Annotated in this window: 52 protein-coding genes, 6 tRNA genes and 5 pseudogenes (1 of these 63 cut by a window edge); 24 read left to right on the forward strand and 39 right to left on the reverse strand. The window is 71.9% G+C overall.

All coding sequences use genetic code 11. The features are described 5' to 3' along the window. Positions 1–66: 66 nt before the first annotated feature. A tRNA-Val gene (locus tag ABZV31_RS12595) sits at positions 67–138 on the reverse strand. A gap of 101 nt (positions 139–239) precedes the next feature. Next, the gene (locus ABZV31_RS12600; protein ID WP_355891891.1) at positions 240–689 is read right to left on the reverse strand and encodes a TIGR02611 family protein; all 450 of its coding nucleotides are present in this window, start codon (positions 687–689) and stop codon (positions 240–242) included. A gap of 191 nt (positions 690–880) precedes the next feature. On the opposite strand from ABZV31_RS12600, the gene ABZV31_RS12605 reads away from it, so the two are divergent. Together ABZV31_RS12605 and ABZV31_RS12610 are read left to right on the forward strand one after the other, a co-directional pair. After that, complete coding sequence (locus ABZV31_RS12605; protein WP_004002642.1) at positions 881–1,294, forward strand: SsgA family sporulation/cell division regulator; 414 nt, start codon at positions 881–883, stop codon at positions 1,292–1,294. A 353-nt stretch (positions 1,295–1,647) separates the two neighbouring features. After that, entirely contained in the window at positions 1,648–2,208 is a 561-nt protein-coding gene (locus ABZV31_RS12610) for a CGNR zinc finger domain-containing protein (RefSeq protein ID WP_355891894.1), read from the forward strand. 79 nt (positions 2,209–2,287) lie between these two features. Here the strand turns inward: ABZV31_RS12610 and ABZV31_RS12615 are convergent, their stop codons facing one another. Next, positions 2,288–2,440 carry a hypothetical protein gene (locus ABZV31_RS12615; protein ID WP_355891897.1) on the reverse strand — a complete coding sequence of 51 codons (153 nt, stop codon included), beginning with the start codon at positions 2,438–2,440 and terminating at the stop codon, positions 2,288–2,290. Positions 2,441–2,606: 166 nt separating this feature from the next. Continuing rightward, entirely contained in the window at positions 2,607–3,032 is a 426-nt protein-coding gene (locus ABZV31_RS12620) for a hypothetical protein (protein ID WP_355891900.1), read from the reverse strand. A gap of 225 nt (positions 3,033–3,257) precedes the next feature. Here ABZV31_RS12620 and ABZV31_RS12625 point away from each other — a divergent pair, with 225 nt between their 5' ends. Further along, the gene (locus tag ABZV31_RS12625) at positions 3,258–3,782 is read left to right on the forward strand and encodes a DsbA family protein (protein ID WP_355891903.1); all 525 of its coding nucleotides are present in this window, start codon (positions 3,258–3,260) and stop codon (positions 3,780–3,782) included. 31 nt (positions 3,783–3,813) lie between these two features. Here ABZV31_RS12625 and ABZV31_RS12630 read toward each other — a convergent pair whose 3' ends face one another. From ABZV31_RS12630 to ABZV31_RS12640, 3 genes are all read right to left on the reverse strand, one after another. Next, positions 3,814–4,638 (reverse strand): GNAT family N-acetyltransferase, encoded by an 825-nt coding sequence (locus tag ABZV31_RS12630; RefSeq protein WP_355891906.1) that lies wholly within the window; start codon positions 4,636–4,638, stop codon positions 3,814–3,816. Positions 4,639–4,729: 91 nt separating this feature from the next. Next, a complete protein-coding gene (locus tag ABZV31_RS12635; RefSeq protein WP_355891909.1) occupies positions 4,730–5,551 on the reverse strand; it encodes an aminodeoxychorismate lyase in 822 nt (273 codons plus the stop codon). Positions 5,552–5,633: 82 nt separating this feature from the next. After that, the gene (locus ABZV31_RS12640) at positions 5,634–6,683 is read right to left on the reverse strand and encodes a chorismate-binding protein (protein WP_355891912.1); all 1,050 of its coding nucleotides are present in this window, start codon (positions 6,681–6,683) and stop codon (positions 5,634–5,636) included. Between the two features lie 177 nt (positions 6,684–6,860). Between ABZV31_RS12640 and ABZV31_RS12645 the strand changes: the two genes are divergently transcribed. The 5 genes from ABZV31_RS12645 (at position 6,861) to ABZV31_RS12665 (ending at position 7,334) form a co-directional block, all read left to right on the forward strand. After that, positions 6,861–6,933: transfer RNA gene (locus ABZV31_RS12645), tRNA-Gly, on the forward strand. Between the two features lie 38 nt (positions 6,934–6,971). After that, a tRNA-Cys gene (locus ABZV31_RS12650) sits at positions 6,972–7,045 on the forward strand. A gap of 1 nt (position 7,046) precedes the next feature. Then, positions 7,047–7,118: transfer RNA gene (locus ABZV31_RS12655), tRNA-Val, on the forward strand. 38 nt (positions 7,119–7,156) lie between these two features. After that, positions 7,157–7,228, forward strand: a tRNA-Val gene (locus ABZV31_RS12660). Between the two features lie 34 nt (positions 7,229–7,262). Then, positions 7,263–7,334 (forward strand) — tRNA-Val (locus tag ABZV31_RS12665). Positions 7,335–7,379: 45 nt separating this feature from the next. Here the strand turns inward: ABZV31_RS12665 and ABZV31_RS12670 are convergent. The 4 genes and pseudogenes from ABZV31_RS12670 to ABZV31_RS12685 all read right to left on the reverse strand — a co-directional run. Then, positions 7,380–7,667, reverse strand: coding sequence for a zf-TFIIB domain-containing protein (locus tag ABZV31_RS12670; protein ID WP_355891915.1), 288 nt, complete (start codon positions 7,665–7,667; stop codon positions 7,380–7,382). Between the two features lie 80 nt (positions 7,668–7,747). Continuing rightward, positions 7,748–8,749 carry a phosphotransferase gene (locus ABZV31_RS12675; RefSeq protein WP_355891918.1) on the reverse strand — a complete coding sequence of 334 codons (1,002 nt, stop codon included), beginning with the start codon at positions 8,747–8,749 and terminating at the stop codon, positions 7,748–7,750. 514 nt (positions 8,750–9,263) lie between these two features. Continuing rightward, positions 9,264–9,470, reverse strand: a complete 207-nt coding sequence (locus ABZV31_RS12680; RefSeq protein ID WP_355891921.1) for a hypothetical protein — start codon at positions 9,468–9,470, stop codon at positions 9,264–9,266. A 291-nt stretch (positions 9,471–9,761) separates the two neighbouring features. Next, positions 9,762–10,006, reverse strand: a pseudogene (locus tag ABZV31_RS12685) (hypothetical protein); the annotation flags it as partial. Positions 10,007–10,202: 196 nt separating this feature from the next. On the opposite strand from ABZV31_RS12685, the gene ABZV31_RS12690 reads away from it, so the two are divergent. Then, on the forward strand, positions 10,203–11,762 hold the full coding sequence (locus ABZV31_RS12690) for a protein kinase (RefSeq protein ID WP_355891923.1): 1,560 nt from the start codon (positions 10,203–10,205) through the stop codon (positions 11,760–11,762). Here the strand turns inward: ABZV31_RS12690 and ABZV31_RS12695 are convergent. From ABZV31_RS12695 to ABZV31_RS12735, 9 genes are all read right to left on the reverse strand, one after another. Continuing rightward, positions 11,752–12,141, reverse strand: a complete 390-nt coding sequence (locus ABZV31_RS12695; protein WP_355892434.1) for an NUDIX domain-containing protein — start codon at positions 12,139–12,141, stop codon at positions 11,752–11,754. The genes ABZV31_RS12690 and ABZV31_RS12695 overlap by 11 nt on opposite strands. A 27-nt stretch (positions 12,142–12,168) precedes the next feature. Then, positions 12,169–12,987, reverse strand: a complete 819-nt coding sequence (locus ABZV31_RS12700) for an RNA methyltransferase (protein WP_355891926.1) — start codon at positions 12,985–12,987, stop codon at positions 12,169–12,171. A gap of 64 nt (positions 12,988–13,051) precedes the next feature. Continuing rightward, positions 13,052–14,284: a uroporphyrinogen-III C-methyltransferase gene (gene cobA, locus ABZV31_RS12705; RefSeq protein ID WP_355891929.1), complete on the reverse strand. Its 1,233-nt coding sequence runs from the start codon at positions 14,282–14,284 to the stop codon at positions 13,052–13,054. Between the two features lie 147 nt (positions 14,285–14,431). Continuing rightward, positions 14,432–18,580, reverse strand: coding sequence for a nicotinate-nucleotide--dimethylbenzimidazole phosphoribosyltransferase (cobT, locus tag ABZV31_RS12710; protein ID WP_355891932.1), 4,149 nt, complete (start codon positions 18,578–18,580; stop codon positions 14,432–14,434). 347 nt (positions 18,581–18,927) lie between these two features. After that, the gene (gene cbiE / locus ABZV31_RS12715; RefSeq protein ID WP_355891935.1) at positions 18,928–20,139 is read right to left on the reverse strand and encodes a precorrin-6y C5,15-methyltransferase (decarboxylating) subunit CbiE; all 1,212 of its coding nucleotides are present in this window, start codon (positions 20,137–20,139) and stop codon (positions 18,928–18,930) included. Positions 20,140–20,263: 124 nt separating this feature from the next. Further along, positions 20,264–20,902, reverse strand: a complete 639-nt coding sequence (locus ABZV31_RS12720) for a GNAT family N-acetyltransferase (RefSeq protein WP_355891938.1) — start codon at positions 20,900–20,902, stop codon at positions 20,264–20,266. A 209-nt stretch (positions 20,903–21,111) separates the two neighbouring features. Continuing rightward, positions 21,112–21,945, reverse strand: coding sequence for a MetQ/NlpA family ABC transporter substrate-binding protein (locus ABZV31_RS12725; protein WP_355891941.1), 834 nt, complete (start codon positions 21,943–21,945; stop codon positions 21,112–21,114). A gap of 87 nt (positions 21,946–22,032) precedes the next feature. Beyond that, positions 22,033–22,770: a methionine ABC transporter permease gene (locus ABZV31_RS12730; protein ID WP_355891943.1), complete on the reverse strand. Its 738-nt coding sequence runs from the start codon at positions 22,768–22,770 to the stop codon at positions 22,033–22,035. Continuing rightward, positions 22,767–23,819: an ATP-binding cassette domain-containing protein gene (locus ABZV31_RS12735; RefSeq protein WP_355891946.1), complete on the reverse strand. Its 1,053-nt coding sequence runs from the start codon at positions 23,817–23,819 to the stop codon at positions 22,767–22,769. Before ABZV31_RS12735 ends, ABZV31_RS12730 begins: the two co-directional genes overlap by 4 nt. Positions 23,820–24,416: 597 nt before the next feature. Here ABZV31_RS12735 and ABZV31_RS12740 point away from each other — a divergent pair. Together ABZV31_RS12740 and ABZV31_RS12745 are read left to right on the forward strand one after the other, a co-directional pair. After that, entirely contained in the window at positions 24,417–24,776 is a 360-nt protein-coding gene (locus ABZV31_RS12740; protein ID WP_355891949.1) for a hypothetical protein, read from the forward strand. A gap of 1 nt (position 24,777) precedes the next feature. Further along, positions 24,778–25,209: a hypothetical protein gene (locus tag ABZV31_RS12745; protein WP_355891952.1), complete on the forward strand. Its 432-nt coding sequence runs from the start codon at positions 24,778–24,780 to the stop codon at positions 25,207–25,209. Between the two features lie 3 nt (positions 25,210–25,212). On the opposite strand, the gene ABZV31_RS12750 is transcribed toward ABZV31_RS12745, so the two are convergent. The 3 genes from ABZV31_RS12750 to ABZV31_RS12760 form a co-directional block, all read right to left on the reverse strand. Next, the gene (locus tag ABZV31_RS12750) at positions 25,213–25,710 is read right to left on the reverse strand and encodes a GNAT family N-acetyltransferase (RefSeq protein WP_355892437.1); all 498 of its coding nucleotides are present in this window, start codon (positions 25,708–25,710) and stop codon (positions 25,213–25,215) included. Between the two features lie 45 nt (positions 25,711–25,755). After that, positions 25,756–26,265, reverse strand: coding sequence for a sigma-70 family RNA polymerase sigma factor (locus tag ABZV31_RS12755; RefSeq protein ID WP_355891955.1), 510 nt, complete (start codon positions 26,263–26,265; stop codon positions 25,756–25,758). A gap of 75 nt (positions 26,266–26,340) precedes the next feature. After that, complete coding sequence (locus ABZV31_RS12760; RefSeq protein WP_355891958.1) at positions 26,341–27,513, reverse strand: glycerophosphodiester phosphodiesterase; 1,173 nt, start codon at positions 27,511–27,513, stop codon at positions 26,341–26,343. A gap of 607 nt (positions 27,514–28,120) precedes the next feature. On the opposite strand from ABZV31_RS12760, the gene ABZV31_RS12765 reads away from it, so the two are divergent. Continuing rightward, positions 28,121–28,792, forward strand: coding sequence for a lysophospholipid acyltransferase family protein (locus ABZV31_RS12765; protein WP_355891961.1), 672 nt, complete (start codon positions 28,121–28,123; stop codon positions 28,790–28,792). Between the two features lie 215 nt (positions 28,793–29,007). On the opposite strand, the gene ABZV31_RS12770 is transcribed toward ABZV31_RS12765, so the two are convergent. The 5 genes from ABZV31_RS12770 to ABZV31_RS12790 form a co-directional block, all read right to left on the reverse strand. Then, positions 29,008–30,519: an MFS transporter gene (locus ABZV31_RS12770; protein ID WP_355891964.1), complete on the reverse strand. Its 1,512-nt coding sequence runs from the start codon at positions 30,517–30,519 to the stop codon at positions 29,008–29,010. Beyond that, positions 30,516–31,067 (reverse strand): helix-turn-helix domain-containing protein, encoded by a 552-nt coding sequence (locus ABZV31_RS12775; protein ID WP_355891967.1) that lies wholly within the window; start codon positions 31,065–31,067, stop codon positions 30,516–30,518. Before ABZV31_RS12775 ends, ABZV31_RS12770 begins: the two co-directional genes overlap by 4 nt. Positions 31,068–31,161: 94 nt before the next feature. Further along, positions 31,162–32,133, reverse strand: coding sequence for an aldo/keto reductase (locus ABZV31_RS12780; protein WP_355891970.1), 972 nt, complete (start codon positions 32,131–32,133; stop codon positions 31,162–31,164). Between the two features lie 75 nt (positions 32,134–32,208). Continuing rightward, entirely contained in the window at positions 32,209–33,642 is a 1,434-nt protein-coding gene (argH, locus tag ABZV31_RS12785; protein WP_355891972.1) for an argininosuccinate lyase, read from the reverse strand. A gap of 121 nt (positions 33,643–33,763) precedes the next feature. Further along, a complete protein-coding gene (locus tag ABZV31_RS12790; RefSeq protein ID WP_355891974.1) occupies positions 33,764–34,957 on the reverse strand; it encodes an argininosuccinate synthase in 1,194 nt (397 codons plus the stop codon). Positions 34,958–35,183: 226 nt separating this feature from the next. On the opposite strand from ABZV31_RS12790, the gene ABZV31_RS12795 reads away from it, so the two are divergent. The 3 genes from ABZV31_RS12795 to ABZV31_RS12805 all read left to right on the forward strand — a co-directional run bounded on the left by ABZV31_RS12795 (position 35,184) and on the right by ABZV31_RS12805 (position 37,529). After that, the gene (locus ABZV31_RS12795) at positions 35,184–36,089 is read left to right on the forward strand and encodes a hypothetical protein (RefSeq protein ID WP_355891977.1); all 906 of its coding nucleotides are present in this window, start codon (positions 35,184–35,186) and stop codon (positions 36,087–36,089) included. Positions 36,090–36,239: 150 nt separating this feature from the next. Then, positions 36,240–36,827, forward strand: coding sequence for a pyridoxamine 5'-phosphate oxidase family protein (locus ABZV31_RS12800; protein ID WP_355891980.1), 588 nt, complete (start codon positions 36,240–36,242; stop codon positions 36,825–36,827). A 3-nt stretch (positions 36,828–36,830) separates the two neighbouring features. After that, the gene (locus ABZV31_RS12805) at positions 36,831–37,529 is read left to right on the forward strand and encodes a L,D-transpeptidase family protein (RefSeq protein WP_355891983.1); all 699 of its coding nucleotides are present in this window, start codon (positions 36,831–36,833) and stop codon (positions 37,527–37,529) included. Here the strand turns inward: ABZV31_RS12805 and ABZV31_RS12810 are convergent. Together ABZV31_RS12810 and ABZV31_RS12815 are read right to left on the reverse strand one after the other, a co-directional pair. Then, positions 37,516–38,374, reverse strand: a pseudogene (locus ABZV31_RS12810) (HAMP domain-containing sensor histidine kinase); the annotation flags it as partial. The gene ABZV31_RS12805 and the pseudogene ABZV31_RS12810 sit on opposite strands and share 14 nt — an antisense overlap. A gap of 1 nt (position 38,375) precedes the next feature. After that, positions 38,376–38,732: pseudogene (locus ABZV31_RS12815) on the reverse strand (response regulator); the annotation flags it as partial. A gap of 198 nt (positions 38,733–38,930) precedes the next feature. On the opposite strand from ABZV31_RS12815, the pseudogene ABZV31_RS12820 reads away from it, so the two are divergent. The 8 genes and pseudogenes from ABZV31_RS12820 (at position 38,931) to ABZV31_RS12855 (ending at position 47,006) form a co-directional block, all read left to right on the forward strand. Beyond that, a pseudogene (locus ABZV31_RS12820) lies at positions 38,931–40,282 on the forward strand (ferredoxin reductase family protein). A 7-nt stretch (positions 40,283–40,289) separates the two neighbouring features. Continuing rightward, positions 40,290–40,784 carry an FMN-binding protein gene (locus ABZV31_RS12825; RefSeq protein ID WP_355891986.1) on the forward strand — a complete coding sequence of 165 codons (495 nt, stop codon included), beginning with the start codon at positions 40,290–40,292 and terminating at the stop codon, positions 40,782–40,784. A 79-nt stretch (positions 40,785–40,863) separates the two neighbouring features. Beyond that, positions 40,864–42,246 (forward strand): ferredoxin reductase family protein, encoded by a 1,383-nt coding sequence (locus ABZV31_RS12830; protein ID WP_355891989.1) that lies wholly within the window; start codon positions 40,864–40,866, stop codon positions 42,244–42,246. Between the two features lie 55 nt (positions 42,247–42,301). Further along, complete coding sequence (locus tag ABZV31_RS12835) at positions 42,302–43,096, forward strand: FMN-binding protein (RefSeq protein ID WP_355891992.1); 795 nt, start codon at positions 42,302–42,304, stop codon at positions 43,094–43,096. A gap of 55 nt (positions 43,097–43,151) precedes the next feature. Continuing rightward, on the forward strand, positions 43,152–43,889 hold the full coding sequence (locus ABZV31_RS12840) for an FAD:protein FMN transferase (protein ID WP_355892440.1): 738 nt from the start codon (positions 43,152–43,154) through the stop codon (positions 43,887–43,889). 116 nt (positions 43,890–44,005) lie between these two features. Further along, on the forward strand, positions 44,006–44,164 hold the full coding sequence (locus tag ABZV31_RS12845) for a hypothetical protein (protein ID WP_355891995.1): 159 nt from the start codon (positions 44,006–44,008) through the stop codon (positions 44,162–44,164). Positions 44,165–44,241: 77 nt separating this feature from the next. After that, positions 44,242–46,092, forward strand: a complete 1,851-nt coding sequence (locus tag ABZV31_RS12850; protein ID WP_355891998.1) for an ABC transporter ATP-binding protein — start codon at positions 44,242–44,244, stop codon at positions 46,090–46,092. After that, on the forward strand, positions 46,089–47,006 hold the full coding sequence (locus ABZV31_RS12855; RefSeq protein WP_355892001.1) for a serine/threonine-protein kinase: 918 nt from the start codon (positions 46,089–46,091) through the stop codon (positions 47,004–47,006). Before ABZV31_RS12850 ends, ABZV31_RS12855 begins: the two co-directional genes overlap by 4 nt. A 23-nt stretch (positions 47,007–47,029) precedes the next feature. Here the strand turns inward: ABZV31_RS12855 and ABZV31_RS12860 are convergent, their stop codons facing one another. The 8 genes from ABZV31_RS12860 to ABZV31_RS12895 all read right to left on the reverse strand — a co-directional run bounded on the left by ABZV31_RS12860 (position 47,030) and on the right by ABZV31_RS12895 (position 53,733). Further along, positions 47,030–47,794, reverse strand: coding sequence for a zf-HC2 domain-containing protein (locus ABZV31_RS12860; protein WP_355892003.1), 765 nt, complete (start codon positions 47,792–47,794; stop codon positions 47,030–47,032). Next, complete coding sequence (locus tag ABZV31_RS12865; protein ID WP_355892006.1) at positions 47,784–48,371, reverse strand: RNA polymerase sigma factor; 588 nt, start codon at positions 48,369–48,371, stop codon at positions 47,784–47,786. Before ABZV31_RS12865 ends, ABZV31_RS12860 begins: the two co-directional genes overlap by 11 nt. 234 nt (positions 48,372–48,605) lie before the next feature. Then, entirely contained in the window at positions 48,606–49,151 is a 546-nt protein-coding gene (locus tag ABZV31_RS12870; RefSeq protein ID WP_355892009.1) for an arginine repressor, read from the reverse strand. 7 nt (positions 49,152–49,158) lie between these two features. Beyond that, complete coding sequence (locus tag ABZV31_RS12875; protein ID WP_355892012.1) at positions 49,159–50,367, reverse strand: acetylornithine transaminase; 1,209 nt, start codon at positions 50,365–50,367, stop codon at positions 49,159–49,161. Next, on the reverse strand, positions 50,364–51,281 hold the full coding sequence (argB, locus tag ABZV31_RS12880; protein WP_355892015.1) for an acetylglutamate kinase: 918 nt from the start codon (positions 51,279–51,281) through the stop codon (positions 50,364–50,366). Before argB ends, ABZV31_RS12875 begins: the two co-directional genes overlap by 4 nt. Beyond that, positions 51,278–52,429, reverse strand: coding sequence for a bifunctional glutamate N-acetyltransferase/amino-acid acetyltransferase ArgJ (gene argJ, locus ABZV31_RS12885; protein ID WP_355892018.1), 1,152 nt, complete (start codon positions 52,427–52,429; stop codon positions 51,278–51,280). Before argJ ends, argB begins: the two co-directional genes overlap by 4 nt. Then, positions 52,426–53,454: an N-acetyl-gamma-glutamyl-phosphate reductase gene (gene argC / locus ABZV31_RS12890; protein WP_355892021.1), complete on the reverse strand. Its 1,029-nt coding sequence runs from the start codon at positions 53,452–53,454 to the stop codon at positions 52,426–52,428. Before argC ends, argJ begins: the two co-directional genes overlap by 4 nt. Before the next feature lie 123 nt (positions 53,455–53,577). Further along, positions 53,578–53,733 (reverse strand): hypothetical protein, encoded by a 156-nt coding sequence (locus ABZV31_RS12895; protein WP_355892024.1) that lies wholly within the window; start codon positions 53,731–53,733, stop codon positions 53,578–53,580. A 209-nt stretch (positions 53,734–53,942) separates the two neighbouring features. Between ABZV31_RS12895 and ABZV31_RS12900 the strand changes: the two genes are divergently transcribed. Further along, the gene (locus ABZV31_RS12900) at positions 53,943–54,422 is read left to right on the forward strand and encodes a DUF6314 family protein (RefSeq protein ID WP_355892027.1); all 480 of its coding nucleotides are present in this window, start codon (positions 53,943–53,945) and stop codon (positions 54,420–54,422) included. Here ABZV31_RS12900 and ABZV31_RS12905 read toward each other — a convergent pair. Then, positions 54,404–54,958: pseudogene (locus ABZV31_RS12905) on the reverse strand (histidine phosphatase family protein); it runs 38 nt beyond the window's last position. The gene ABZV31_RS12900 and the pseudogene ABZV31_RS12905 overlap by 19 nt on opposite strands.

The raw sequence follows: 54,958 nt of genomic DNA on the forward strand, positions 1-54,958 counted from the left end.
TAATCTACAGATGCGCCCCGGCGGGGGCCCGCAAGCACCTAGCCGGGGCGGGCCGCCGTTGCCGGGTGGGCGATACTGGGTTCGAACCAGTGACCTCTTCGGTGTGAACGAAGCGCTCTCCCACTGAGCTAATCGCCCGGGCGCAGGAAGAACATTACCCCATGTCAGGGCGTGCCTGAGACCAGGGGCCGACGGGCATCCGCCCGCCCGGCGCCGACTCACCGGCCTCCAGGGCCGGATCACTGGTTCTTGATGTTCCAGGGCATCGCGAAGCCGAACTTCCAGACGTAGATGCCGACGAGGACCCCGACGATCACCAGGCCGACCGTCGTCAGAATGATGTTGCGGCGGCGCACCCGGGGATCGAGTGCTCGCTGGGCCTCGGTGACCTTGCGCTTGGTCCAGCGGAGCACGAGCTGGGCCCACACGAACTCGGTCGCCCAGATCGCCATGCCGCCGAAGATCACCACCCAGCCCGGGCCGGGCAGCGGGAGCATGACAATGCCGGCGGCAACGACCGCGAGCCCGATGACGAAGACGCCGACCTGCCAGCTCAGGTGCAGCACTCGGCGTGACCGGATGAATTCCGGCGCCCTCGACCCGAGCCCCCGCCGGTCCTGCGCACCGTCCGTCTTCGTCTCGCCCGAAGCCACGGCAACCTCGCCCGGCTCGTCACTCCCCGTATTCATACGACTCAACCCTACCGGAGAGAAACCAGTCACCGGAATGGCGGCACCTCACGAACAGGTTCTCGGCCGGAAGAGTTACATAAAGGCAGGCAAAACACGCAGAGGGGTTTACAACGGCACCGTAGGTGGCATGTCGATTTCGCCGACGTGCGAATCCCCGAGCGCACACTGAGCGAAAGGCCCTGGCGCTTATGAACACCACGGTCAGCTGCGAGCTGCACCTGCGCCTCGTTGTGTCGAGCGAGTCCTCCCTGCCTGTCCCCGCAGGCCTGCGGTACGACACGGCCGACCCCTACGCCGTGCACGCCACCTTCCACACCGGAGCCGAGGAGACCGTCGAGTGGGTGTTCGCCCGCGACCTCCTCGCCGAGGGGCTTCACCGTCCCACGGGCACCGGCGACGTCCGTGTCTGGCCATCGCGCAGCCATGGTCAGGGCGTCGTGTGCATCGCCCTGAGCTCACCAGAGGGCGAGGCCCTGCTCGAGGCCCCGGCGCGGGCCCTGGAGTCCTTCCTGAAGCGAACGGACGCGGCCGTGCCGCCCGGCACGGAACACCGGCACTTCGATCTGGATCAGGAGCTCTCGCACATCCTCGCGGAAAGCTAGCGGAAAGCCCGTCGAGGCCCTTCAAGCTGCCCGGCGCCGTCCACTCGGGGAGACGGCTCGGGCCAGGACAACCGCATGCAGGATGCACCGGCACCGGTCCCCCGGGGGCGGGTGCCGGTGTGCGTGTGCTCGGTCGGCGGTGAGGTGAGGTGCCCGGTGCTGCCGTGACGTATGTGACTCGCGCAGCCCGGCGCAGCGGGGTGCCTGGGCGTCGTCGGGAACCCTGGGCAGGACGGTGCCGTTCTCTCGGCAGCCGCTCGTGCGGATGAGGCCGGTTCCGTGGTCGGGTCGAGCCACTACCATCGGCCAGCATCGGCGGGCGTGTGCCCGATCCCCAGGCCAGGGAGCGAAACGTGCTGATCACCCACGACACCCGGTGCGCGCTCGACACCGTGGTGGATCTGGTGAACACCGCACCGGAGGACGACACGGCGCCGGACGGGCTGCCGGACGTCGCGGCGCTCGAGGATTTCGTACGAAAGCACGAAATCAGCGATGTCGGGGTGCTGTCCGAGTTCGATCTCTCGGCAGTGCGCAGGATCCGCGGACGGTTCGCCGGGATCTTCGCGGCTCCGGACAGCCGGACCGCCGCCGGGATGATCAACGAGCTGGTCGCCGCGGCGGGCACCACCCCTCGCCTGACGGACCACGACGGCTACGACTGGCACGTGCACTACTTCGCCCCCGGCGCCTCCGTCGCCGACCACCTCGCCGCCGACTGCGGCATGGCGCTCGCGTTCTTCGTGGTGGGCGGGGAGCGGGAACGGCTGCGGCGCTGCGAGGCACCCGACTGCCGGCGCGCCTTCGTCGACCTCTCCCGCAACCGCTCGCGGCGGTACTGCGACAGCCGTACGTGCGGCAACCGGCTGCACGTGGCCGCGTACCGGGCGCGCCGCAAGGAGGCGGCGGGCTAAGGAGGCGGCGGGCTGACACCCGGGAGCATCGGTGGTGTCGTGGTCCCCGGCGGGTGACGCCGAGGACCACGGGTACGGCTCACAGCAACAGCAGGTCGTGCAACGAAGCCATGAGCAGCAGACACCCGATCACCGCAAGGAAGATCATCAGCGGTGGCTGGGAAAGGGCGAAGAGGCACCCGCGCGGCTCGTCCTGCGGCGGCGCGGCCTCGCTCTGTGTCGTGTCCACCATCTCTCGGGCGATGATGGCGCAGCCGCCGCCCGTGGCGCGATCAACACGCGCGGAAGATGCGGGAGTTCGCCGGATTCCGTGATCTTCGGTTCGGTTCGGGCCAGGTTTTGAACACTAGAGGTCACACCCGCTGATGCTCTGTGTCGTTTCAGCCGTCGTGCGACCGTCACAGGCCGTGCTTCTTCAGGATGGCCTCGATGTCGCTGAAGTCGTCCTCGGCGCGGGGTGCGGCTGCCGGGCGGGTGGCCGGGCCCAGGGACGGCGCCGACGCCGCCGGAGCCACTGCGTCCTGCCGCTCGGCCCGGGCCGCCGCCCTGCGCTCCTTGCGCGTGCCGCCGCGGCGGCGCTCCACCGCGCATGTCGTCGCGAAGAGCACCCAGGCGCCGCCCAGCACGACGAAGCCCGCCCAGGCCGTGGGGCTGAAGGCGGTGTCGGCCAGCCAGCCGACGACCCCGGTCATCACCAGGCCGACCGGAACGAGGGAGTACGCGGCGATGCGGGTCGCCGCGAGGAAGCGCTTGCGGTAGGCCGTGACCGCGGCGACGCCCAGGCCGGCCGCGGAGACGGCGGAACAGACGGTCTCGGCAATCATCCGGTCCTCCAGGCAGGGCTCACCGGGTCAGAGGCAGTTCGTCCCTTCCATCCTGCACCCCTCCCTCCCCGGGATGCCATGCTCCGGGCGGACATCAGGGACATCTCCGGGTCGCCTCCTCCGCAGGTGCCGGTGAGTCGTTACGACGGCCGCAGCCGGTGCCTTTCACCTCCCGGGCATGATCCCGATTGGGTCGTACGGGGGCGGGGCTGGGAGACTGGGGCCATGAGCGACTCCTCCTCCGCAGCCATCGCCACCCCGGTCCTCGACGTCTGGTGCGAACTCCAGTGCCCGGACTGCCGCAGCGCGCTGGACGATCTGCGCGCCCTGCGCGACCGTTACGGCGACCGGCTGGAGCTGCGGCTGCGGCACTTCCCGCTGGAGAAGCACCAGCACGCCTTCGCCGCCGCGCAGGCCGCCGAGGAGGCCGCGGAGCAGGGACAGCTGTGGCCGTACGTGGAGGCGGTGCTCGGCCGGGTCGAGGAGCTGGACCGCAGGGGCGAAGCCTTCCTGGTCGAGGTGGCCCGTGAACTCGGGCTGGACGCCGAGGAGTTCGACACCGCGCTCATCGACGGCCGACACATCCTGATCGTCGACGCCGACCAGGCCGAGGGCAAGGCGATCGGCGTGACCGGCACCCCGACGTACGTCGTCGGCGGCGAACGCCTGGACGGCGGCAAGAGCCAGGAGGGGCTGCGCGAGCGCATCGAGGAGATCGTGGACCGGCTGCTGGCCGGGCACGGCGCCTGACCGGCCGGGGGCGCCAGCTCCTCGTCCGCCGCTACAGCAGCTCCTTGTACAGGGCGTAGAGCACGGGCCGGTAGCCGAGCGATTCGTACAGCCGCTCGGCCGGGGTGTTGCCGGCGAAGACGTTGAGGCCGAGGACGCGCTTGCCGGCGGCCACCGCCTGCGCCTCGGCCAGCAGCATCAGGGAGCGGCCGTGGCCCCGGCCGCGGAGGCTCGCGTCGGCCTCGACGTCGTAGACGAAGGCCTTGTCGTCGGTGATCGCCACCCACAGGGTGCCCACCCGGGTGCCCTCGTGCTCCAGCACGCTCAGCAGCATGCCCGGGGTCGCGGGTCCCTCGGGCAGCAGCTGGGCGTGGTCCCGCTCCGACTTGGCCCACGCCCCGTCCTCGGGCACGCCGCGATCGATCCAGCTCTGGGCGTAGGTGGCCTTGCCGTGCTCGCGCCACGGCCCGTACTCGGCCTCCGTCAGGGGCCTGCCCCGGCTGCCCTCGGGCAGTTCGGGCGGGGTGTCGCCGAGGGGCTTCTCCATGCCCCGGTTGTGCTGAACGTAGCCGAGCGCCGTGACCAGCCGGAGGGCGGCCCCGGCATCGGCGGGCACGGCGATCTCGATGCGCTTGCAGCCCCAGCCCCGCGCCACCTCCTCTGCGGCCAGCGCCGCGACCGTGCCGCGGCCCCTCCCGCGGTCCGGCTCGTCGATGTGCAGAGCGAGGATCCGGGCGACGGCGGGCCCGAAGACGGGGTGCGTCGACAGGTGTATCGCGCCGACGGGACGGCTGTTCACGCACACCTGGTAGCGGCGTGAACGCGTCCCGTCGGCGTGGTGCTGAAGCGGCTCGGCCGGCCGCAGGGTCGTGGTCATCAGGGGTGTTCTACCCGCCGTGCAGGCCCGCGTCAGCCCAATTTCCGATGCCCCTGCTTCGGATGCCCCTGGGGATCTCGGTCTCCGGCTCCTACGGATCCTGGTCGTCCCCGGAGCGCTCGTCGAAGATCCGCATCGCCTTGGCCGTCACCGGGCCGGGCGCGCCCGGCAGTTCGCGGTCGTCGACGCGGTGGACGGCCTGGACGTCGCGCAGGGTGGAGGTGAGGAAGACCTCATCCGCCCGCTGCAGGACGTCCAGCGGCAGGTCGGTCTCCTTCGCGCCCGTCCACTCGATCGCGAGCGCGCGCGTGATCCCGGCGAGGCAGCCGGAGGCGAGCGGCGGGGTGTGGATCTCGCCGTCGAGGACGACGAAGACGTTGGATCCGGTGCCCTCGCACAGCTGCCCGACCGTGTTGGCGAACAACGCCTCGGAGGCGCCCTGTTGGTGGGCGCGGGCCAGCGCGACGACGTTCTCGGCGTACGAGGTGGTCTTCAGGCCCGTCAGCGCGCCGCGCTCGTTGCGGGTCCAGGGGACCGTGATCACGGCAGTGGAGTCGGGGCGGCGGGTGGTCTCGCCGAGGGCGACGACGAGGGTCGGGCCGTGGTCGCCGCGGTCGGAGCCGAGGGGGCCGTGGCCGCCGGTGTACGTGATGCGCAGGCGGCCCAGCGGCATCGGGTTGGCCTCGAGAACGGCGGCGCAGGCGCGGCGGACCTCGTCGTGGTCGGGGTCGGGCAGGCCGAGGCCGCGGGCCGAGCGGGTCAGCCGCTCAAGGTGACGGGTGAGCGCGAACGGCTTCCCGTCGACCGCCTTCACCGTCTCGAAGATGCCGTCGCCCACGGTCAGCCCGTGGTCGAACACGGAGACGCGGGCGGCCTCGATGTCCTGCAGCCCGCCGTCGAGCCAAACCTTCACTGGTCCCTACCTCGCAAGTCTGTACCGGGTCCGTCGCATCGGCCGGGGGTCCGGGGGTTGCCCCCGGAAGCAGCACAGCACGTCAGAGTCCCTCTCCACTGTGCTCGTACGCCCCCGACGCTACCGCGAGCAGCCGGGCCGCCTTCAGTTCGGTCTCCCGCCACTCCCCCTCGGGGTCGGAACCCCAGGTGATGCCCGCGCCGGCGCCGAAGCGCAGCACCGCCGCTCGCCCTTCGGCCCGGTCGATCCAGAAGGTGCGGATGCCGACGGCCAGCTCGCCCACGCGCCGGTCGGCGTCGACCCAGCCGATGCCGCCGCAGTAGGGGCCGCGGGGAGCGGTCTCCAGGGCGTCGATGATCCGCAGGGCGCTGGACTTGGGGGCGCCGGTGATGGATCCGGCCGGGAAGGCGGCGTCGAGCAGTTCGGGCCAGCCGGCGTCGGGGCGCAGCTCGCCGCGGACCGTGGAGACGAGGTGGACCAGGCCGGGGTGCTTCTCGACGGCGCACAGGTCGGGGACGGTGACGCTGCCGGTGGTGCAGACGCGCCCGATGTCGTTGCGGACCAGGTCCACGATCATCACGTTCTCGGCGTAGTCCTTCTCCAGCAGCTCCGCCTCGGTGGGGGCCGTGCCCTTGATCGGGCCGGACTCGACGGTCCGTCCGGCACGGCGCAGGAAGAGCTCGGGGGACGCGGTGGCGATCTCCACGCCGTGCTCCGGCAGGCGGATCGTTCCTGCGTACGGCGCCGGGTTGCCGCGGGCCAGCACGGCGGTCAGGGCGTCCACGTCGGCGTCGGGCGCGACCGGCGCGGAGAGCACGCGGCAGAGGTTCACCTGGTAGACCTCGCCGGCCGCGATGTGGTCGCGGATGCGCCGCACGCCCGCCGTGTACGCGGCGCGGTCGAGGGACGACGTCCAGTCACCGGCCGCCGGTCCCCGCCACCTCCCCGGCGCGGGGGCGGGCACGGGCTCCTCCCGTACGTCCCGGAAGCGGGCGCAGGTCAGGCGGCCCTCGTAGTCGGCGGCGACTGCCCAGAAGCCGGTGGAGTCGAGGGCCGCGGGGTCACCGGTGACGTCGAGGAGGCCGGTGGCGACGCGGTCGCCGAAGCGGGCGAGAGCGGGGAGGTCGAGCACGCAGTCGAGTCTATGGCGGGTGTCCTGCGGGTGGCCCGGGCGTGTCCTCTCGGGTGCCTGACCAGGTCGTCGAGTGGACGTAGCGCAGCACGCTGCACAAACGCGTTTTTGTACTGGCCCCGGAATCCGCTAGAGTTCAACACGTCGCCGGGACGCGCAAGCGGACCGAAACGACAGGCGGACGTAGCTCAGTTGGTAGAGCGCAACCTTGCCAAGGTTGAGGTCGCGAGTTCGAGCCTCGTCGTCCGCTCGAAGGAAGAGGGGGATCTCGCAATCCCCTGCACTCCTGGTGGAGTGGCCGAGAGGCGAGGCAACGGCCTGCAAAGCCGTCTACACGGGTTCAAATCCCGTCTCCACCTCCAAGGACGATTAGCTCAGCGGGAGAGCGCTTCCCTGACACGGAAGAGGTCACTGGTTCAATCCCAGTATCGTCCACTGGACCTCCGGGTCCCTTACGGATCTTCGGATCCCCCGCGCGATTAGCTCAGCGGGAGAGCGCTTCCCTGACACGGAAGAGGTCACTGGTTCAATCCCAGTATCGCGCACGCAGTGCCCGTGATCTTCGGATCGCGGTCCCGAGGACGATTAGCTCAGCGGGAGAGCGCTTCCCTGACACGGAAGAGGTCACTGGTTCAATCCCAGTATCGTCCACACAGCGAAGCCCCCGGCCGTGCGGCCGGGGGCTTCTTCGTGGGCTCAGCTGGAGAACAGCATGTGGCCGAAGCTCTTGTGGCGGTGGCCGTAGTGACCGTGGCTTCCGTGGTGGCCGCCGTGCGGGGCGCCCCAGGCGGGGGCGGGCGGCGCCGGGTAGGCCTGCGGGGCGGGCGCGGGCGGCGCGGGCTGGGACCACTGGGCCTCCAGGCGGGTCAGCGCCTCCAGCTCGCCGTAGTCGAGAAAGATGCCGCGGCAGCCGCTGCACTGCTCAATCTGGACGCCGTTGCGGTTGTACGTGTGCATCGGCGCGTGGCACTTCGGACACTGCATGGTCGGCTCAACTCCTCGCCGGTCGGTCCTGCTTCGGGTATCGCCAGGACAGACTCTGTCCGGCTGCGGTCGGTTGCACCCTACTTCGGCAGGCCGTGAATCAACTCCGGGGGAACCCGGCTCATTCGGTCGCAGGCGTCCACGACGGCCTGTTCGACTTCATCGAGCGGGCGGTCCGCCGCGGTCGCCTTGGCGACGGCCAGGGCGGCGGTCTGCACGGTGAGGGCGCGGGCCGGGACATCCAGGGCGGGCCACGGGTCACCGTCCGCGGGGACGGCCGGGCCGGCGGCCGCGCGGTAGGCGGTCAGGAACCGGGTCCACTCGTCGGGCGGGAGCAGACCGCACGCGAACCAGGCCGCCGGGCGGGCCAGGTCCCACGCCGGGACGCCGGTGCCGAGGTCGTCGACGTCGATGAGCAGCCAGGGGCCGTCGGGTGCCGGGTGACGGACAAGCTGGCCGAGGTGGAGGTCGCCGTGGCACAGGGTGGCGGAGTCCGGCATGGGGGCATCCGCCCGGGCCCAGGCGGGGAGGGTGGTCCAAGCGCGCAGGACGGGGGGTGCGGCGGGGTGCGCGGGCGCGACGGCACGGAGGCGGGCGATGGCGCGGGCGGCCTTGGCGGGGCCGCGCATGGAGGGCAGGGCGGTGGGTGCCGCCGGGCCGGAGTCCCGCGTGGAAGGCGGGGAAGGCGGGGCCGGGAGGGCTGCGTGGGCCGGGGTGCGGTGCAGGTGGGCGAGGAGGGTGGCGGCGGCTTCCCAGGGGGCGGCGTCCGGGGTGTCCGGGTCGACGGGGGTGCCGTACGGCCAGAGCGTGACGAGGCGGCCGTGGAGGTCGACGGGGGTCGTGCTCAGTGGGGGCAGCAGTATGCCGGAGAGGTGGGCGGCCGTGGCGAGGCGGAGGCTCAGCTCGGTGGGGTCGGTGTCCGAGGCGTGGGCCTTCGCCACGATGTTCGCGTGGCGGACCACAGTGGCGTCGGGGCGGTCGGCGAGCGTGACGGTTGCTCCGCAGGTGCAGGTGTCGAGGGACGGGTGCGCCGCGATTCCGGCACGGGCGGTCAGCTCGGGCAGCAGAGGGTTGGCGGTCACAGATTCCCCCCGGGTGCGGATGCTCTGGCGGCGAGGGTACGTGGGTGAGCCGGACGCGGGCTGAGGGGTTGCCCGGCGCCGGTGCGGGCGGGCGGGTCGGCGAGCCCGGCACCGGCGGGGTGCCTCCGCCCAAGCTCCCCCCAAGCTCCCCCCAAGCTCTTCGAGCAGGGGGCACCCCCGGCGCCCACCCGTGCCGCCCGCTGGGGATGGCCCCAGGCCGTCAAGGCACTGGGGGAGGCACGACTGCCCGCAGCTACGCACGCTCGACAGGCTGCGCCCCAAGTCCTCGGGCACTCCAACGCCCTCATGGGACCGCAACCATCAATTGAGGAACCCCCACGGCGAGCAACCACCTCCGCGAGAGCGCGCGCCGGATCAGACGCAAAAAAGGGCAATGCCGGCGCAGCTCCCCAGCTGCGCCGACATTTGTGCCGTCCGCCGTACCCCCGTCCCCACGGGGTTTCATGGGTGGATGTCCCCGCCCGGACCGCTCTTCCGGGCCTGGGGTCGCCGCTCAGCGCCCCAGCATCACGCCCACGGACGACGCCTGTGTGGCCACTGTCTCCCAGCCGTCGAAGACGAGCAGGAGCAGGACCGCCAGGGGAAGGGCCATCAGCGTCGCCACCAGGGGGTGGCGGCGGCCCTGACGGCGGGGGCGGAACGCGGCGTACACCCTGCGTCCCTCCGTGCGGAGCAGCGTCCGCGGTGCCGTGTGGGCCATGGTCCCTCTCCTGACCGCTCTCAGTTGTCGTTGGCAGCGGCGGGTGTCTGACCTCGGGGGACGAGTGCTGCACCCGCCGCTTGACCTCAAATCTAGGCGCGCGGCGCCCGCCGGGCGTCATGCCCTCGTACCGATTGGCGGGCCTCCCGGAGGATGAGCCGTGACCTGGGGAGTACTCCCCTGGGTGGAGACGACGGCCCGGGTCTCGGGGTCTTCCCTGAAGGGGTGCCCGTAGTGCCCCGGCTTTTCCGAGCCGTCCTCCCGGGGCACCGGCTGCTCGACCAGCGCCAGGACCCGGCTCGCCATGAACCGGGCCGTACGGACGACGGATCCTCCCCCCACTGCCCGAACGGCGTGGAGGGACCCCCACCGCGAAGTCACGTACTGGGGGACCCCCATCGCGTGACTTCGCTCACTTCCACGAGACCCCGGCGCACGGCCGGCTCCACCCGGCGGGCCGCCCTGCTCGCCACCACCTCGTACGTGCGCGTCGCGTCCCCTGCGTCCACGACCATCACCACGCCATCACCCTTCACGGGTTCAATCCCCCTTCCACGACGGGTGGTTGGGATCACAGGCAGCCCAAAGCCGTTCTGTCCACAGGCTCCCTGACCCTCTTTCAATTTCCCCACCCGGCACTGACAATCGATCAGGTCGAGAGGGCGCGGCCTCTGCGCGCCGACGGCCCTGGAAACGTAAGCTGTGGCTCGTCACAGGGACCGGGCAGCGGGGATGAACATGGCGATGATGCGCCTGAGGCGCGAGGACCCGCGCGTCGTCGGCTCGTTCAGGCTTCACCGACGGCTCGGCGCGGGCGGAATGGGCGTGGTCTACCTCGGCTCCGACCGGAAGGGCCAACGGGTCGCACTGAAGGTCATCCGGCCGGATCTGGCGGAGGATCAGGAGTTCCGCTCCCGCTTCGCGCGCGAGGTCTCGGCGGCCCGGCGGATCAGGGGCGGGTGCACGGCGCGCCTGGTGGCGGCGGACCTGGAGGCGGACCGGCCGTGGTTCGCCACGCAGTACGTGCCCGGACCCTCCCTGCACGACAAGGTGGCCGACGAGGGTCCGCTGAGCGCGGCGGAGGTGGCGGCGATCGGGGCCGCCCTGTCCGAAGGGCTGGTCGCCGTGCACGAGGCCGGGGTCGTGCACCGGGACCTGAAGCCGTCGAACATCCTGCTGTCCCCCAAGGGACCGCGGATCATCGACTTCGGCATCGCCTGGGCGACCGGCGCCTCGACGCTCACCCACGTCGGCACCGCGGTCGGCTCGCCCGGCTTCCTCGCCCCGGAGCAGGTGCGCGGCGCCGCCGTCACCCCGGCCACCGACGTGTTCTCGCTGGGGGCGACCCTGGCGTACGCGTCGACGGGCGACTCCCCGTTCGGGCAGGGCAGTTCCGAGGTGATGCTGTACCGCGTGGTCCACGAGGAGCCCCAGCTGCACGGCGTACCGGACGCACTGGCTCCGCTCGTGCGGGCCTGTCTGGCGAAGGACCCCGAGGAGCGGCCCAGCACGCTGCAGCTGTCGCTGCGGCTGAAGGAGATCGCGGCGCGGGAGGCGCAGGGCCTGGGCGACGTGCGTCCGCCCGCACCGCGCGCCGCCGAGGCGGACCGGCCGACCGGGCGGCTCGCCGACACCTACCCGGACCAGCAGCGCGGCACGTACCCGGACCAGCAGCGCGCGAGCTATCCGGACCAGCAGCGCGCGAGCTATCCGGACCAGCAGCGGGCCACCTATCCGGAGCAACAGCGGGCCCAGCGGCGTCCGCAGGGCTCCCCCGGTACTCCCGCCCCGCGTGGCGCCACACCTGCTGCGCGGGGCGGCACGCCGTCACGGACGGGCGGCACGCCCCGGGGCGGCAGCGCTCCGCGCGGGGGCGGTGCGTCTCCGCGGACCGGCGGTACGCGGCCGACGCCGACGTCCCGGAACGGTACCCGCCCGGGCAGCGGCGGCCGTCCCGTTCCGCGCGGCGGCACCGGGCGGCCGGGGCCGCGCGGCACGATGACCGGGCGGCGGCCCGCCAACCCTCGGCTGCTGCGCCAGCGGCTGTTCGTGTTCGTCGTGGTGACGCTGCTGGTCGCGCTCGGCATCGCGGCGGCGCAGGGCTGCCAGGGGCCGGCGCGGGGCCTCGACGGCGACGGGAGCGGCACACGGGTGCAGCGGGGGCACCTCCGGCCGGAGCGGCGAGACGCCCGGCCGGACCATCCGACGCCGGACGCGTCGCCGGGCCATCCGACCCTGGACGCGCGGCTGTTGTCCCCTCGGCACGAGTCGGTCCCCGACGTCAGGGCGTAGCGCGCCGCAACCCCGGCAGGATGCGCTCGAAGAACTCACGGTCGCCGTCGAAGACGGGGTCCAGAGCCAGGAACTCCTCCGGCGTGACCCAGCGGGCCTCTGCGACCTCGCCCGGGCCGGGGACCACCCCGGCGGGGCCGGGCTCGGCAGTCCACCAGTGCAGGCGGAGGGTGCCGTCGTCGGTCTGCGACTCCCAGACCTTCGCCGGCGGGGTGGCGTCCAGGCGGACGTCCTCGCGGATCTCCCGGACCAGCGCCTCCCGCCGGCTCTCGCCCGGTTCGACCTTGCCGCTGAGCGGTGCCCAGTGGCCGGGGCGGCGGGCGGCGGGGCCGCGGCGGATCACGAGCGCGCGGTCACCGCGCAGGAGGACGGCGACGATCGCCCCGCGCTGCGTTACCCCGTGCTCCTAGGGCTGCGGGCGGCCCGTTGCCACCGAGTAGAAGGCGACGGCGGCCGCGGCGCCCACATTGAGCGAGTCGACGCCGTGGGACATGGGGATGCGCACCCACTCGTCGGCGGCCACCAGGGCCTGGGTGGACAGGCCGTCACCCTCGGCGCCGAGCATCAGGGCGACCCGGTCCATGGTGTGCGGGGCGGCCTCGTCGAGGGTCTTGGCCTTCTCGTCCGGGGTGAGGGCGAGGAGCGTGAAGCCGGCCTCGCGGACCGACTCCAGCCCCTTGGGCCAGGTGTCGAGGCGGGCGTACGGCACGGAGAAGACCGCGCCCATCGAGACCTTGACGCTGCGTCGGTAGAGCGGGTCGGCGCAGTCCGGGGAGAGGAGGACCGCGTCCATGCCGAGCGCCGCGGCGGAACGGAAGATGGCGCCGATGTTGGTGTGGTCGTTGACCGACTCCATGACCGCGACCCGGCGGGCCGTCCGGAGCAGCTCGGCCGCCGTGGGCAGCGGTTTGCGCTGCATGGAGGCGAGCGCGCCGCGGTGCACGTGGTAGCCGGTGACCTGCTCGGCGACCTCCGGGCTGACCGCGTACACCGGGGCCGGGAGCTCGTCGATGACGTCGCGCATGACGTCGACCCACTTGGCGGACAGGAGCATCGAGCGCATCTCGTACCCGGCGTCCTTGGCCCGGCGGATGACCTTCTCGCCCTCGGCGATGAACAGGCCCTCGGCGGGTTCGCGCTTGCGGCGCAGCTCGACGTCGGTCAGGCCCGTGTAGTCGCGCAGGCGCGGGTCGTCGGGGTCCTCAACGGTGATGAGATCGGCCACAGGGTGATACTGCCTTGTCCTGGGTACGGTGCCAACGGCTCGGAACGGGTCGGGTTACCCGGGGTTACCCGGAGGCCCGTGGGCCCACCGTGACGACCTCGCCGATGACGATGACGGCCGGCGGCTTCACGTCCTCGGTGCGGACCGTCTCGGCGACCGTCGCCAGGGTCGCGTCGACGCGGCGCTGGGCGGCCGTCGTGCCCTCCTGGACCAGGGCGACCGGGGTGTCCGGGGACTTGCCGTGCGCCACGAGCGTCTCGGCGATCTTCCCGACCTTGTCGACGCCCATGAGGATCACGAGCGTCCCGGTGAGCCGGGCCAGGCTCGGCCAGTCGACGAGGGAGCGCTTGTCGTCCGGGGCGACATGGCCGCTGACCACCGTGAACTCGTGGGCCACTCCCCGGTGGGTGACCGGGATGCCCGCCGCGCCCGGGACCGAGATGGAGCTGGAGATGCCAGGGACGACCGTGCACGGAATGCCGGCCTCGGCAAGCGCCTGGACCTCCTCCATGCCGCGGCCGAAGACGAAGGGGTCGCCGCCCTTGAGCCGTACGACCGACTTACCCTGCTTGGCGTGCTCGATGAGGGCGTTGTTGATGGCCTCCTGGGCCATGTAGCGGCCGTAGGGGATCTTCGCCGCGTCGATCACCTCGACGTGCGGCGGGAGTTCGGCGAGCAGGTCGCGCGGGCCGAGGCGGTCGGCGATGACGACGTCGGCCTCGGCGAGCAGGCGGCGGCCGCGGACCGTGATCAGGTCCGGGTCGCCGGGGCCGCCGCCTACCAAGGCGACGCCGGGGGTGCGGGTGCGGTGGTGCGGGGCGACAAGAGTGCCGTCGCGCAGGCCCTCCACGACCGCGTCGCGGATGGCGGCGGTGTGGCGGGGGTCGCGGCCCTTGGCGTCCGTCGTGAGGACGGCGACCGTGACGCCCTCACTGTGGCCGGTCGCCGGGGTCCAGGCGGTCGCCGCGTCGGCGTCGTCGGAGCGGACGCACCACACGCGGTGGCGCTCCGCTTCGGCGGAGGCGGCGGCGTTCGCCTCGGGATCGCTGGTGGCGATCAGGGCGTACCAGGCGTCCGCGAGGTCGCCGTCCTCGTACGGCCGCTGCTTCCAAGTGATTTCGCCCGCGTCCGCCATGGCCTCGACCGAGGGGGTCGCGTCAGGCGATACGAGGACGACGTCCGCGCCCGCCGCGATGAGCGCCGGGAGGCGGCGCTGGGCGACCTGACCGCCGCCGAGGACGACCACGCGACGGCCAAAGAGGCGGAGGCCTACGGGGTAGGCGGGGTGTTCGGCCATGTGAGGTGCGGCTCCTCGTCCAGGCGGTACGAATGGGCGCTACGGCTCTGGAGCAGCCCTGAACGTGCGGATTTTAGAGGTGGGTTCAGCGTACGGCGGGGCCGGGGGGCGCGCAGGAGCGCATCCCCGCCGACCCCGGCCCCGGCCTTACTTCTCGGTGATGCCCGCCGAGTCGAACGTCGCCACCTCGTGCATGGCTCTCGCCGTGCTCTGGACCAGCGGCAGGGCCAGCAGCGCGCCCGTGCCCTCACCCAGGCGCAGGTCCAGGTCCACCAGCGGGCGCAGGCCCAGCTTGTTGAGCGCGGCCACGTGGCCCGGCTCGGCGCTGCGGTGGCCCGCGATGCAGGCCGCGAGCACCTCGGGGGCGATCGCGCGGGCGACCAGCGCGGCGGCGCCGGCGCTGACGCCGTCCAGGATCACCGGCGTCCGCAGGGAGGCGCCGCCGAGGAGGAGGCCGACCATCGCCGCGTGCTCGAAGCCGCCGATCGCGGCGAGGACGCCGATGGGGTCGGCCGGGTCCGGCTGGTGCAGCTCGAGCGCGCGGCGGACCACCTCGGTCTTGCGGGCCAGCGTCTCGTCGTTGATGCCCGTGCCCCGGCCGGTGACCTCGGCAGGGTCCGCGCCGGTGAAGACCGAGATCAGGGCCGCGGACGCCGTGGTGTTCGCGATGCCCATCTCGCCGGTGAGCAGCGCCTTGTTGCCGGCCGCCACCAGATCGCGGGCGGTCTCGATGCCGACCTCGATGGCCTTCTTGGCCTCCTCGCGGGTCATCGCAGGACCGGTGGTCATGTCGGACGTGCCCGCGCGGACCTTGCGGGGCAGCAGGCCGGGCGTGGCGGGCAGGTCGGAGGCGACGCCCACGTCGACGACGCAGACCTCGGCGCCCACCTGGCCCGCGAAGGCGTTGCAGACCGCTCCCCCGCCGAGGAAGTTGGCCACCATCTGGGCGGTGACCTCCTGCGGCCAGGGGGTGACGCCCTGGGCGTGCACACCGTGGTCGCCGGCGAAGATCGCGACGGCCGCAGGCTCCGGGATCGGGGGCGGGCACTGGCGGGACAGGCCGGACAGCTGCGCGGAGATGATCTCCAGCATGCCGAGCGCGCCCGCGGGCTTGGTCATGCGCTTCTGCCGCTCCCAGGCCTCGCCCAGCGCCTTGGCGTCCAGCGGGCGGATCTGCGCGACGGTCTCGGCGAGCAGGTCGTGGGGCTCCTCTCCGGGCAGCGCGCGACGACCGTACGTCTCCTCGTGCACGACCCAGGACAGCGGGCGGCGCTTGGACCAGCCGGCCTGCATCAGCTCGGGCTCGTCCGGGAACTCGTCGACGTACCCGACGCACAGGTAGGCGACGACCTCCAGGTGTTCGGGCAGGCCGAGGGCGCGGACCATCTCGCGTTCGTCGAAGAAGCTGACCCAGCCGACGCCGAGGCCCTCGGCGCGGGCGGCGAGCCAGAGGTTCTCGACCGCGAGCGCGGAGGAGTACGGCGCCATCTGCGGCTGCGTGTGGCGGCCCAGGGTGTGGCGGCCACCGCGGGTCGGGTCGGCGGTGACGACGATGTTCACCGGGGTGTCGAGGATGGCCTCGATCTTCAGTTCCTTGAACTGCTTCGCCCGGCCCTTGGGCAGCGACTTGGCGTACGCCTCGCGCTGGCGCATGGCCAGTTCGTGCATCGCGCGCCGGGTCTCCGCGGAGCGGATGACGACGAAGTCCCAGGGCTGGGAGTGGCCGACGGACGGCGCCGTGTGCGCCGCTTCCAGGACGCGGAGCAGCACCTCGTGCGGGATCGGGTCGCTGCGGAAGCCGTTGCGGATGTCGCGGCGCTCGCGCATCACCTTGAGCACGGCCTCGCGCTCGGCCTCGTCGTAGCCGGGCGCGGCCGGACCGGTGGACTGTTGTGCTTCTGCCACTGCGGCCGTGCTCTCTTCCTGTTCGGCGCCCTGGGTGTCCAGGTCGTCCGCGTTCTGTACGACTTCGGGTTCGAGCTCCTCGCCGGGCGCGGCGGGAGCGGTGTCGCCCCCGCGGGGGGCGGGGACCGTGACGAGGGGTTCCTGCGGGGCCGCGGAGAACTCGGGGGTCTCTCCGGCGAGTTGCTCCGCCGGCAGGCTCAGCGGCTGGGGTGGCGTCGGGGCCAGGTGCGGGGTGGTCGGCACCGAGCCCTCGACCGGCACGAACCGGCCCAGGGGCTGACCGGGCTCGGGCTCCAGGGTGGCTCCGCCCGGCAGGGGGGTGCCCTGGTTGTGCTCGCCCGGCGTCTCGCCCGCCGAAGCCACTGCTCCGGGTGCCTCGGCTCCGGCCGCCAGGCCGACCGGCTCGGCGGCGCCCGGCTCGGCGGCGCCCGGTTCGGCCGCCTGGGCGTGCGGGTCCGCCGGTGCGGTGGGCTGCTGGACCGCGGGGGCCTCCTGGACGTGCGCGGCGTCCGCCGGGAGCGCAGTCTGCGTCCCGTCGGCGTGCTGCGGGACCTCGGGGGCGGACGTCGCGTCGGCGGTGGGGACCTCGGCGGTGACCGGCGTGGGGGCGGTGTCGGGGGCGGACTGCTGTGCGGCCTGCGCGTTCGGGTCCGCGTCGGCCGGGGCGACGAGGCCGGACGCCTGCGGGACGCCCGGAATGTGGGCTGCAGGGTCCGGGATGTGAGCCGCCGGGGCGGCGGTGGACTCGGGCGCGTCCGCGCTGTGCGCGGCGGATTCCGTGCCGCCCTGCGGCGGAGCAGGGGTCGCCTCGCCCTGCGTCGGAGCAAGGGCCGCCGCTGCCTCCTGGGCGGGGTGTTCCCCCTCCCCAGCAGCCTGCCCGAGCTGCGCGTCCGGCGCCGGCTGCGGCGCCTCGGCGGGGTGCTCGGCGTGCGCGACCGGGTGAGCTGCCTCGGCCGTGAGGGGTGAGGCGGCGCCCGCGACGGGGAGCTCGTTGCCGTCGGCCAGGATCGGGATGGCGTCGGCCGGAGTCGCGGACCGGGGGGCGTCCGCAGCCCCGGGGAAGGACACGGCCTCGGGCACCCCCGGGGCAGGGGCAGCGGCGGAAACGTCGGGAACCTGCGCCGCGTCGAACCCGGGCACGGCCTCCGGCACCGGGGCGGCCTCGGTGGCGTGGTGGGCGTCGTGCACCTGCACGGCCTCGGGAGCCTGGCCGGTCTCGGCAGCCTGGGCGGCCTCCGGGCCCTGGCCCGTCCCGGCAGCGTGGGTCACCTCAGGGGCCTGCCCGGCTTGCGGGACGTGCACGGCCTCGAGCACCTGGCCGGTCTCGGCAGCCTGGGCGGCCTCCGGGCCCTGGCCCGTCCCGGCAGCGTGGGTCACCTCAGGGGCCTGCCCGGCCTGCGGGACGTACGCGGCTTCGGAGCCGTTCGCGGCATACGCATCCTCGGTCGCCCCCTCGGGGGCGTACCCGGCCTCGGGGCCCTGTCCGCCCACAGGAGCGGAGGCGCCCTCCGGGCCCTGCCCGGTCTCCGTGGCCTGCCCGGCCTCCGCCGCCTGCCCGGTCTGGCCGCCGTCCGGGCCCTGCCCGGCCTGCGCACCGTCCTGCCCGTGTGGGCCCTGGCCGTCGCCCGGCCCGTACGCGGCCTGGGCGCCGTCCTGCCCGCCCGGACCCTGCGCACCGTCCTGGCCCTGCGGCGCCTGCCCGGCGTCCGAAGCGTACGAGGCGGCGGGAGCGGCAGGAGCGGCACCGCCGGCCTGGGCCGCGAGCCGTGCCACGGCGGCCTGAGCCGCACCCCCCGGCTCCGCACCCGGAACAACCGTTTCGGCAGCCGGCGCCCCCGCGCCCACCGGCGTCGGCGGGGCCGCCACCGCCGCCTGGGCCTGGGCTCCCCACGGGGCCGCGCCCTGCGGGGCCATCTCGCGCAGCTGCGGAACATCGAGGTACTCGGGGCCGGTCGTCGGCGGCCCGGACTGCCGTACCGGCGCGCCCGCGGGGCCGCGGTCGGCCAGGGACCGGACCGGGCTCGCGGAGGTGTCGGGCACCGGCGGGCCGAGGTGCAGCGGCCGGCGCGGGGGCGTCGGCGCGGCGGGCATGGCGGGCGGCGTGGGTGTCGGGTTCGGGTGCCGGACGGCGCCGAGGTCGACGGAGCCGCTGTCGCGGCCGGACGTCTCGTGCGGACCCGGCTCGTGGACGGCCTCGACGATCGGCTCCGGGGCCGGTGGGGGCACTTCGTTGCCCCACGCGCCCTGGGAGCCCGGCAGCAGCAGGTCTTCGTCCTCGGCGGGGGTCTCGGAGAGGTAGGTGTACGCGCCGTGCGCGGGGACGCCCGGCTGCTCCACCATGCCTGCGTTCTCCGGCAGTCCCTCGCCCGGGACCTGGCCGGTGTCGGTCATGCGTACCCCTCGCCCATCGGTTTAGTGCTTCTACGACCAGCTCACCCGGAGCGGCGCACCGACCGCCCCGCAGTGAAGAACGAGCGTCCGTGCCCAGCGGCACGAACGACCCGCCCATAAAAGGCGACAAAGCCATTGAGTGGCATTGTCGCGGTCGTTCCGCCGCCGCGACAGCTTGATCCGCGACGGTCCGCTGTGGACTGCGCCACGTTGCGCGTACTCCGGTTCTGCCGTACCACACCCACCCCAAAACGGGCGTGTTTTCCGGACATTGACCGACCAAGCGCCGGGTGCCCGAGTGGGGTACGACGATCGGCCAGCCTACCGCGCGCAGTACGACAACAGGATCACGGGGCCCGCTCGGGCAGGACACCGCTGAGCAGGAACGCGACGCTCCGCTCCTTCTCCGTCCAGGCGCGGGTGTCGAGTTCGACGGACTGCAGCAGGGCGCATTCGACCAGGTAGCCGTGCTCGGAGAGGTCGCGGCCGACGAGTTCGGCCGCGTCGCGGGTCGCCGCATGCGTGACGATGCGCTGCGGGCGCCGGTCGGCGACCGCGGAGACCACGGCCGCTCCCCCGCCGCCGACGCGGACGACGTCCGGTTCGGGAAGGTTCTCCAGGATGTGCGGGGCGGTGCCGTGCACCACTTGCAGCTGGACGCCGAAGCGGCGCGCGGCCGACTCGGTGCGGGCGCAGGCCTCGAGGTCGCGGTCGACGGCGATGACGGCGGCGCCGCCGCGGGCGGCCTCGGTGGCGAAGGCGCCGCTGCCGCAGCCGATGTCCCACACGAGGTCGCCGACGCGCGGTCCGAGGCGGGCGAGTTGGGCGGCCCGGAGCAGATCAGTTTCGCCTTCGCCGAGTTCGCCGCCGTAGGCCTCGGCGGGTTGCGTCCAGCCGCGCGGCCCGGCGCCCGGGTCGCGTCCGGCGATCCAGCCGCCACCCTCGCCGGCGCCGGCCGGGCCGCCGATGACGATGACGACGTTCGGGTCGCGCCAGGTGTGGTCGGCGGCCTTGTCGGAGGTGACGACGGTGACCTGTTCGCGCTCGGTGCCCAGCTCCTCGCAGATGACGAAGGTGCGGTGGATCCCGTCGAGGAGCAGGCCGAGCTCGGCGGGTCCGGCGCCGGGGGCGGTCAGGACGGCGACTTTGGTGTGGGCGCGGCACACGTTCACCGCGCGTCGCAGGGTGCGCGGATGTGCGACGACCACGTGGGCGTCGTCCCAGGGCATCCCGGCGCGGGCGAAGGCGGCGGCCACGGAGGAGACGGCGGGGACGACCTCGACCTCGAGGCCGAACTCGGGTGCGCGCAGGGTCCGTACGACGCCGAAGAAGCCCGGGTCGCCGTCGGCGAGCACCACGGCGGTGCCGCGGTGGGCGGCGATGCGGCGCGCGGCGAGGGCAACGCTGCCGAGGCGGATGCGCTCGGCCGTGCGGGGCACCTCGGGCAGCGCCAGGTGGTGGGCGGCGCCCGCCACGAGGGTGGCGGCGCCGAGGGCGGCACGCGCCGCGTCGGTCAGCGGCGCACCGTCCCAGCCGATCACCGTGACCCGGTCGGCCATCGTCGTTCAGTCTCCAGGGGTTTTCGCAGGTCGTCAGGGGGCAGCTTGCACGCGGGCCCCGTGAGGGTACCTGGTCGAGCTGTACGGCACCGTGAGCGCGGGGTACGCGTCGGTTCGGCTTCCGTCAGTTCCAGTCGGAGAATGACGTGAAACCACCCGTGTCCGCCAGCTGCTCGCCCACGCCCTCCAGGTCCTCGGGAAGCAGACTCCAGATGATGAGGTCGGTGCGGACGTCGGTCCACTCGCCGTTCTGGCCTCTGGCGCGCGCTATCCAGGCGCCGCGCAGGACTCCCTCGCTGATGCAGCCGATCTTCTGCGCGACCTGCTGGGAGGCGGTGTTGTCGGCGGCGGTCCGCAGCTCCAGGCGCTCGAACTTCTGGTCGTGGAAGACCCACTGCGCGGTGGCGAGGGCCGCCTCGGAGGCGTAGCCCTCGCCGCGCGCCCAGGGGGCGATGACGTAGGCGATCTCCGTGGAGCGCACCCGCCAGTCGGTGTTCCTCAGGTGGACCGTGCCGACCAGGCGCTGGGTGAGGAACTCGGTGACGGCGAAGACGATGCCGCGGCCCTCGGCGCGTTCGGCGGGGGCGCATTCGGTGATCCAGGCGCGGGCGTCGGCCTCGGTGTAGGGCTGGGGCACGGAGGTCCAGGCGGTGACGAGCTCGTCGTTCATCATCTCGGCGAACGCCTCGATGTCCGACTCCTCGAAGGGGCGCAGTACCAACCGCTCCGTGCTGATGGAGACGTTGGGGAAGGTGCTAGTCATGCGCCGCTCCGTAACCTTCGGAAACCTTCAGGGCCTGCTGAACTGCCCAGCATGCAGCATGAAAGCACTGAACCGCACTACGGGGTCCTCCCCCACTGCCTGAAGGGCGTGGGGGTACCCCCCACCCGGTGAGGGAGCGGACCCCGTGCGTGGCGCGATACGCGGTATAAGCGACGTCAGCTGTAGGGCCTGTACGGACCGTACACGGATCAGAACGACGGGATGACCGAGCCGGCGTACTTGTCCTCGATGAACTTCTTGACCTCGGGCGAGGTGAGGAGCTTGGCCAGCTTCTGCACGCGCGGGTCCTTCTCGTTGCCCTTCTTCACCGCGAGGAAGTTGCCGTACGGGTTGTTCTTCGCCGACTCCAGGACGAGGGCGTCCTTGGCGGGCTTCAGGCCCGAGGAGAGGGCGTAGTTGCCGTTGATGACCGCGGCGTCCACGTCGTCCAGGGAGCGCGGGGTCTGGGCCGCCTCCAGCTCCTTGAACTTGAGATTCTTCGGGTTCTTGGCGATGTCCTGGGGGGTCGCTTCGCTGCCCACGCCGCTCTTGAGCGTGATCAGCCCGTTGGCGTCGAGCAGCTTGAGCGCGCGCGCCTCGTTGACGGTGTCGTTCGGGATCGCGACGGTCGCACCGCTCTTCAGTTCGTCGGCCTTCTTGACCTTGTGGGAGTACAGGCCGAGCGGCTCCAGGTGAACCGTGACGACGGGCACGATGTGGGTGCCGTTCTTCTTGTTGAAGTCGTCGAGGTACGGCTGGTTCTGGAAGTAGTTGGCACCGACGGACCCGTCCTCGGTCGCCGTGTTCGGCGTGACGTAGTCGGTGAACTCCTTGACCTCCAGGTCGAGGCCCGCCTTCTTCGCCAGGTTCTTCTTCACGAAGTTGAGGATCTCGGCGTGCGGAGTGGGGCTCGCGGCGACGACCAGCGGGCCGCTGGAGGCGGAGGAGGCGGAGGAGCTCTTGTCCGAGCCGCAGGCGGAGAGTCCGAGGGTGAGGGCTCCGGCGGCGAGGACAGCAGTGGTGATCTTGGCAGTGTTACGCACGAAAAGTGCCTTTCCTTACGTGGTGCGACCCCGTGTGGGGTGTACGGGGAAACTGAGGGGGTGCGGGGCTCGGCCTCGGCCTCGGGCTCAGGCGGCCTTGCTGACGTCGGCCGCCGCGGGCTCCTTGGTCTTCAGCAGCCGCAGCTTCGGCGCCGGCCCGGAGCGGCCGCCGCGCCGGTGCAGGGAGCGTGCCGCGTAGTCGCCGGCGAACTGGATGACGGAGATGACGACGGCGAGGATCGCCACGGTGATCCACATCAGCTCGGTCTCGAAGCGCTGGTAGCCGTAGCGGATGGCGATGTCGCCGAGGCCGCCGGCGCCGACCGTGCCGGCCATCGCGGAGTAGCCGATGAGGGCGACGATCGTGGTGGTCGTGCTGGAGATCAGCGAGGGCAGGGCCTCCGGTACGAGGACCTTGCGGACGACGGTCCAGGTGTTGCCGCCCATCGCCTGCACGGCCTCGACGAGGCCGCCGTCCACTTCGCGGACAGCCGTCTCGACCAGGCGCGCGAAGAAGGGGATGGCGCCGATGGCCAGCGGCACGATGGCGGCCTCGCGGCCAATGGTCGTCCCGGTGATCGTACGTGTGAAGCTCATCAGCGCGACCATCAGGATGATGAACGGCATCGAGCGGGCGACGTTCACGATCTGCCCGAGGACCTTGTTGGCGGCGACGTTCTGCAGCAGCCCGCCCCGGTCCGTGAGGACCAGCAGGATGCCGAGCGGAAGTCCGCCGACGACGGCGATCAGCGTGGACCAGCCGACCATGTAGAGCGTGTCCCAACACGCCTGGGACAGCAGCGGCTGCATCTCGGACCAGCTCACTTGGCACCTTCCTTCACCAGCAGGGGCTGCTGGGAGGTGCTGTCGACGACATCGATCTGGAGTCCCTGTTCGCGCAGGAACCCGATCGGCACCACGTTGTCCTCGTAGCGGCCGGGCAGTTCGATGCGCATCCGGCCGACCTGGAGGCCGCCGACGGTGTCGATGGCGGCGCCGAGGATGGAGATGTCGATGTTGTAGGTGCGCGACAGCTGCGAGATGACGGGCTGGGTGGCGGCCTCGCCGTGGAAGGTGACGTCGACGACGGTCCGGTCGTCGCCGGAGGCCTCGCCGCCGACCGGGAACAGCGCGGCGGCGAGCTCCGAGCCCGGGGTCGCGAGCAGCTCGCCGACCGTGCCGGACTCGACGATGCGGCCCTTCTCCATGAGGGCGGCCGAGTCGCAGATGCTCTTGACGACGTCCATCTCGTGCGTGATGAGCAGGATGGTCAGGCCCAGCTGCCGGTTCAGGTCGCGCAGCAGCTGCAGGATCGATCGGGTGGTCTCCGGGTCGAGGGCGCTGGTGGCCTCGTCGGACAGCAGCACCTTGGGGTCGCCGGCGAGGGCGCGGGCGATGCCGACGCGCTGCTTCTGGCCGCCGGAGAGCTGGGCGGGGTAGGCCTTGGCCTTGTCGGCGAGGCCGACGAGGTCGAGCAGTTCGAGCGCCTTGCGGCAGCGCTCCTTGCCGGAGTGGCCGAGGATCTCCAGCGGCAGTTCGACGTTGTCCTGCACGGTCCGGGAGGACAGCAGGTTGAAGTGCTGGAAGACCATGCCGATCCGGCTGCGCGCCCGCCGCAGCTCCTTGCCGGCGCGGGGGCCGCGGCCGGCGAGCGCGGTGAGGTCCTGGCCGGCGACGGTGACCGTGCCGGAGGTGGGGCGCTCCAGAAGGTTGATGCAGCGGATGAGCGAGGACTTGCCGGCGCCGGACTGGCCGATGACGCCGTACACCTCGCCTTCGCGGACGTGCAGGTCGACGCCGTCGAGGGCGGTGACCTCGCGGCCGCGGGAGTGGTGCGACCGGTAGATCTTCGTCAGGCCCGATGTGGTGATCACGTGGGTTTCCGTCACTGTCGAGTGCGCGGGCGTGGGTGTGCCCGGGCACGGGTGCTGCGGTCGGGGACGCGACACGGTTCTCGCGGTGGCGCTGAACCGGGGGAGAACTTGTGCGCGGGGTCCCCCCATGCCGTTCAGGCGGTGGGGGAGGCTCGGTCACGTACGGCATACGGCGCACGGACATGCCACGGCGTCTCGCTTCGGGGCGCGAGCTCAGGTGGTGCAGGGGCCCTCTAGAAAGCGCACATTCGACACATACAACGAGCACCGGGCGTCATGGTCGCCTCGGTCGCAAGGGTGCGGCTGCTCGTCGTGGTCATGCGTTCAGTAAAGCAGACGTGCGGTCCTGACCAAGAACCACTGTCCACATGCTGGACAACGGTGGACAGCCGTCGGCCGCGGACGACGGCCCCGGCTCCGGCGTGGGTGCCCAGTGCGGACACGGCGGAGAGCCCTTCATCACGCGGTCGGCGTCCAGCTCGTGCGCCTCCTGGGTTGTGGCCAATGCCACGGTGATCGTTCCGGCGGCGCGGGCGGCCCGGGACGACGTCCGGGGTCGGGCGCGGTGGGTCGTTCGGGCCGTAATAGGGTCGCAGCATGCTTGATGCCCTGACGCTGGTGACCGGCGTTGCCGCGTTGCTGCTCGCCGCCTGGTGCGGATGGGCGGCCTCTCGTGATCAGCCGACGAAGGACTGGCACTTCATCGGGATGGCCGTGGTCACGCTGCTGGCCGCAATCCAGCTGGTGATCGGGATCGTGGCGCTGGCGCGGGGCGAGAAGCCGGAGCAGGGCACGACGATCTTCGTGGCGTACCTGCTGGGCGCCTTCGCGTGCATCCCGGCGGCCGGCTTCATGTCGCTGGCCGAGCGGACGCGCTGGGGCTCGGTGACGGTCGCGGCCGGCGGTGTCGTCCTCGCCGTCCTCGAAGTGCGGCTCTATGACATCTGGGGAGGGTGAGGTGGCCACCACGCAGGAGAAGCCGGCGAAGACGCGGCTCATCAGCGGGCCCGGGATGCTGCTGGTCTGGCTGTACGGGGTGATGGTCGTCGGCGCCGTGTCGCGTTCCGTCTTCCAGATCGCGACCGATTTCGACCGGGCGCCGCTCGCCTATTCGCTGTCTGCCGTCGCGGGTGTCGTGTACGGCTTCATCACGTACTCGCTCGTGCGCGGCGGCGAAACCGCCCGCAGGGCGGCGCTGGTGTGCTGCGCCGCCGAACTCGCGGGGGTACTGACGGTCGGTACGTGGACTCTGGTCGATCCGTCCGCGTTCCCGGACGCGACCGTGTGGTCGGACTACGGCATGGGATACATCTTCATTCCCGTGCTGCTGCCGGTGTCGGCGTTGTACTGGCTGCGCAAGGCCCGGGCCAGGCAGACGGACGGCGCCTGACCGCTACGCCGTTGCCGCGTACGTCCCGGCCGGCTTCTCCAGGACGATCATCGGTACGCCGTCAGCACCCTGGGACGTGCCCACCGCCTCGTAGCCCACGCGGCGGTACAGGCGCAGGTTGCCCTCGCTGCGCTGCCCGGTGTGGAGGCGGAACTTCGTGGCGCCGCGTTCCTCGGCCAGCGCCGACTCGGCCGCGCGGAGCAGCCTGGCGCCGATGCCGTGACCCTGGAGGCGCGGGTGGACGCAGAGCTTGCCGATGGAGGCCGCGCCGTCCTCGGTCACACGGCCACGCACCGAGCCGACCACCTCGTCGCCGAGCCGCGCCACGAAGACGCAGTCCTCGGCGACCTCCTGACGGACCGAGCCGAGGGTTTGGACGAGCGGGTCGATGCGGTAGTTGCCGTACAGCGCCGCCTCGCTCTGGAAGCACAGGTACTGCAGCCTGAAAATCTGCTCCGCGTCCTGCTCGGTCGCCGCAGAGATGGTCACGCTCATGCCCATGTGCGCACGCCTCCCGCTCACCTGATCACCTGTCGTCCCTCACTCCTATCCCCGCGCTTCGCGGGCCGCAACCTCCGGTGTGAGCAATCGACGCAGACATCCCAGGCATCTGGAACGTTCCGGGCCAAGACTGCCCTGTGAGATACCCAACTCCCCTGCGATTTCCCGGTATGTGAGGTCCCTCGGCGACAGCAGCGCCTCCATCAGCCGGGGGCAGCGGCCCGGCAGACGGCGCACGGCGTCGCGCAGGGCGCGCCTGCGGACGGCGGCGAGGGCGAGTTGTTCGGGCCCACGGTCGCTGTCGTCGTCGGCGGGCTCGAGGTCGTACGGCCGCTCGATCCTGATCGTGCGGCGAGTGCGGCGCGCCTCGGAGCGGACGGCCTTGCGCAGCCAGCCCTGCGGGTCGTGCGGCAGGCCGTCCGCCTCCAGACGCTCCAGCAGGCGCAGCCAGACCGCCTGCTCCAGGTCGCCCGGTTCGGCTCCCGACGCATAGGCCTCGGCCGAGGCCTCGGCGACGAGCAGGGGGCGCAGTGCGGTGACCATGTTGTGCGTCATATGCAGCACGACGCGGCCGCCCCGGCGCAGGTTGCCGGAGCGGCCGGCGGTTCACCCCAAGCGGGGGCAGGCGGTTCAGCCGTTGACGAAGTCCTCGCGGGCGAGCAGGCCGGTGTCCGCGTTGTCGGTGAAGATGCCGTCGATGCCGGTCGCGAAGTACGCCTTGAACACGCCCAAGACGTCACCGTAGGCGTCCGCGGCCGTGCCCTTGCGGAACTTCGGCGGCAGGAAGGGGTTCTCGTTGCGGACGGTGTAGGGGTGCAGGATCAGGCCCGCGGCGTGGGCGTCGCGGACGAGGGTGCTCGGCGTGGTGAAGTTGCCGTCCGCGTCCTTGGGGATGACCAGGTCGACGGTCGGGCCGATGCCCTGGGCGTAGGAGGCGATCTCCTTCAGGCCCTTGGGGGTGATGAGGTCGGCGACCGTGCGCGGGTCGCCCGCCTCGACGAAGTCCCAGGGGCGGCTGTTCGCGCCGGACAGCAGCACCACGAGCGGGTTGCCGACGAGCTTGTTCAGGCGCTGGATGCTGCTCGGCTCGAAGGACTGCAGGATGACCGGCGAGTCCTTCTTGTCCTTGCCGTACTTGCGCAGCAGCTTGGCGACCCGCTCCTCCAGGCCGAGGCCCAGCTTGCGGAAGTAGGTGGGATGCTTGGTCTCGGGGTAGATCCACACCTGGCGGCCGCGCTTGCGGGTCTGCTCGTCCTGCCACTTCAGGACCTCTTCGAAGGTGGGGATCTCCCAGCGGCCGTTGTAGAGGGTGTTGTGCGGGCGGTTGGCCGGGATGCGCTCGACCGCGCGCAGCGTCTTCAGCTCGGCGAGGGTGAAGTCCTCGGTGAACCAGCCGGTGGTGGGCACCCCGTCGAGGGTCTTCGTCGTCCTGCGGTCGGCGAACTCCGGGTGGTCGGCGACGTCCGTGGTGCCGCCGATCTCCGGCTCGTGCCGACAGACGAGGTGACCGTCCTTGGTGGGCACCAGATCACCGGCCTCGACGACGTGGGCGCCCAGGTCGAGGGCGAGTTGGTAGGAGCCGAAGGTGTGCTCGGGCCGGTAGCCGCTGGCGCCCCGGTGACCGATGATCGTCGGCACGGGCAGGCTCTTCAGGCCGCCCCCGTGCCCGGCCGCCTCTCTCTGCGCGGCTCCGGCCGCGCCGGGCAGTCCGAAAATCGCTCCGCCCGCGCCGAGCACCGCGGCCCCGAGCAGCGCCCGGCGTCCGGTCCCGCGTGCCTGGTCGTCCGACTCCTGCGTCCCCATGACCGCCTCCTGCCGTCGTGTCGTCCGTGCGCGCCGATCGTAGGGGCGCGCACATGACACCCGGGAGACCTGGGCCCGAACACACGGGTGACGCGGGATGTCGTAAGGGACGGGATGTCTGACGCCCCGTCGGCATGACCGCACCCGGCGGGGGAAGTCGTTTCAGTGGTCGCGGCCGTCGCGGTTCCGCAGCGCGGCGAACCCCTCGGCCGTAATGAAGGTCTGCGCGGCATGGGCCCTGCGCCGTGCCTCGCGCAGTCCGCGCGTCGCCTGGGCCTCGAGCCGGCCGTGTCGGCGCTCCCGGCCCGGCGACGCCGGTCCCGGCGGACCAGAACCACCCCGGCGGCAGCCATGACCAGACAGAGAACGGCACAGAAGACCACCATGGGCATCCCGGCTCCCCCTCCAGGGCGGTACGCGACCTCCGTCACATCGTTCCGCCCCGGTTACCGGAGCGCAACGGGACGCCGTTGCAGGTAAACCTGCGTCAACAGTACGTAAGACGTGGTGTGCCCGATGTGCAATCCGCCCCGGGCCGCGAGTATCGTCCTCACCTGCACAGACTCACGCCGATTCCCTCGACACTCTTTTGACACCGGAGGGCCCGTTGTCCCGCTTCGCGCTCATCAAGGCAGTGCTCGGCCCGATCATGCGCCTGATGTTCCGCCCAAGGGTGGAGGGCGCGGAGCACATCCCGGGCGACGGTCCGGTCATCCTCGCCGGCAACCACCTCACGTTCATCGACTCGATGATCCTGCCGCTCGTCTGCGACCGTCAGGTCTTCTTCATCGGCAAGGACGAGTACGTCACCGGCAAGGGCCTCAAGGGCCGGCTGATGGCCTGGTTCTTCACCGGCGTCGGCATGATCCCGGTCGACCGGGACGGCGGCAAGGGCGGTGTCGCGGCGCTGATGACCGGCCGCCGGATCCTCGAGGAGGGGAAGGTCTTCGGCATCTATCCCGAGGGCACACGGTCTCCCGACGGCCGGCTGTACCGGGGGCGCACCGGCATCGCGCGGTTGACTCTGATGACCGGGGCGCCCGTTGTTCCCTTCGCCATGATCGGTACGGACAAGATTCAGCCGGGTGGGTCGGGGATGCCGCGTCCGAGCCGGGTCACCGTTCGCTTCGGCGAGGCGATGGAGTTCTCGCGGTACGAAGGGATGGACCGGGACCGGTATGTGCTGCGGGCTGTGACCGACTCCGTGATGGCTGAGGTCATGCGGCTTTCCGGTCAGGAGTACGTCGACATGTACGCGACGAAGGCAAAGGCGGCCTAGCGCCGGTCGGCGGGTGCGGGTCGGAGTCTGGCGTTCGGCGAGTGCGCGTCGGAGTCTGGCGTTCGGCGGGTGCGGGTCGGAGTCTGCCGTTCGGCGAGTGCGCGTCGGAGTCTGCCGTTCGGCGAGTGCGCGTCGGAGTCTGCCGTTCGGCGAACGTCGTCTGTGGCGGGTCGCGCAGCTCCCCGCGCCCTTGGCGGCGCTCCCCTACCGGCGCTTCAGAGCTTCTGTCCCCTCAGCAGGAACCACGCCGCCACCGCCGTCGCCAGCAACACCGCCGCGCCCGCGCCCGACGCGAGTTGCAGGCCGTGGACGAAAGACTCGCGAGCGGCGCTCAGCAGTGCCTCCGAGGTGTGCGTCGGCAGGCCCGCCGCCGCCTGCACCGCACCGCCCAGTGACTCGTGGGCCTTGGCCGGGGTGCCGGCAGGGCCGGTGAAGTCGCGGTAGACGCCGGTCACGATGGAGCCGAGCAGGGCGATGCCGAGGGCGGCGCCGAGTTCGTACGCCGTCTCGGAGACCGCGGAGGCTGCGCCCGCCTGTTCCTTGGGCACGCCGGCGAGGATCACGTCGGCGGTCACGGTGAAGGAGAAGCCGGCGCCGACGCCGACCACCAGCAGGGCCGTGCCGAGCTGCGGGTAGCCGGTCGACCCGCTGAGCATCGTCAGCGCGGCCAGTGCCAGGCCCACGGCGGCGAGTCCGCCGGAGACCACGGCCCGCACCGAGAAGCGCCGGGCCGCCCGGCCCGCGACCAGACCGGCCGCCACCGCACCCACCGCGGCGGGCAGTTCCGCCAGGCCCGCCTCGAACGGCCCTCTGCCCTGCACGAGTTGCAGGTACTGGGAGAGGAAGAACACCAGCCCGGACATGCCGAGGACGGTCAGCAGGTCGGCGAGGACGGCACCGCTGAAGCCCCGGTTGCGGAACAGCCGTATGTCCAGCAGCGGTGTCGGCAGGGTCAGCTGGCGGTGCACGAACCAGTACAGGGCGGCCGCGCCCAGGAGCGCCGGGGCGAGGGTCGCCCCGGTGAACCCGTGCGTGGCGGCCTCCTTCACCGCGTACACGACGGCGATCATGCCGACCAGCGACAGCAGGACGCTGATCAGATCCCACGGGCCCGGGTGCGGGTTGCGGGATTCGGGCAGGGTCCTGATGCCGACGAGGACGAGGACCACCATCACCGGCAGGTTGATCAGGAAGACCGAGCCCCACCAGAAGTGCTCGAGCAGGAATCCGCCGACGATGGGGCCGACGGCCGTACCGGCGGAGGCGGTCGCGCCCCAGATGCCGACGGCGAGGCTGCGCTCGCGGGGGTCGTGGAAGAGGTTGCGGATCAGGGCGAGCGTGGCGGGCATCAGGGTCGCACCCGCGACACCGAGCAGCGCCCGCGCCAGGATCATCATCTCCGGCGTCGTCGCGTAGGCGTTGAGGACGGAGACCGCGCCGAACGCCGTGGCGCCGCACAGCAGGATCCGCTTGCGGCCGATGCGGTCGCCGAGGCTGCCCATGGAGACGAGCAGACCGGCGATGACGAACGAGTAGACGTCACCCATCCACAGGAGCTGGGTGCCGGAAGGCCTCAGGTCCTCGCTGATGTACGGGGTCGCGAGACCGAGGACGGTAGCGTCGACGGCCACCAGCAGCACGGCCAGGACGAGGACGGAGAGCGCGAGCCAACGGCCCGGGCGCTGCTCCACCTTCGCCGCACGAGCCGGCTGCAGGGTGCTGGTCATGATTCCTCTCTTCGCAGTGCGCCGCCGAGCAGCAGCTCGACGATCATGTGGGTGAAGTCCTTGGAGGCCACCCGGCCTTCGGTCACGGCCCAGGCTCCGGAGGCCAGCAGGCCGTACAGCGCCTCGGTGAGCCAGGCGGGGGTGAGGTCGATGCGGAACTCCCCGCTCGCCTGGCCGCGCCGGAACAGGGCCGCGATCCGGTCGTCGATGCGGGCCCAGCCCGCGTTCTGCTCCGCGCCCTCGAACAGCTGGTTCTCGGTGTAGAGGAAGGAGAGCAGTCCGGCCGCCGGCTCGATCGCGCGCACCAGGCGTCGTACGGCGTCGCTCGCCGGCCCCTCGTCGAGGCACGCCGCATCCAGCGCGGCCTCGCACTCCGCGATGCCGAGCGACTCCAGCGCCCGCACGAGGGCGTCGCGCCCGGCGAAGTGGCGGTGCAGCGTGGCCCGGCTGATCCCGGCCGCCCTGGCGACCTCGTCCATGGTGGCGGTGGATTTCCGGGTGAGCAGGGCGGCTGCGCTGCGCAGCACCTGATCACGGTCGACGGCCATGAGACAACGGTACCCCACATGAGACATTCCTGTCTCACCTTAGGCATGCGCGTCTCATACGCCATGGCTCGGCGGACGTCCGGTCAGAAGGTGCTCAGTGCCAGGGCAGCTGTCCGCGCCGCTCCCAGTACGCGCGCGGCTCCTCGGTCAGGGTGGCGAGGCGGGCCAGCTGGTCCTCGTCGAGGTCGACGACCGCGGCATGCAGGTTGGAGGAGAGCTGGTCGACAGTGGCGGCGCCGGAGAGAACGATCCCGGCCCAGGGTCGGCTCAGGACCAGGGCGAGGGCCACCGCGTCGCAGCCGAGGCCCGTCTCCTCGGCCACGGCCTTCAAAGCCTGCGGGGCGTACGGATCGGCGAGCCGCCCGTTGGCCATGCCCTCCTTCACGATCACCGTGAGCCCGGCGTCGTGCGCCTCGGCGAGGGCGGGACCCGCCGAGGTCTCCAGGGCGTTGTACGTCGACTGGACGGTACGGAAGAGGGGCTCGCCGTCGACCGTCACGGCGAGGGCGGCACGGATGGCGTCGGCCTGGGCCGGGCCGCTGGTGGAGAAACCGATGGTGAGGCCCTGTGCGGCGGCCTCGGCCAGCTTGGCGTGCAGCTCCTTGTCGGTGAGGGCCGGGCTGTCCGGGGTCACCGAGTGGATCTGGTACAGGTCGAGCCGGTCGCCGAGCAGCGCGGCGGTCTCGGCGCGCTGCCGTTCGTAGGTGGCGGCGCTGTGGTCCTTGACCTCGTGCTGCTCGGCGTCGGTGCTCCAGCCCGCGGTGTAGGTGTAGCCCCACTTGCTGCCCACCACGACGTCGTCGATGTCGGGGCGGGCGCTGAGCCAGTCGGCGAGGAACTCCTCGGAACGGCCGTAGGAACGGGCGACGTCGAAGTAGCGGACGCCCTGGGCGTAGGCGGCGTCCAGGAGTTCGTGGGTGCGCGCGCGCAGGGCGTCGACGGTGCGGTGAGCCGGGAGGTCCCGCTCGCGGCCGAGGTTGATGTAACCGGGGCGCCCGACGGCGGCGAGCCCCAGGCCGATGTGGCAGGTGGGAGTCGTGGCTGAGGCCAGTCGGGCGAAGGGCATCACGGGCTCCGTTCGGTCGGCTCCTTGCGGCTCCGGACCAACGTAACCTGCGGTGCCCCTGGGACACCCGGCCTGCTACTTCTTCTGCTTCGCCGCGGCCCACGCGTGCTGCGCCGCCACGTCCGCCTTCACCTCGGCGAGCTGGACGGCGACCGCGCTCGGGGCCGTACCGCCACGGCCGTTGCGGGAGGCGAGGGCGCCGGGGACGTTGAGCACCGTCCGCACCTCGGGGGTCAGGTGGGCGCTGATCTTCGCGAACTGCTCGTCGGTCAGCTCGTCCAGCTCCTTGCCCTCGGCCTCGGCGACCTTGACGCACTCTCCGGCGACCTCGTGCGCCACCCGGAACGGCACGCCCTGCTTGACCAGCCACTCGGCGATGTCGGTGGCGAGCGAGAACCCGGCCGGGGCCAGCTCCTCCATGCGCTCGCGGTTGACGGTGAGGGTGGCGATCATGCCGGTGAAGGCGGGGAGCAGGATCTCCAGCTGGTCGCAGGAGTCGAAGACCGGCTCCTTGTCCTCCTGCAGGTCGCGGTTGTAGGCGAGCGGGAGCGCCTTCAGCGTCGCCATGAGACCCGTCAGGTTGCCGATCAGGCGGCCGCTCTTGCCGCGCGCCAGCTCGGCAATGTCCGGGTTCTTCTTCTGCGGCATGATCGACGAGCCCGTCGAGAACGCGTCGTGCAGGGTCACGAAGGAGAACTCCTTCGTGTTCCAGATGATGATCTCCTCGGCGATCCGGGAGAGGTTCACGCCGATCATCGCGGTGATGAAGGCGAACTCCGCGACGAAGTCACGGGAGGCCGTGCCGTCGATGGAGTTGCCGACGCTGCCGTGCTCGAAGCCGAGGTCCTTGGCCACGGCCTCCGGGTCCAGGCCGAGGGACGAACCGGCCAGCGCGCCCGACCCGTACGGCGACACGGCCGTCCGCTCGTCCCACTGGCGCAGCCGCTCCGCGTCCCGGGACAGGGACTGGACGTGCGCGAGGACGTGGTGGGCGAAGAGGACCGGCTGGGCGTGCTGGAGGTGGGTGCGGCCGGGCATCGCCACGTCCGGGTGAGCCTCGGCCAGGCCGATCAGTGCGTCCTGGAGGTCGGCGATCAGGCCGCCGATGATCCGGGCGTGGTCGCGCAGGTACATGCGGAAGAGGGTGGCCACCTGGTCGTTCCTCGACCGGCCCGCGCGCAGCTTGCCGCCCAGCTCCGGGCCGAGTCGCTCCAGCAGGCCCCGCTCCAGGGCCGTGTGCACGTCCTCGTCGGCGATCGTGCCCACGAAGGAGCCGTCCGCCACGTCCGCTGCCAGCTGGTCGAGCCCCGCCAGCATCCGGTTCAGCTCGTCGTCCGTGAGCAACCCCGCCTTGTGCAGCACGCGCGCGTGCGCACGCGAACCGGCGATGTCGTAGGGCGCGAGCCGCCAGTCGAAGTGGACGGACGCGGACAGCTTCGCCAGGGCCTCGGCGGGACCGTCGGCGAAACGGCCGCCCCACAGCCGTACGTCACCGCTGTTGCTGCTCACTTGCTTGCTCCTCGGAGGATGTGGATGTGCCACCGCCTCCCCACGTCAGGAGTGAGGAGGCGGCTGTCAGGCTAGTGCGTGTGAGGTGTCTTTCAGGCCGTACGCAGGGCCTCGAACGGCCCTACGCCAGGTCCCGCTTGGCGGCGATCTTCGACGACAGGCTGTAGATGTCGATGAAGCCCTTGGCGGCGGACTGGTCGAACGTGTCGCCCGTGTCGTAGGTCGCGAGGTTGAAGTCGTACAGCGACTCCTCGGAGCGCCGGCCGGTGACGACCGCGCGGCCGCCGTGCAGGGTCATGCGGATGTCGCCGGAGACGTGCTGGTTGGCCTCGTTGATGAAGCCGTCCAGGGCGCGCTTGAGCGGGGAGAACCACAGGCCGTCGTAGACCAGTTCGCCCCAGCGCTGCTCCACCTGCCGCTTGTAGCGGGCGAGTTCGCGCTCGACGGTGACGTTCTCCAGCTCCTGGTGGGCGGTGATCAGGGCGATCGCGCCCGGAGCCTCGTACACCTCGCGGGACTTGATGCCGACGAGGCGGTCCTCGACCATGTCGATCCGGCCGACGCCCTGGGCGCCGGCGCGCTCGTTGAGCTGCTGGATGGCCTGCAGGACGGTGACGGGCTTGCCGTCGATGGCGACCGGGACACCCTCCTTGAAGGTGATGATCACCTCGTCGGCCTCGCGCGGGGTGGCCGGGTTCTGGGTGTACTCGTAGATGTCCTCGATCGGGGCGTTCCAGATGTCCTCGAGGAAGCCGGTCTCGACGGCGCGGCCGAAGACGTTCTGGTCGATGGAGTACGGGGACTTCTTGGTGGTCGCGATCGGGAGGTTCTTCTCCTCGCAGAAGGCGATGGCCTTGTCACGGGTCATCGCGTAGTCGCGGACCGGGGCGATGCACTTGAGGTCGGGGGCGAGGGCGACGATGCCGGCCTCGAAGCGGACCTGGTCGTTTCCCTTGCCGGTGCAGCCGTGGGCGACCGTGGTGGCGCCGTGCTTCCTGGCGGCGGCGACGAGGTGCTTGACGATCGTCGGCCGGGACAGGGCGGAGACCAGCGGGTAGCGGTCCATGTAGAGGGCGTTGGCCTTGATCGCCGGGAGGCAGTACTCGTCGGCGAACTCGTCCTTGGCGTCGGCGACCTCGGCCTCGACGGCACCGCATGCGAGCGCGCGCTTGCGGATGACGTCCAGGTCCTCGCCGCCCTGGCCGACGTCGACCGCAACGGCGATGACCTCGGCGCCCGTCTCCTCGGCGATCCAGCCGATGGCGACGGAGGTGTCCAGACCGCCTGAGTAGGCGAGTACGACGCGCTCGGTCACGGGTTTCTCCTCACAGTGCATTCGCTGGTATGCATGAGTATGCAGAACTCTGCATGGTTCGTCAATCTCCGGGCGTGACGACCGGGGGCACGCCGGGACGACCGCGGGATACGAAGGGGATGTGCAGAACTCCCTGAACGCGAGAAACCGCTTTCTCGTATCTCTCGCCGAACGCCGGCGCCGCGTTTGCAACCGACGACACTCCCGACCCGAGTGAGGCATCTGCATGTCCAGGGCTCTTCCGAAGTACAACAAGCGCCGCGTCGCGATCATCGGCGGCGCCGCCGCGGTAGTGCTGTCCGGAGCGGTGATCGCCGGCTCCGCCCTCGCCGGGGGGACGTCCGTGGGCAGCGGCCACAGCGCCCGGACCCTTGCGGATCCCGGCACGATCACGTGCCCGGACGTCACGTCGCAGCTCCTCGCGATCCCCGCCTCCGCCCAGGCCGAGGTCGACCGCAACCTGGCGCTCCTGGACACCCAGATCCAGGAGGCCGACAAGCGCCTGGTCGACACCGTCGGCCAGGGCGGCCCCAACTTCGTGCAGAACGCGATCCTCGGCCCGCTCAAGGACAAGCGGGTGGCGACGATCAACCGGATCGCGACGGCGATCGGCCGGACGGCCGCCAAGCCGCAGGGCCTGGACTCGCTGGCGCCCTGCACCCTCAACCAGGGCGGCACCGCGGGCAACACGGGCGGCGCCGCAGCCAACACGGGCGGCGCCGCAGCCAACACGGGCGGCGCCGCGAACACGGCGACGGCCACCCCGAGCGGGGCCGCATCCGCCACGGCCACACAGCAGGCGGGCGGGAACACGGGCAGTTCCGGCGGCAGCACCGCGGCGGGCACCATCACCTGCCCCGACGTGAAATCGCAGCTCACCGCGGTCCCGGCCTCGGCCCGGGCCGAGGCCGACCGCAACCTCGGCCTGCTCGACACCCAGATCCAGGAGGCCGACAAGCGGCTCGCCTCCTCGGTCGGCCAGGGCGGGCCCAACTTCGTGCAGAACGCGATCCTCGGCCCGTTGAAGGACAAGCGCGTGTCGACCATCGACCGCATCGCGATCGCCATCGGCCGGACGGCCGCCAAGCCGCAGGGCCTGGACTCGCTGGCCGCCTGCACGCTCACCAAGTGAGGTGACAGGCAGCCGTGGCCGCCCCGAGAAAGCGCCGGCCGGGGCGGCCGCGGTGGCGGCCACGGCCGGGGGCACCTCCGCGCACCTCGGACGAGGCGCATCGGGCAATTCCTTAGACAGGCGAAAGAAGTCCCTCGATAATCGTCAGCCATGGGAAAGAGCTATGAGCGCATAGACGGCAGGCTCCGCACGTTCATCGAGGAACAGCCCCTTTTCTTCACCGCGACCGCTCCCCTGTCCGGCGACGGGACTGTCAACCTCTCCCCCAAGGGTCTGAAGGGTTCCTTCGCGGTGCTCGACGAGCACACCGTGGCCTACCTGGACTTCGCCGGGTCCAACGCCGAGACGATCGCGCACCTGCGGGAGAACGGCCGGATCACCCTCATGTGGTGCGCCTTCCAGGGCCCGCCCAACATCGTGCGCATCCACGGCCGCGGCGAGCCGGTCTTCCGCAACGACCCGCGCTTCACGGAACTCCTCACCCACTTCCCGGACATCGACCCGGCCCCGCACGGACTGCGCGCCGTCATCGTCGTACGCGCCGAACTCGTCCGGGACACCTGCGGATACGCGGTGCCCTTCATGGCGTACGAGGCGGACCGCGACCTGCACGGCAAGCGCTTCGCGCGCGAGGACGACGCCTCCCTCAGCGAGTACTTCACCAAGAAGGAGCACGTGGCGACCAGCCTGGACGGACTACCCGGGCTGCCGTTGCCGCTGCCGCCGTCTACGGTCTGAGGCATGCGCCCTGGTGTCGTCACCGCCCTCGTGTCCGTCTCCTTTTTCACGCTCGGTGCCGCGCCCGGCGGCGAGCCGCCGTTGCCCGCGCGGCTGACGGACACCGGCGGCGGCACCCAGCTGATCACGGCCGAGGCGCCGCGGGCTGACGCCCCGTCGGGCACGGTCACCTGGTGGGACCGGCGGGACGGGCAGTGGGTGCGGACCGGTTCGGCACCGGCCCGCTTCGGCGCCGGGGGACTGGTCGAGGGGGCGTCACGCAGGCAGGGGACGAACACGACGCCGGCCGGGCTGTACGACCTGCCGTTCGCCTTCGGCACCAAGGCGGCGCCGGGCGGGACGCGCGTCCCGTACCGGCGGGTGCACGAGGACTCCTGGTGGTGCCAGGACAACGACTCCCACTCCTACAACCGCTGGACCGAGCCCCGCCCGTCCGACTGCCGGGCCGCCGAGTCCGAGCACCTCATCACGTACGCAACGCAGTACGCCCACGCACTCGTCATCGGCTTCAACTACCAGCGTCCGGTACGCGGTCGCGGCGCCGGCATCTTCCTGCACGTCAACGGGCGGGGGACGACGGCCGGTTGCGTGTCGGTGCCGGAGGAGGCCATGCGGCGGATCCTTGCGTGGGCCGACCCCGCGCGTCGGCCGCACATCGCGATCGGGACGGCGGGAGGGGCGACGGCGATCACTCGGTACTGACGGTGCCCACGGGCAGCTGCACCGTGAACGTCGTCGATCCCGATCGGCTGTCCAGCCCCACGCTGCCCCCGTGCGCCTCCGCCACCGCCGCCACGATGGACAGGCCCAGGCCCGCTCCGCCGCCGCCCGGGGCCTCCGTGCGGCGGCGGTCGGCGCGGGTGAAGCGTTCGAAGACGCCGGGCTGGACCTCCTCCGGGACGCCGGGGCCGTCGTCGTGCACGTGGACAGTGGCCGTCGCGCTGTCGCTCTCAGGTCACCGTCACTTTGGTGCCAACGGGTGTATGCAAACGCGCGTTGGCCAACAGGTTGGCCAACACCTGTTGGAGCCGGTGGGCGTCGCCGGTCACGGTGACCGGCTCCTCGGGCAGCTCGAGCGTCCAGCGGTGCTCGGGGCCCGCGGCGCGGGCGTCGGCCACCGCGTCCAGGACCAGGCGGGTGAGGTCGACCGGGCGGCGTTCCAGGGGGCGGCCCGCGTCCAGGCGGGCGAGGAGCAGCATCTCGTCGACCATCTCGCCCATGCGGGCGGACTCGGCCGCGATGCGTTCCAGCGCGCGCGTGACCTCCGGCGGCACCGGCCCCGGGTGCAGCAGCGCGAGCTCCACGTGGCCGCGGACCGAGGCGACCGGGGTGCGCAGCTCGTGGCTGGCGTCGGCGGCGAAGCTGCGCAGCCGCTCCTCGCCGGCGTGCCGTTCGGTGAGCGCGTCCTCGACGTGGTGGAGCATCCGGTTGAAGGCGGCGGCGACCCGGCCCACCTCGCCGCGCGGGTCGGACTCCGGGGCCCGCGGCGACAGCGCCACCTCACCGCTGGCCAGCGGCAGCTCGCTGACCCGGGTGGCGGTCGCGGCGTGCGGTGATTCCCGCGATGCGGTCCTCCACCGCGTCCCGCGCGGTGAGGAACAGCACACAGACATCCGGCTTCACCTCGTGCAGCGAGCGCAGCACGGCGAAGCCGTCGGTGTCCGGGAGCATCACGTCGAGGACGACCGCGTCGGGCAGCAGGTCGCGCGCCTCGGCGACGGCCGAGGCCCCGTCGCGCGCCGTGCGCACCTCCCAGCCCTGGTAGCGCAGGGCGCCGGAGAGCACCTCGGCGAGGTCCGGGTCGTCGTCGACGACGAGCACGCGCACGGGCGTGCCGTCGGGGCGGGCGAGGGCGGGGAGGCGGGGGCGGGCCAGGGCGGAAACAGAGGGGCGGGGTGCGTTCATGACCCTTCCAGCATCTCCCGCCGCGCGACCTCTCCGCGACGCCCGTCTCTGAGTTTCCTGTGAGCGGCCGCTCTGAGTTGCCGTGAGCGGCCGCTCTGAGTTGCCTGTGAGGTGGCCGCGCGGATCCCGGGTTTCAGAGCGCTCTCAGAGGTTCGCCCCGCACAGTTGCGTCCCGGACAGGCGAAAGGACGCACACCCATGACGACGGTGTACGAGCGGCGGGCGGCACCGCCCGTACCACTGACCACCAGGCGCTCCCCGGCGGGAGCCGTGCTCGCGGCACTGTGGGCCGGGGCCGCCGCGGTGGTCGCCCTGTGGTGGTACGACACGGCGTCGGTCGTGGGGGCCGCGGGCTGGCTGACCGGCGCCGGACGGATCGCGGGGCTGCTGTGCGGGTACGCCTGCGCGGTACTCGTCGGGCTGATGGCCCGCGTGCCGCTGCTGGAGCGGCGGGTCGGCTCGGACCGGGTGGCCCGCTGGCACGCGATGGCCGGCCGGTACACGGTCTGTCTGCTGGTCGCGCACGTCGTGCTGATCCTCGCCGGCTACGCCGCCCAGGACCACGCCCCGATCCGGCACGAGGCGGTGACGGTGGTCCTGGACTACCCGGAGATGCTGAAGGCCACCGCCGGCACGGTCGTCCTCCTCGCGGTCGGCACCACCTCGGCGCGTGCCGTGCGCCGCCGCACCAGCCACGAGTTCTGGTACTACGTGCACCTGCTCACGTACGCGGCCGTCTTCCTCGCCTTCGGCCACCAGCCGGCGCTGGGCAACGAGTTCAACGGGCACGCGGTGGCCACGGCCGCCTGGTACGCGCTGTACCTCGGCGTCGCGGCCCTGGTGCTGTGGTTCCGGATCCTGGCCCCGGTGCGGCTCAACCTGCGGCACCGCCTGCGGGTCGACTCGGTGCACAAGGAGGCGCCGGGTGTGTACTCGGTCGTCGTGCGCGGCCGCCGGCTGGACGAACTCGGCGCTCTGCCGGGGCAGTTCTTCCGCTGGCGGTTCCTGGCCGAGGGCATGGGCTGGACGTCGACGCCGTACTCCCTGTCGGCGCCGCCCCGCCCGGACCTGCTGCGCATCACGGTCAAGGCGCTCGGCGACCACAGCGCGGCCGTCCCGCTGCTGCGGCCCGGCACCCGGGTGTGGGCGGGGGCCCGTACGGGTCCCTGACCGCCGACCGGCGCACCGCGCACAGGTCGCTGCTGATCGCCGGAGGGGTCGGTATCACCCCGCTGCGGGCGCTGTTCGAGACCCTGCCCGGTGACGTCACCCTCCTGTACCGGGCGCGCACGGCGGAGGACCTCGCCCTGGGCGGCGAGTTGGAGGCCATCGCGCGGTGGCGCGGGGCGCGGGTGCTGTACGCGCTCAACGGCCCGCGGGGGGAGCGCCCCCTCTTCACCGTCGAGTCCCTGCGGGGGGCCGTCCACGACCTCTCCGGGCACGACGTGTACCTCTGCGGTCCGCACGCCTTCGCCCAGGACCTGTACGAGGTGCTGCGCGCCGCCGGGGTGCCGGACCGCCGTATCCACCACGAGTCGTTCGAGCTGTGAGGCCCTGTTGCACGCGTTGAAGAAGAACCGTCCGCTGCGCCGCGTCGTGCTGGCGAGTGCCGCCACCGTCTCCGGGCTCGTGATGCTGCTGTCGCTGAAGCCGCACACCCCGCCGGAGATCGCCGCGGCCCCTGCCCCGGCCCCGTCCAGCAGCTCGGGTGCCGCGGCCGGTTCCGGCGGGTCCGGCGGGTCCGGCGGGTCGTCCTCCAGCGGGAAGAGCACGGGCACCAGGACCGTCACCGGGCAGACCGTTCAGACGCGTTGGGGCCCCGTCCAGGTGCGGATCACCGTGAAGAACGGCAGGATCACTGACGTCACCGCGGTCGCCTACCCCTCGGAGAACCCGCGGGACCAGCAGATCAACAGCTACGCGATCCCCCGGCTGCGGAGCGAGGCCCTCACCGCGCAGAGCGCCAGCATCGACACGGTCTTGGGAGCGACGTACACCAGTGACGGTTACCGCCGGTCACTCCAGTCCGCACTGGATACGACAGGACTCTGAACGCTCGGCCGCCGTGGCACGTATCTCTGGGCCAAGGGACCACGCCACCACCCCCCTTGCCCCCGTCCACGGAGGAACCGTGACCACCACGCTCGCAGGAGGCCGCGCCGCCCGGCGCCAGACGATGCGTCGCATCCGCCCGCGCCGCTCCCCCGCCGTCCCGCTGCTGCTCGCCGTGTGGGCGGGCGCGGCGGGCGTCATCTGGCTGTGGTGGATGAACACCCCGTCCATCGCCGACACCAACGGAAAGATCCTCAACGCGGGCCGGATCACCGGCCTGCTCGCCGGCTACCTCATGGCGCTGGTCGTGCTGCAGATGGCGCGCGTGCCCGCCCTGGAACGCCGGGTGGGCTCCGACCGTGTGGCCCGCTGGCACGCCATGAGCGGCCGCTACACGCTCTGCCTGGTCATCGCGCACGTCTTCCTCACCATGTGGGGCTACGCGCTGCAGGCGGGCAAGTCGCTCGGCGACATCGTCCAGCAGACCATCGACTCCATCAACCAGCTGCCCGATATGGGCAAGGCGGCCATCGGCACCGGTCTGCTGCTGCTCATCGGGCTCGTCTCCATCGGCGGTATCCGCCGCCGGATGCCGTACGACACCTGGTACCACGTGCACCTGTTCACCTACGTGGCGGTGTTCCTGACGTTCTGGCACCAGATCAGCACCGGCAACGACTTCGCCGTCGAGCCGACCGCCAAGACCTTCTGGTACGGGCTGTACGGCGCGGTGACCGCGTTGGTGATCTGGTACCGGATCCTCACCCCGATCCGGCTGAACATACGCCACCGCATGCGGGTCGAGGCGGTGATCGAGGAGACGCCGGGGATCGTGTCGGTGCTGATCCGCGGGAAGAAGCTGCACCGCATCGGCGCGGAGGCCGGTCAGTTCTTCCGCTGGCGGTTCCTGGCACCGGGCATGCGGTTCAGCTCGCACCCGTACTCGCTGTCGGCGGCCCCCCGCCCGGACCTGCTGCGCATCACCGTGAAGGCGATCGGCGACCACAGCGCCCGGCTGCGCGAGCTCACGCCCGGCACCCGGGTGTGGGCGGAGGGCCCGTACGGGGCGCTGACGGCGGCCCGGCGCAGCCGCGGCAAGGTGCTGCTGGTCGCGGGCGGCGTCGGGATCACCCCGATGCGGGCCCTGTTCGAGACGCTGCCCGGCGCGGCCGGCGACATCACCCTGCTCTACCGGGCCAACAGCACCCAGGACCTGGCCCTGTGGGACGAGCTGGCGAAGATCGCCGACGAGCGCGGGGCCCGGCTGATGTACGCGGTCAACAGCCCGGACGGGGAGCGGCCCGACATCTCCGCGGAGTCCCTGCAGCGGAAGATCCCCGACATCGACCACCACGACGTCTTCCTGTGCGGGCCACCCGGCTTCGCGCAGTCGGTGTACGAAGCACTGCGCGGCGCGGGAGTTCCCGCCCGCCGCATCCATCACGAGTCGTTCGAGATGTGAGCGACGGGAACGTTCGGGACCTACCGACTCACGGGAAATCAGGAGCTCAGGAGCGATGAGGAAGAGCCACCCCATCCGGCGTGCCGTGCTCGCGGGCGCCGCCACCGTGTCCGGCATCGTGCTGCTGCTGTCGCTGAAGCCGACGTCCGACCCGGCCTCCGCGTCGGCGGCGGGCGGCGCGGCACCGCAGCAGACCGCGGCGGCGCAGGAGTCGCCGCAGGGCGGCGCGCAGGCCGCCGGGACCGGCACGGTCACCGGGAACGTGGCCCAGACCCAGTACGGGCCGGTCCAGGTCCGTCTCACGGTGAGCAACGGGAAGATCACCAAGGCGGAGGCGGTGCAGGCGCCCAAGGGCGGCGTCAGCGACCAGAAGACCGCCCTGGCCGTCCCCAAGCTCAACCAGGAGGCGGTGGCGGCCGGCAACGCGCAGATCGACGCGGTGTCCGGGGCGACGTACACGAGCAGCGGGTACAAGCAGTCACTGCAGTCGGCACTGGACAAGGTGAAGGCGAGCGGCTCCTCGTCGCAGAGCGGCAGCGGCAGCGGCGGCTCGGCGTCCGGCTCCGGTGCCGCCCGGGCCCGTACCGTCACCGGCAAGGTCGCCCAGACCCAGTACGGGCCGGTCCAGGTCCGGATCACGGTCAGCAACGGGAAGATCACCAAGGCGGAGGCGGTGCAGGCGCCCAAGGGCGGCGTCAGCGACCAGAAGACCGCCCTGGCCGTCCCCAAGCTCAACCAGGAGGCGGTGGCGGCCGGCAACGCGCACATCGACGCGGTGTCCGGGGCGACGTACACGAGCAGCGGGTACAAGCAGTCGCTGCAGTCGGCACTGGACCAGGCCGGTGGCTGAGGCCGTGGCCGAGTCGGCGGAAGCTCCCGCCGCGGTGCGTCATGCGGAGGAGGTCATGGGGACCGTCTTCTCCTTCGACGTCCGCGGCGGGGAACCCCGTGCCGTGCAGGCGGCGCTGCGCGAGGCGGTCGCCGGGCTGCACCGGGTCGACGAGGTGTTCAGCACCTACCGCGACGACAGCCAGATCTCCCGGCTGATGCGCGGCGAACTCACCGTCGAGGAGTGCGACCCCGAGGTCGCCGAGGTGCTCGCGCTCGGGGCCGAGGTCGAGCGGGTGAGCGACGGCTGGTTCAGCCTGCGGTACCAGGGGCAGCTCGATCCGACGGGGATCGTCAAGGGCTGGGCGGCCGAGCGGGCGGCCCGGCGGATCGCGACGGCCGGGGTGAGCGGGGTCAGCGTCAACGGCGGCGGGGACGTCCAGCTGCTCGGCGCGCCCGAGCCGCAGCGGCCGTGGCGGGTCGGAGTGTCGGATCCGCTCCGTCCGGGCGGGCTCGCGGCGGTGGTCTCGGCGGCCGGCGCGGAGGAACTGGCCGTGGCGACCTCCGGGACGGCGGAGCGCGGTGCGCACATCGTGGACCCGCGCACGGGCCGCTCCGCGGTGACCGACCTGGTGGCCGTGACCGTGGTGGCCCCTCGTCTGACCTGGGCGGACTGCTGGGCGACGGCCGCGTTCGCGATGGGCTCGCGGGAGGGGCTGGCCTGGCTGGAGTCCCTGCCGGACGTGGAGGCACTGCTGATCACGGCGGGCGACGAAGTGCGGTGCACCGGGGGGCTGGCGGCGCGGCTGGGCTGAACGGCGTCGAGGCTTTCGCCGACACCGCGAACGATTTTTCCCTTTTTACCTCGGAACGCCATCCAACTTCCGCCCTGGGACGTATCCCATGTGCAGCAAGTTTCAGGAGGAACGTAATGGCGATCTTCAGCAATCTCATTCCTGCCAACCGCCGGGACCGCGGGAACGAATCATCGCACCGCGGCAACAATGACTCGGGGCACGGGCACCGTAACGGCGACGACCACGGCAACGACCACGGCCACGGCCACGGCCGCGGCCACGGCCGCGACTGACCGCACAGGAAGGCTGAGCGGACCGGAGAGCGGAGGACCCGGTCCGCTTCGCCGTCGATCCACGAGGAACGCATGCCATGGTGCATGTCCTGCGGCGTCTGCTGTCGGTGGACGAGGGTTCCGACGCTGTGGTCGCAGCCGCGCCCCCGGTGCCTCCGCGCGAGGTGTTCCGGCGGTTTTGGCCCTACACCCGCGGTGGCCGGCGCTGGCTCGTTCCTGTCGTCCTCTTCAGTCTGATCGGCCCCGCCGTCGACGCCGCGGAGATCTGGCTCTTCAAGATCGTGGTGGACGACGTGCTCGTCCCCCGTGATCTGAGACCGTTCCTGTGGATCGCACCGACCTATCTGGGGCTCATCATCGGCTCCGGCATTCTGGGGTTCGCCGACGACGTGACGTCCACGTGGGTCAGCGAACGCTTCCTGCTGGCTCTGCGCTCCGACGTGTTCCGGCACGTCCAGGGGCTGTCGCTCGGATTCTTCGAACGCCGCCGGCTCGGGGACGTGTTGTCGCGTGTCACGGGCGATGTCGACGCGGTCGAGACGTTCCTGCTCTCGGGAGTGGCGGACGCCCTCTACTACGTGATCCGCCTGGGCGTCTTCCTCGGTCTGCTGTTCTACCTGCGGTGGGATCTGACCCTTTGCGCCCTCGTCATCGTGCCGCTGTTCTGGGGTGCCGCCCTGCACTTCTCGCGGCTGATCAAGGAGGCGTCGCGGGAGCGCAGGCGCCGCAGCGGCTCGCTCAGCGCGATCGCCGAGGAGTCGCTGGGCAACGTCGCCCTGGTGCAGGCGTACAACCGGCAGGGGTGGGAGGAGCGCCGGTTCGAACGGGAGAACGTCGGCAGGTTCCGGGCGGCGATGGCCTCCGCGCGGATCCGCGCCGTCTACGGACCCGTCGTCGAGGTCATCGAGGTGTCCGGCGCCCTCGTGGTCATGGGCCTGGGCACCTGGAAGCTGGCCCAGGGACAGCTCACGCTGGGCGGACTGCTGGTCTTCCTGGCGCTGATCAGCAAGCTCTACAGTCCGGTCCGGGGTCTCTCCCACCTCGGCACCACCTTCTACGCGGCGTCCGCCTCGGCCGAACGGATCATCGAGTTGCTGGACCAGCAGCCGCAGGTCGTCGAGGCCGGCGACGCCCGGCGGATCGGCCGGGCGCGCGGGGATGTGGAGTTCGACGGCGTCTCCTTCCGCTATCCCGGTACGTCGTGCTGGGCGCTGTCGGAGGTGTCGTTCCACGTGGCGCCCGGCCAGACGCTGGCGCTGGTCGGGGCCAGCGGGGCCGGCAAGTCGACGGTCGCGAAGCTGCAGCTGCGCTTCTACGACCCCGACCAGGGAGCGGTCCGCCTCGACGGGACCGATCTGCGGGACCTGTGCCTGTCCGACGTGCGGGAGAGCGTCGCGGTGGTCCTGCAGGAGACGCTCGTCTTCCACGGCACCGTGCGGGACAACATCGCCTACGGCCGGCCGGAGGCGACGGAGGCGGACATCGTCGCGGCGGCGCGCGCCGCGGACGCGCACGAGTTCATCGAGCTGCTCCCGGAGGGCTACGACACGATGGTCGGCCAGCGCGGCCGGACGCTCTCCGGCGGACAGCGCCAGCGCCTGGCGATCGCACGCGCGATGATCAGGGACGCGCCCGTGCTCCTCCTCGACGAACCGACCACCGGGCTCGATGTCCAGTCCGGCCGGCGGATCATGGACCCGCTGCGCCGGCTCATGGCCGGGCGGACCACCATCGTCATCTCCCACAATCTGCTGACCGTCCGGGACGCCACACGCATCGTGGTGCTCGACCACGGCAGGGTCGTCGAGCGCGGCGCCCATGACGACCTGCTCGAGCGCGGCGGGACGTACGCCCGGCTCCACCGCCTGAACGCCATGACCGGTCGCGCCCCGGCCGGGGCCACGCCGCCGGGGACGGTGCTGTCGTGAGTGACGCCGCGGCGCAGCCGGCTCCGCACCTGGCACCGGGCACGAGACCGGTCCCGGGCTATGAGGTCCTGGCTCATCTGACGCGCACCGGCTGGCTCGACGTCTACGACGCCTGGAGCGAGGAACGGGACTGCCGCTGCGTGATCAAGGTGGTGCGTCCCGACCGCCGGGGCGAGGAGCGGCTGTGCCGCCGGCTGCTGCGCGAGGGCCGGTGGCTGCGGACCTTCGCCCATCCGCACCTGGTCCGTGGCTACGAGACCTTCGAGTCGCCCGAGCCGCTCGTCGCCCTGGAGACGCTGACCGGTGAAACGCTGTCCCACCTCGTTCACCGGTTGCGGCGCCGGCCGGCCGCCGCCGACGTGGCACTTCTCGGGGTCCAGCTGTGTTCCGCGATCCACTACCTCCACGGTCAGGGCCTGCTGCACCTGGACCTCAAGCCGTCCAACGTGGTGGTGGACTGCGGTCATGCGAAGGTGCTGGACCTGAGCGTCGCGCGGCCGCCCGGGCCCGCGCCTGCGGGGTTGGGCACGTTCTGCTATCTCGCTCCGGAGCAGGCCCGCGGCGGGCCGCTGACGGCGGCCGCGGACGTGTGGGGCATCGGCATCACGTTGTACGAGGTCGCGAGCGGTGACGTGCCGTTCGACCGCGGCGGGACCGGGGACGAGCCCTGCGCCGGCGGGACTGCGGACGAGGCGGGCGACGGCAACGCCACGGGCGGCCAGGTCGACTGGTACCCGCAGCTGGCAGGGCACGCCCCACCGATCGGCTCGCGGCGGCGTCTGCCCCGCGGCCTCGCGGCTGCCATCGACGGCTGCCTTCGGGACGATCCCTCGTCCCGGCCCACGGTTACAGAACTGGCCGCGGCCCTCGACGCGGCGCTGCCCGGCTCGTGGCGCCGCACCGCCCGCGCCTGAGGCCGTGGCGGGGGGTGCGGGGTTCATGCCTGCCGATCGGTCCGGAAGTGGGCCGTGGCGAGGACGGTGCCGTCGGACGAGGTCAGGCTGGCGCCGGAGAGCGCCGAGGGGTTGACGGGTGCCGGCGCGCCCCAGTCACCGCGTCCCTCGTGCAGGGCAAAGCTGCCGACGCGGACGGTGCTGCCGTCCGAGCGCTCCAGGAGGCAGGACACCTTGCCGCTGTACGGGGTGCCGGAAGCGGCGAGGTCGACGGACGCGTAGATCCATCCGGGGTCCCCGGGGTGGGCGTAGATCTCGCCCGCAGGCTGCCCGTGGCCCCTGGCCGAGGTCAGCTCTCCGACCAACAGGCCCGTTGCGGCCTCCACGGCAGGGGAGGTCGAGGCCGTGACGTTCTCGATGGCGGTGCCGATCGCCCAGCCGCCGAACCCGACGGCGAGTCCGAGCGCGGCCACGACGGACGCGGCCCGCAGCCGGGCACTGCGGGCGCGGCTGCGGAAGCCCTTGTGCGCGAGGCCCGGCCCACCGGCGTACAGGCGCCTCTCGTGCGCCATCGCTTCCTGGCCCAGGCTGCGCGCCACCCGGCTCTCGAACCCGACCGGCGGCTCGCTGCACGGCAGCAGGCCGATCAGCCTGTCGCCGGCGAACGTCAGATGCTCGACGTACTCCCGGCAGTCCGCGCACCGGTCCAGATGCGCGACCGCCTCGGCCCGCTCCCGGCCGGGCAGCACGCCCAGCGCCAGCTCGGCGCCGATCTCCCGCAGCTTCTCGCAGGTCACGTCACTGGACATGGTCGCCTCGCTTCGGAGACGCAAGTGTGTTGCGCATCTTTCCCATCGCGGTCCTGATCCGCGTCTTGGCGGTACCCAGCGGGATCTTCTCCCAGTCGGCGATCTGCTGGGCCGTCATACCGTAGATGCCCGCCATCACCAGAGCACGGCCCTGTTCCCTCGGCAGCTGCGCCACGGCGGCCCGCAGCCGGGACGAGGCCTCGTCCGCCAGCGCCCACTGCTCGGGGGTCTCGCTGACGACATCGAGGAGCGCGTCGAGGTCTTCGGGCGCCACCGGCTCCATCCGCCGCGCACGGACGGCGTCGATGGCGAGATTGTGCGCGATGGTCGTCAGCCAGGTCGTCACCGAACCGCGGCGCGAGTCGTAGATCTGCGCATGACGCCACGCACGCTCGAACGTCTGCTGGGCAATGTCCTCGGCGAGCTGCGGATCCCCGGTGACGGCGATGGCGACACCGAAGACCCTGTGCTGGAACCTCCGTACGAAGGTGACGGCGAGTTCCGGATCACCGGTGGCCAGCCCGGACAGCAGAGCTTCGTCCGGGAGGCGGCCCACCGGGAACCGGTACCTCTGCACACCTCTATATACGGTCCGCCCACGCCAGGGGATTGCCCGACCTTTGCGGAAGACCACATTCCCATTCTCCGCCGGTTTCCCCGCCCGATCCATCCGCAGGACCACCGGTTCGCACCGGGCTCAGGTGATGGGAGAAGTGTGTGCCCGCCGCCTGCGGCGATGGAGGACTCGTCCGCGACAGCGGCAGATCACCACGACGGCCGGCTCGGCCTCTCACGGCCGCCCGCGGCTGCGTCAGTGGCCGTTCTGCGCCAACCGCAGCAGATGATCCGCCAGTGCCTGCCCCCCGGTCGGATCCCGGCTGATCAGCAGCAACGTGTCGTCACCGGCGATCGTCCCGAGGATGTCGTGCAGCTCGGCCTGGTCGATCGCAGAGGCCAGGAACTGCGCGGCCCCCGGCGGGGTCCGCAGGACCACGAGGTTGGCGGAGGCCTCCGCGGAGATCAGCAGCTCCTGCGCCAGCCGCCGCATCCGCTCTTCCTTGACCGACTCCCCCAGCGGGGCCCGCGGTGTGCGGAAACCGCCCTCGCTCGGCACCGCGTAGATGAGGTCGCCGTCGGTATTGCGGATCTTCACCGCGTTCAGCTCGTCCAGGTCCCGCGAGAGCGTCGCCTGCGTGACGCTCAGCCCGTCGTCGGCGAGGAGCTTCGCCAACTGGCTCTGCGAGCGCACCGGTTGCCGGTTGAGGATGTCCACGATCCGGCGGTGCCGTGCGGTGCGGGTCTGCGGCACGGCGGGCCCGGAGGCCCCCGCCTGCCCGTGGTCCTGCGCCTGACTCATCGTCGTCTCATTCTCCGGATCGTCCGTCCCCGTTGGCCACGTCCAGGATGCCGGGCAGCGCCCCGAGGAAGGCGTCCACCGCGTCGTCGCCGAGGTTGAGTGGCGGCATGAGCCGTACGACGTCGGCGGCGGGCGCGTTCACAAGGAAACCGGCGTCCTGAGCCGCCTGCTGCGCCTGTGGCGCGAGCGGCTCGGTGAGCACGATACCCAGGAGCAGGCCAGCACCCCGGACATGGGCGATCAACGGATGGCCGAGTGACTCGATTCCGTCGCGCAGCTTCTCGCCCTGCCGCTTGACGTTCTCCAGCAGCCCCTCGTTCGCGATGGTGTCGAGGACGGCGAGTCCGGCGGCGCAGGCGACCGGGTTACCGCCGAAGGTGGTGCCGTGCTGGCCGGGCCGGAGCAGCTCGGCGGCCCGCCCGAAGGCGACGGTGGCGCCGAGCGGCAGCCCGCCGCCGAGGCCCTTGGCGAGGGTGACGACGTCCGGCAGGACACCCTCGTGGGCCTGGTACTCGAACCAGTGCCCGGTCCGGCCGACTCCGGTCTGCACCTCGTCGAGGACCAGCAGCGAGCCGGTGGCCGCGGTGATCGCCCGCGCCGCCTTCAGATAGCCGGCCGGGGGCACCACGACCCCGTTCTCGCCCTGGATCGGCTCGATGACCACCAGGGCCGTCTCCTCGGTGACCGCGGCGGCCAGCGCCTGCGCGTCGCCGTACGGCACGTGGGTGACGTCGCCGGGCAGCGGCAGGAACGGCTCCTGCTTGCCGGGCTGGCCGGTGAGCGCGAGGGCGCCCATCGTGCGGCCGTGGAAGCCGCCCTGGGTGGCCACCATGTGCGTCCGGCCGGTGAGGCGTCCGATCTTGAAGGCGCCCTCGTTGGCCTCGGCACCCGAGTTGCAGAAGTAGACCTTGCCGTCCCGGCCGAAGAGCTGCAGCAGCCGTTCGGCGAGGGCGACGGGCGGTTCGGCGATGAACAGGTTGGAGACGTGGCCGAGGGAGGCGATCTGCCGGCTCACGGCCTCGACGACCGCCGGGTGGGCGTGGCCGAGCGCGTTCACCGCGATGCCGCCGACGAAGTCGAGGTACTCCTTGCCGTCGGCGTCCCACAGCCTGGTGCCCTCGCCGCGCACGAGAGGCAGCCGCGGAGTGCCGTAGTTGTTCATGAGCGCGCCCTGCCACCGCTTGGTGAGCTCGGCGTTCGTCGCGGTGCCGGTCATGCGGGGTCCCCCTGATCGGATTCGTCGGGCACGACCATCGTGCCGATGCCCTCGTCGGTGAAGATCTCCAGCAGGATGGAGTGCTGGACCCGGCCGTCGATGACGCGGGCGGTGTTGACGCCGTTGCGCACGGCGTGCAGGCAGCCCTCCATCTTGGGCACCATGCCGGAGGACAGCTCCGGCAGCAGCTTCTCCAGTTGGGAAGCGGTGAGGCGGCTGATCACCTCGTCGGAGTTCGGCCAGTCCTCGTAGAGGCCCTCGACGTCCGTGAGGACCATGAGGGTTTCGGCGCCCAGTGCCGCAGCGAGTGCCGCAGCCGCCGTATCAGCATTGACGTTGTAGACATGTCCGTCGTCCTGACTGCGGGCGATGGAGGAGACGACCGGGATGCGGCCGTCGGCGAGCAGGGCCTTGATCGCGCCCGTGTCGATCTCGGTGATCTCGCCCACCCGCCCGATGTCGACCAACTCGCCGTCGATTTCTGGCGTGTGCTTGGTGGCCGTGATGGTGTGCGCGTCCTCGCCGGTGAGGCCGACGGCGAGCGGCCCGTGCTGGTTGAGCAGCCCGACCAGCTCCCGCTGCACGTGCCCGGCCAGCACCATCCGTACGACGTCCATGGCGTCCTCGGTGGTGACGCGCAGGCCCGCCTTGAACTCGCTGACGATGCCGTGCTTGTCGAGGGCGGCGCTGATCTGCGGGCCGCCGCCGTGCACGACGACCGGCTTGAGGCCGGCGTGCCGCAGGAAGACGACGTCCTGGGCGAAGGCGGCCTTCAGCTCCTCGTTCACCATGGCGTTGCCGCCGAACTTGATGACGACGATTTTGCCGTGGTGGCGGGTCAGCCAGGGCAGCGCCTCGATGAGGATCTGCGCCTTGGGCAGGGCGGTGTGTTTACGAGTGGTTCCCGTGCTCATGAGGAGTAGGCGCTGTTCTCGTGGACGTAGTCGGCGGTGAGGTCGTTGGTCCAGATGGTGGCGGTCTCGGCGCCGGCGGCGAGGTCGGCGACGATGTGCACCTCGCGGTAGCGCATGTCGACCAGCTCGCGGTCCTCGCCGACGGAGCCGTTCTTGCACACCCAGACGCCGTTGATGGCGACGTTGAGCTGGTCGGGCTCGAAGGCGGCCTGCGTGGTGCCGATCGCCGACAGGACGCGGCCCCAGTTGGGGTCCTCGCCGTGGATCGCGCACTTGAGGAGGTTGTTGCGGGCGATGGAGCGGCCCACCTCGACGGCGTCCTCCTCGGTCGCGGCGTTGATCACCTCGACCTTGATGTCCTTGCTGGCGCCCTCGGCGTCGCCGATCAGCTGCCGGCCGAGGTCGGCGCAGACCTGCCGTACGGCCTCGGCGAACTCGTCGTACTCCGGGGTGATTCCGGAGGCGCCCGAGGCGAGCAGCAGCACGGTGTCGTTGGTGGACATGCAGCCGTCGGAGTCGACGCGGTCGAAGGTGACCCTGGTGGCGGCGCGCAGCGCCTTGTCCAGCACGTCGCTGTCGAGGTCGGCGTCGGTGGTGAGGACGACGAGCATGGTGGCGAGGCCCGGGGCGAGCATGCCGGCGCCCTTGGCCATGCCGCCGACGGTCCAGCCGTCCTTGGTCACGACCGACGTCTTGTGGACGGTGTCGGTGGTCTTGATGGCAATGGCGGCCTTCTCGCCGCCGTGCTCCGACAGGGCCTTGGCCGCCGTCTCGACTCCGGGGAGCAGTTTGTCCATGGGAAGGAGCACGCCGATCAGGCCGGTGGAGCAGACGGCGACGTCCGCCGCGCCCAGGCCGAGCACGTCGGCGACCTTCTCGGCGGTCGCGTGGGTGTCCTGGAAGCCCTTGGGCCCCGTACAGGCGTTGGCGCCGCCGGAGTTGAGGACGACCGCGGAGAGCCGGCCGCTCTTGAGGACCTGCTCGGACCACAGGACGGGGGCGGCCTTCACACGGTTGGAGGTGAAGACGCCGGCGGCGGCGCGGCGGGGCCCGTTGTTGACCACGAGGGCCAGGTCCGGGTTGCCGTTCTCCTTGATTCCGGCGGCGATGCCCGCCGCCGTGAATCCCTTGGCTGCCGTGACGCTCACGGTGCGACTCCGATCGTGGAAAGTCCGGTGGTCTCGTCGAGTCCGAGGGCGATGTTCATGCTCTGCACGGCACCGCCCGCGGTGCCCTTGGTCAGGTTGTCGATGGCGCTGATCGCGATGATGCGCTGCGCGGCCTCGTCGTGTGCGACCTGGATCTGAACGGCGTTGGAACCGTGGACGGACGCGGTGGCGGGCCACTGCCCCTCGGGCAGGAGGTGGACGAAGGGCTCGTCGGCGAAGGCCTTCTCGTAGGCGGCGCGGAGCAAGTCGCCGGTGACGCCGGGCTTCGCCTTGGCGCTGCAGGTGGCGAGGATGCCGCGGGGCATGGGGGCGAGGGTCGGTGTGAAGGACACCGAGACCCGCTCCCCCGCCGCCGCGCTGAGGTTCTGGATCATCTCGGGGGTGTGCCGGTGGACGCCGCCGACGCCGTATGGGGACATCGACCCCATGACCTCGCTGCCCAGCAGGTGCGGCTTGGGCGTCTTGCCGGCGCCGGAGGTGCCGGAGGCGGCGACGATCACGGCCTCGTGCTCGGCGAGCCCGGCCGTGTACGCCGGGAACAGCGCGAGGGAGACGGCGGTCGGGTAGCAACCGGGCACCGCGATGCGCTTGGACCCCTCCAGCGCAGCGCGGGCACCCGGCAGTTCGGGGAGGCCGTAGGGCCAGGTCCCGGCGTGCGGGGAGCCGTAGAACTTCTCCCAGTCGGCCGCGTCCTTGAGCCGGAAGTCGGCGCCCATGTCGATGACGAGGACGTCCGGGCCGAGCTGCTCGGCGACGGCGGCGGACTCGCCGTGCGGCAGGGCTAGGAAGACGACGTCGTGCCCGGCGAGCGCCTCGGGGGTGGTGTCCTCCAGGACGCGGTCGGCGAGGGGCAGCAGATGCGGCTGCAGCGTGCCGAGCCGCCGGCCCGCGTTGGAGCTGCCGGTCAGCGCGCCGATCTCGGCCTCGGGGTGTGCCAGGAGCAGACGCAGCACTTCCCCGCCCGCGTATCCACTCGCTCCGGCGACCGCCACACGTACAGCCATGAACCCTCCTCGTCAACGGCATGACTATACGTATCGCTGCACGTTTATGCAATCCTGAGATCGATATACGGAGGTCCCGGCGGCCGGAGCGCGCGTACGGCACCGGGTCCTGAGCGTGCTGCTTCAGTCGGCGATCATCCGGTTGCCGAACCAGGCGGTGCGCTCGGTGCTGCGCTCCCGCTGTCGCCGCACGACGTACCGGCCGGGTTCGATGCCCGTGCCGCCGTGCTTCACATGCAGGTCGTAGTCGTGCCAGGCGGTGTCACCGGCTGAGACCATGGTGCTCTCGGCGGCGGTGTCCGTCTGGACGTACGTTCGAGATATCGGACATTGGGGAGCACGTCGAACGGCAAGACAGGGAGGGGGCAGGGGCACGTCAATGGGTCGCGCGACAACCGGCGTGACGGAGAGCGGGGTACGGCATGGGAGAGGATCGGGGCCGTCATGGGTGAAGACCGGGGCCGCCATGGGTGAAGATCGGAGCCGCCATGGGTGAGTTCTGGCCAGTGAGCGATGTGCTGACCTACCTGGCCGGAAGCTGGCGAGTCGAGCGGACGGTGCGGGATCTCGCCAGCGGCGACGAGGGGCTCTTCACCGGCACGACGGTCTTCAGCGCGCTTCAGGAAGGCGGTCTGCTGCACCACGAGACCGGCACGTTCGTCTGGCAGGGCACTCCCCGCCCCGCCGAGCGCACGCTGCGCTTCCTGCCGGGCAGCCCGCCGGGGACGGCGGACGTGCGGTTCGCGGACGGGCGCCCCTTCCACGACCTGGACCTGACGTCGGGGCGGCATCTCGCCGACCACCCGTGCGCGGCGGACCTCTACCGGGGCGAGTTCACCGTGCGGGACGCGGACCACTGGCGGACGGTGTGGCGCGTGGCAGGTCCGGCCAAGGACCTCGTACTCACGACGGACTATGCGCGGGTGGACCGAGCCGAGACCCCGTCGGGTTACGTGCGCGAGGGCTGAGCCGACGCCCCGTCCAGGCGGAGGTTCCAGCGGCCGGCCCGGCCCGTGACGGTGGTCGTCGACAGGGGGCGGACGTCGATGTTCCAGTACGTCGAGGGCGGCGCCTTCAGGGCGTAGACCAGGCGGCGCGGATCACGGAGGGTTCGGCCACGGCGACAGCACGCCCGCCGTCGTCCACGGGGCGGGTGTCCAGCCAGCCGCCGACCCGGGAGATGAAGGCCAGCAGCGACTCACCGCCGTGCGGCGTGGCGCGCGGGTCGGCCAGCCAGGCGTCCACGGCCTCCGGCTCGCGGGCCATCGCCTCGCCGAGCGTGAGCCCGCGCCAGCGGCCCATGTCACAGTCGCGCAGGGCGAGCTGGGCGAGCGGGGCGTAGCCGAGGGCGTTGCCGGTGGCGCGGCTGCGCGGGGTCGGTGAGCAGTAGCGCAGCTCGGCGGCCGCCAGCGGGAGCAGCTCATGGGCGACACGCTGCACCTCGTCCCAGCCGGCCTGGTCCAGCGGCCGGTCGTCCTCGAAGCGCTCGGCGAGCAGCGGGCTG

This window comes from Streptomyces sp. NPDC005202 (genome assembly GCF_040608235.1).
Taxonomy (GTDB): Bacteria; Actinomycetota; Actinomycetes; order Streptomycetales; family Streptomycetaceae; genus Streptomyces.

Excerpts from the sequence above, each read along its gene's own strand:
- ABZV31_RS12600 (WP_355891891.1), bottom strand. The coding sequence starts at position 689 with ATGAATACGGGGAGTGACGAGCCGGGCGAGGTTGCCGTGGCTTCGGGC.
- ABZV31_RS12605 (WP_004002642.1), top strand. The coding sequence starts at position 881 with ATGAACACCACGGTCAGCTGCGAGCTGCACCTGCGCCTCGTTGTGTCG.
- ABZV31_RS12615 (WP_355891897.1), bottom strand. The coding sequence starts at position 2,440 with ATGGTGGACACGACACAGAGCGAGGCCGCGCCGCCGCAGGACGAGCCG.
- ABZV31_RS12620 (WP_355891900.1), bottom strand. The coding sequence starts at position 3,032 with ATGATTGCCGAGACCGTCTGTTCCGCCGTCTCCGCGGCCGGCCTGGGC.
- ABZV31_RS12625 (WP_355891903.1), top strand. The coding sequence starts at position 3,258 with ATGAGCGACTCCTCCTCCGCAGCCATCGCCACCCCGGTCCTCGACGTC.
- ABZV31_RS12630 (WP_355891906.1), bottom strand. The coding sequence starts at position 4,638 with ATGACCACGACCCTGCGGCCGGCCGAGCCGCTTCAGCACCACGCCGAC.
- ABZV31_RS12670 (WP_355891915.1), bottom strand. The coding sequence starts at position 7,667 with ATGCAGTGTCCGAAGTGCCACGCGCCGATGCACACGTACAACCGCAAC.
- ABZV31_RS12680 (WP_355891921.1), bottom strand. The coding sequence starts at position 9,470 with ATGGCCCACACGGCACCGCGGACGCTGCTCCGCACGGAGGGACGCAGG.
- ABZV31_RS12690 (WP_355891923.1), top strand. The coding sequence starts at position 10,203 with ATGAACATGGCGATGATGCGCCTGAGGCGCGAGGACCCGCGCGTCGTC.
- cobA (WP_355891929.1), bottom strand. The coding sequence starts at position 14,284 with ATGGCCGAACACCCCGCCTACCCCGTAGGCCTCCGCCTCTTTGGCCGT.
- cobT (WP_355891932.1), bottom strand. The coding sequence starts at position 18,580 with ATGACCGACACCGGCCAGGTCCCGGGCGAGGGACTGCCGGAGAACGCA.
- cbiE (WP_355891935.1), bottom strand. The coding sequence starts at position 20,139 with ATGGCCGACCGGGTCACGGTGATCGGCTGGGACGGTGCGCCGCTGACC.
- ABZV31_RS12720 (WP_355891938.1), bottom strand. The coding sequence starts at position 20,902 with ATGACTAGCACCTTCCCCAACGTCTCCATCAGCACGGAGCGGTTGGTA.
- ABZV31_RS12740 (WP_355891949.1), top strand. The coding sequence starts at position 24,417 with ATGCTTGATGCCCTGACGCTGGTGACCGGCGTTGCCGCGTTGCTGCTC.
- ABZV31_RS12750 (WP_355892437.1), bottom strand. The coding sequence starts at position 25,710 with ATGGGCATGAGCGTGACCATCTCTGCGGCGACCGAGCAGGACGCGGAG.
- ABZV31_RS12755 (WP_355891955.1), bottom strand. The coding sequence starts at position 26,265 with ATGACGCACAACATGGTCACCGCACTGCGCCCCCTGCTCGTCGCCGAG.
- ABZV31_RS12760 (WP_355891958.1), bottom strand. The coding sequence starts at position 27,513 with ATGGGGACGCAGGAGTCGGACGACCAGGCACGCGGGACCGGACGCCGG.
- ABZV31_RS12770 (WP_355891964.1), bottom strand. The coding sequence starts at position 30,519 with ATGACCAGCACCCTGCAGCCGGCTCGTGCGGCGAAGGTGGAGCAGCGC.
- ABZV31_RS12775 (WP_355891967.1), bottom strand. The coding sequence starts at position 31,067 with ATGGCCGTCGACCGTGATCAGGTGCTGCGCAGCGCAGCCGCCCTGCTC.
- ABZV31_RS12780 (WP_355891970.1), bottom strand. The coding sequence starts at position 32,133 with ATGCCCTTCGCCCGACTGGCCTCAGCCACGACTCCCACCTGCCACATC.
- ABZV31_RS12795 (WP_355891977.1), top strand. The coding sequence starts at position 35,184 with ATGTCCAGGGCTCTTCCGAAGTACAACAAGCGCCGCGTCGCGATCATC.
- ABZV31_RS12800 (WP_355891980.1), top strand. The coding sequence starts at position 36,240 with ATGGGAAAGAGCTATGAGCGCATAGACGGCAGGCTCCGCACGTTCATC.
- ABZV31_RS12805 (WP_355891983.1), top strand. The coding sequence starts at position 36,831 with ATGCGCCCTGGTGTCGTCACCGCCCTCGTGTCCGTCTCCTTTTTCACG.
- ABZV31_RS12835 (WP_355891992.1), top strand. The coding sequence starts at position 42,302 with ATGAGGAAGAGCCACCCCATCCGGCGTGCCGTGCTCGCGGGCGCCGCC.
- ABZV31_RS12840 (WP_355892440.1), top strand. The coding sequence starts at position 43,152 with ATGGGGACCGTCTTCTCCTTCGACGTCCGCGGCGGGGAACCCCGTGCC.
- ABZV31_RS12845 (WP_355891995.1), top strand. The coding sequence starts at position 44,006 with ATGGCGATCTTCAGCAATCTCATTCCTGCCAACCGCCGGGACCGCGGG.
- ABZV31_RS12850 (WP_355891998.1), top strand. The coding sequence starts at position 44,242 with ATGGTGCATGTCCTGCGGCGTCTGCTGTCGGTGGACGAGGGTTCCGAC.
- ABZV31_RS12860 (WP_355892003.1), bottom strand. The coding sequence starts at position 47,794 with ATGTCCAGTGACGTGACCTGCGAGAAGCTGCGGGAGATCGGCGCCGAG.
- ABZV31_RS12870 (WP_355892009.1), bottom strand. The coding sequence starts at position 49,151 with ATGAGTCAGGCGCAGGACCACGGGCAGGCGGGGGCCTCCGGGCCCGCC.
- ABZV31_RS12875 (WP_355892012.1), bottom strand. The coding sequence starts at position 50,367 with ATGACCGGCACCGCGACGAACGCCGAGCTCACCAAGCGGTGGCAGGGC.
- argB (WP_355892015.1), bottom strand. The coding sequence starts at position 51,281 with ATGAGCACGGGAACCACTCGTAAACACACCGCCCTGCCCAAGGCGCAG.
- argC (WP_355892021.1), bottom strand. The coding sequence starts at position 53,454 with ATGGCTGTACGTGTGGCGGTCGCCGGAGCGAGTGGATACGCGGGCGGG.
- ABZV31_RS12895 (WP_355892024.1), bottom strand. The coding sequence starts at position 53,733 with ATGGTCTCAGCCGGTGACACCGCCTGGCACGACTACGACCTGCATGTG.
- ABZV31_RS12900 (WP_355892027.1), top strand. The coding sequence starts at position 53,943 with ATGGGTGAGTTCTGGCCAGTGAGCGATGTGCTGACCTACCTGGCCGGA.